Source organism: Rudaeicoccus suwonensis (assembly GCF_007829035.1).
Lineage (GTDB): Bacteria > Actinomycetota > Actinomycetes > Actinomycetales > Dermatophilaceae > Rudaeicoccus > Rudaeicoccus suwonensis.
On sequence record NZ_VIVQ01000005.1, the window covers coordinates 1 to 57,671 of the forward strand.

Annotated in this window: 47 protein-coding genes and 1 pseudogene (1 of these 48 running past the window's edge); 30 read left to right on the plus strand and 18 right to left on the minus strand. The window is 65.5% G+C overall.

Annotated elements, in window-relative coordinates; genetic code table 11:
• From BKA23_RS17875 to BKA23_RS16545, 3 genes and pseudogenes are all read left to right on the plus strand, one after another.
• Positions 1-221 (plus strand): annotated as a pseudogene (locus BKA23_RS17875) (ParA family protein); the annotation flags it as partial.
• Positions 222-454: 233 nt separating this feature from the next.
• Positions 455-772, plus strand: coding sequence for a hypothetical protein (locus tag BKA23_RS16540; RefSeq protein ID WP_145230560.1), 318 nt, complete (start codon positions 455-457; stop codon positions 770-772).
• A 178-nt stretch (positions 773-950) separates the two neighbouring features.
• Positions 951-2,252, plus strand: coding sequence for an AAA family ATPase (locus tag BKA23_RS16545; RefSeq protein ID WP_145230562.1), 1,302 nt, complete (start codon positions 951-953; stop codon positions 2,250-2,252).
• Between the two features lie 115 nt (positions 2,253-2,367).
• Here the strand turns inward: BKA23_RS16545 and BKA23_RS16550 are convergent, their stop codons facing one another.
• The 5 genes from BKA23_RS16550 to istA form a co-directional block, all read right to left on the minus strand.
• On the minus strand, positions 2,368-2,838 hold the full coding sequence (locus BKA23_RS16550; RefSeq protein ID WP_145230565.1) for a hypothetical protein: 471 nt from the start codon (positions 2,836-2,838) through the stop codon (positions 2,368-2,370).
• A 388-nt stretch (positions 2,839-3,226) separates the two neighbouring features.
• A complete protein-coding gene (locus BKA23_RS16555; protein WP_145230567.1) occupies positions 3,227-3,586 on the minus strand; it encodes a hypothetical protein in 360 nt (119 codons plus the stop codon).
• 470 nt (positions 3,587-4,056) lie between these two features.
• Positions 4,057-5,067, minus strand: coding sequence for a DUF932 domain-containing protein (locus BKA23_RS16560; RefSeq protein ID WP_145230569.1), 1,011 nt, complete (start codon positions 5,065-5,067; stop codon positions 4,057-4,059).
• Positions 5,068-6,449: 1,382 nt separating this feature from the next.
• Entirely contained in the window at positions 6,450-7,256 is an 807-nt protein-coding gene (istB, locus tag BKA23_RS16565; protein WP_145227586.1) for an IS21-like element helper ATPase IstB, read from the minus strand.
• Complete coding sequence (istA, locus tag BKA23_RS16570; RefSeq protein WP_145227587.1) at positions 7,256-8,497, minus strand: IS21 family transposase; 1,242 nt, start codon at positions 8,495-8,497, stop codon at positions 7,256-7,258. The genes istB and istA overlap by 1 nt, the downstream gene beginning before the upstream one ends.
• A 107-nt stretch (positions 8,498-8,604) precedes the next feature.
• Here istA and BKA23_RS16575 point away from each other — a divergent pair, with 107 nt between their 5' ends.
• The 4 genes from BKA23_RS16575 (at position 8,605) to BKA23_RS16590 (ending at position 12,206) form a co-directional block, all read left to right on the plus strand.
• Positions 8,605-8,940 carry a hypothetical protein gene (locus BKA23_RS16575; RefSeq protein ID WP_145230572.1) on the plus strand — a complete coding sequence of 112 codons (336 nt, stop codon included), beginning with the start codon at positions 8,605-8,607 and terminating at the stop codon, positions 8,938-8,940.
• Positions 8,941-9,011: 71 nt separating this feature from the next.
• Positions 9,012-9,284, plus strand: a complete 273-nt coding sequence (locus tag BKA23_RS16580) for a hypothetical protein (RefSeq protein ID WP_145230573.1) — start codon at positions 9,012-9,014, stop codon at positions 9,282-9,284.
• The gene (locus BKA23_RS16585; RefSeq protein WP_145230576.1) at positions 9,281-9,574 is read left to right on the plus strand and encodes a hypothetical protein; all 294 of its coding nucleotides are present in this window, start codon (positions 9,281-9,283) and stop codon (positions 9,572-9,574) included. Before BKA23_RS16580 ends, BKA23_RS16585 begins: the two co-directional genes overlap by 4 nt.
• 184 nt (positions 9,575-9,758) lie before the next feature.
• Positions 9,759-12,206, plus strand: a complete 2,448-nt coding sequence (locus BKA23_RS16590; protein WP_145230578.1) for a putative Ig domain-containing protein — start codon at positions 9,759-9,761, stop codon at positions 12,204-12,206.
• 85 nt (positions 12,207-12,291) lie between these two features.
• Here BKA23_RS16590 and BKA23_RS16595 read toward each other — a convergent pair whose 3' ends face one another.
• Positions 12,292-13,503 carry a hypothetical protein gene (locus BKA23_RS16595; protein ID WP_145230580.1) on the minus strand — a complete coding sequence of 404 codons (1,212 nt, stop codon included), beginning with the start codon at positions 13,501-13,503 and terminating at the stop codon, positions 12,292-12,294.
• A gap of 857 nt (positions 13,504-14,360) precedes the next feature.
• Between BKA23_RS16595 and BKA23_RS16600 the strand changes: the two genes are divergently transcribed.
• Positions 14,361-14,939, plus strand: a complete 579-nt coding sequence (locus BKA23_RS16600; protein ID WP_145230582.1) for a helix-turn-helix domain-containing protein — start codon at positions 14,361-14,363, stop codon at positions 14,937-14,939.
• Positions 14,936-16,159: an MFS transporter gene (locus BKA23_RS16605; RefSeq protein ID WP_170226655.1), complete on the plus strand. Its 1,224-nt coding sequence runs from the start codon at positions 14,936-14,938 to the stop codon at positions 16,157-16,159. The genes BKA23_RS16600 and BKA23_RS16605 overlap by 4 nt, the downstream gene beginning before the upstream one ends.
• Here BKA23_RS16605 and BKA23_RS16610 read toward each other — a convergent pair.
• Positions 16,076-16,438: a hypothetical protein gene (locus BKA23_RS16610; protein WP_145230586.1), complete on the minus strand. Its 363-nt coding sequence runs from the start codon at positions 16,436-16,438 to the stop codon at positions 16,076-16,078. The genes BKA23_RS16605 and BKA23_RS16610 overlap by 84 nt on opposite strands.
• 330 nt (positions 16,439-16,768) lie before the next feature.
• Positions 16,769-17,179 carry a helix-turn-helix domain-containing protein gene (locus BKA23_RS16615; RefSeq protein WP_145230588.1) on the minus strand — a complete coding sequence of 137 codons (411 nt, stop codon included), beginning with the start codon at positions 17,177-17,179 and terminating at the stop codon, positions 16,769-16,771.
• A 249-nt stretch (positions 17,180-17,428) separates the two neighbouring features.
• Between BKA23_RS16615 and BKA23_RS16620 the strand changes: the two genes are divergently transcribed.
• From BKA23_RS16620 to BKA23_RS16695, 16 genes are all read left to right on the plus strand, one after another.
• A complete protein-coding gene (locus BKA23_RS16620) occupies positions 17,429-17,734 on the plus strand; it encodes a hypothetical protein (protein ID WP_145230590.1) in 306 nt (101 codons plus the stop codon).
• The gene (locus BKA23_RS16625) at positions 17,731-19,353 is read left to right on the plus strand and encodes a hypothetical protein (protein ID WP_145230591.1); all 1,623 of its coding nucleotides are present in this window, start codon (positions 17,731-17,733) and stop codon (positions 19,351-19,353) included. The genes BKA23_RS16620 and BKA23_RS16625 overlap by 4 nt, the downstream gene beginning before the upstream one ends.
• On the plus strand, positions 19,350-20,534 hold the full coding sequence (locus BKA23_RS16630; RefSeq protein ID WP_145230593.1) for a C40 family peptidase: 1,185 nt from the start codon (positions 19,350-19,352) through the stop codon (positions 20,532-20,534). The genes BKA23_RS16625 and BKA23_RS16630 overlap by 4 nt, the downstream gene beginning before the upstream one ends.
• Positions 20,531-21,190, plus strand: a complete 660-nt coding sequence (locus tag BKA23_RS16635; RefSeq protein ID WP_145230595.1) for a hypothetical protein — start codon at positions 20,531-20,533, stop codon at positions 21,188-21,190. Before BKA23_RS16630 ends, BKA23_RS16635 begins: the two co-directional genes overlap by 4 nt.
• Before the next feature lie 68 nt (positions 21,191-21,258).
• Positions 21,259-21,951 carry a DUF6668 family protein gene (locus BKA23_RS16640; RefSeq protein ID WP_145230597.1) on the plus strand — a complete coding sequence of 231 codons (693 nt, stop codon included), beginning with the start codon at positions 21,259-21,261 and terminating at the stop codon, positions 21,949-21,951.
• On the plus strand, positions 21,948-22,226 hold the full coding sequence (locus BKA23_RS16645) for a hypothetical protein (RefSeq protein WP_145230599.1): 279 nt from the start codon (positions 21,948-21,950) through the stop codon (positions 22,224-22,226). Before BKA23_RS16640 ends, BKA23_RS16645 begins: the two co-directional genes overlap by 4 nt.
• A gap of 36 nt (positions 22,227-22,262) precedes the next feature.
• A complete protein-coding gene (locus BKA23_RS16650) occupies positions 22,263-23,018 on the plus strand; it encodes a DUF8175 domain-containg protein (RefSeq protein ID WP_145230601.1) in 756 nt (251 codons plus the stop codon).
• A gap of 11 nt (positions 23,019-23,029) precedes the next feature.
• A complete protein-coding gene (locus BKA23_RS16655; protein WP_145230603.1) occupies positions 23,030-24,418 on the plus strand; it encodes a hypothetical protein in 1,389 nt (462 codons plus the stop codon).
• Positions 24,415-25,941 (plus strand): SCO6880 family protein, encoded by a 1,527-nt coding sequence (locus BKA23_RS16660; RefSeq protein ID WP_145230605.1) that lies wholly within the window; start codon positions 24,415-24,417, stop codon positions 25,939-25,941. The genes BKA23_RS16655 and BKA23_RS16660 overlap by 4 nt, the downstream gene beginning before the upstream one ends.
• Entirely contained in the window at positions 25,941-27,632 is a 1,692-nt protein-coding gene (locus BKA23_RS16665; protein WP_145230606.1) for a hypothetical protein, read from the plus strand. Before BKA23_RS16660 ends, BKA23_RS16665 begins: the two co-directional genes overlap by 1 nt.
• Complete coding sequence (locus BKA23_RS16670) at positions 27,632-29,647, plus strand: type IV secretory system conjugative DNA transfer family protein (RefSeq protein ID WP_145230608.1); 2,016 nt, start codon at positions 27,632-27,634, stop codon at positions 29,645-29,647. Before BKA23_RS16665 ends, BKA23_RS16670 begins: the two co-directional genes overlap by 1 nt.
• Positions 29,644-30,873, plus strand: coding sequence for a DUF4913 domain-containing protein (locus tag BKA23_RS16675; RefSeq protein WP_145230610.1), 1,230 nt, complete (start codon positions 29,644-29,646; stop codon positions 30,871-30,873). The genes BKA23_RS16670 and BKA23_RS16675 overlap by 4 nt, the downstream gene beginning before the upstream one ends.
• The gene (locus tag BKA23_RS16680) at positions 30,870-34,214 is read left to right on the plus strand and encodes a toprim domain-containing protein (protein ID WP_145230612.1); all 3,345 of its coding nucleotides are present in this window, start codon (positions 30,870-30,872) and stop codon (positions 34,212-34,214) included. Before BKA23_RS16675 ends, BKA23_RS16680 begins: the two co-directional genes overlap by 4 nt.
• A gap of 583 nt (positions 34,215-34,797) precedes the next feature.
• Complete coding sequence (locus tag BKA23_RS16685; RefSeq protein WP_145230614.1) at positions 34,798-35,211, plus strand: hypothetical protein; 414 nt, start codon at positions 34,798-34,800, stop codon at positions 35,209-35,211.
• Between the two features lie 872 nt (positions 35,212-36,083).
• Positions 36,084-39,965: a beta strand repeat-containing protein gene (locus tag BKA23_RS16690; protein WP_211841777.1), complete on the plus strand. Its 3,882-nt coding sequence runs from the start codon at positions 36,084-36,086 to the stop codon at positions 39,963-39,965.
• Positions 39,966-40,448: 483 nt separating this feature from the next.
• On the plus strand, positions 40,449-42,359 hold the full coding sequence (locus BKA23_RS16695) for a cutinase family protein (protein ID WP_170226660.1): 1,911 nt from the start codon (positions 40,449-40,451) through the stop codon (positions 42,357-42,359).
• A gap of 89 nt (positions 42,360-42,448) precedes the next feature.
• Here the strand turns inward: BKA23_RS16695 and BKA23_RS16700 are convergent, their stop codons facing one another.
• On the minus strand, positions 42,449-44,257 hold the full coding sequence (locus BKA23_RS16700) for a relaxase/mobilization nuclease domain-containing protein (protein WP_425473785.1): 1,809 nt from the start codon (positions 44,255-44,257) through the stop codon (positions 42,449-42,451).
• A gap of 44 nt (positions 44,258-44,301) precedes the next feature.
• Positions 44,302-44,760, minus strand: coding sequence for a hypothetical protein (locus BKA23_RS16705; RefSeq protein ID WP_145230622.1), 459 nt, complete (start codon positions 44,758-44,760; stop codon positions 44,302-44,304).
• 634 nt (positions 44,761-45,394) lie between these two features.
• On the opposite strand from BKA23_RS16705, the gene BKA23_RS16710 reads away from it, so the two are divergent.
• Positions 45,395-46,291 carry a hypothetical protein gene (locus BKA23_RS16710; RefSeq protein ID WP_145230624.1) on the plus strand — a complete coding sequence of 299 codons (897 nt, stop codon included), beginning with the start codon at positions 45,395-45,397 and terminating at the stop codon, positions 46,289-46,291.
• Positions 46,292-46,446: 155 nt separating this feature from the next.
• Complete coding sequence (locus tag BKA23_RS16715; protein ID WP_170226662.1) at positions 46,447-47,160, plus strand: TIGR02391 family protein; 714 nt, start codon at positions 46,447-46,449, stop codon at positions 47,158-47,160.
• Positions 47,161-47,397: 237 nt separating this feature from the next.
• Here the strand turns inward: BKA23_RS16715 and BKA23_RS16720 are convergent, their stop codons facing one another.
• Entirely contained in the window at positions 47,398-48,741 is a 1,344-nt protein-coding gene (locus BKA23_RS16720) for a hypothetical protein (RefSeq protein WP_145230628.1), read from the minus strand.
• A gap of 137 nt (positions 48,742-48,878) precedes the next feature.
• Positions 48,879-49,202: a hypothetical protein gene (locus tag BKA23_RS16725; protein WP_145230630.1), complete on the minus strand. Its 324-nt coding sequence runs from the start codon at positions 49,200-49,202 to the stop codon at positions 48,879-48,881.
• Between the two features lie 193 nt (positions 49,203-49,395).
• Here BKA23_RS16725 and BKA23_RS16730 point away from each other — a divergent pair, with 193 nt between their 5' ends.
• Positions 49,396-52,863, plus strand: coding sequence for a tetratricopeptide repeat protein (locus tag BKA23_RS16730; RefSeq protein WP_145230632.1), 3,468 nt, complete (start codon positions 49,396-49,398; stop codon positions 52,861-52,863).
• Positions 52,864-52,953: 90 nt separating this feature from the next.
• Here BKA23_RS16730 and BKA23_RS16735 read toward each other — a convergent pair whose 3' ends face one another.
• Both BKA23_RS16735 and BKA23_RS16740 read right to left on the minus strand, forming a co-directional pair.
• Positions 52,954-54,207, minus strand: coding sequence for an OmpA family protein (locus BKA23_RS16735; RefSeq protein WP_145230634.1), 1,254 nt, complete (start codon positions 54,205-54,207; stop codon positions 52,954-52,956).
• A 91-nt stretch (positions 54,208-54,298) separates the two neighbouring features.
• Positions 54,299-54,505: a hypothetical protein gene (locus BKA23_RS16740; RefSeq protein WP_145230636.1), complete on the minus strand. Its 207-nt coding sequence runs from the start codon at positions 54,503-54,505 to the stop codon at positions 54,299-54,301.
• A gap of 355 nt (positions 54,506-54,860) precedes the next feature.
• On the opposite strand from BKA23_RS16740, the gene BKA23_RS16745 reads away from it, so the two are divergent.
• Positions 54,861-55,184 carry a tetratricopeptide repeat protein gene (locus BKA23_RS16745; RefSeq protein ID WP_170226663.1) on the plus strand — a complete coding sequence of 108 codons (324 nt, stop codon included), beginning with the start codon at positions 54,861-54,863 and terminating at the stop codon, positions 55,182-55,184.
• A 128-nt stretch (positions 55,185-55,312) separates the two neighbouring features.
• Here the strand turns inward: BKA23_RS16745 and BKA23_RS16750 are convergent, their stop codons facing one another.
• From BKA23_RS16750 to BKA23_RS16760, 3 genes are read right to left on the minus strand one after another with little or no spacing between them, the layout of a single operon-like run.
• Positions 55,313-56,119, minus strand: a complete 807-nt coding sequence (locus BKA23_RS16750; protein ID WP_145230640.1) for a Fic/DOC family protein — start codon at positions 56,117-56,119, stop codon at positions 55,313-55,315.
• Positions 56,116-56,322 carry an antitoxin VbhA family protein gene (locus BKA23_RS16755; protein WP_145230642.1) on the minus strand — a complete coding sequence of 69 codons (207 nt, stop codon included), beginning with the start codon at positions 56,320-56,322 and terminating at the stop codon, positions 56,116-56,118. Before BKA23_RS16755 ends, BKA23_RS16750 begins: the two co-directional genes overlap by 4 nt.
• Positions 56,322-56,600, minus strand: coding sequence for a ribbon-helix-helix protein, CopG family (locus BKA23_RS16760; protein ID WP_211841778.1), 279 nt, complete (start codon positions 56,598-56,600; stop codon positions 56,322-56,324). The genes BKA23_RS16755 and BKA23_RS16760 overlap by 1 nt, the downstream gene beginning before the upstream one ends.
• Before the next feature lie 201 nt (positions 56,601-56,801).
• Here BKA23_RS16760 and BKA23_RS16765 point away from each other — a divergent pair, with 201 nt between their 5' ends.
• A complete protein-coding gene (locus BKA23_RS16765; protein ID WP_145230646.1) occupies positions 56,802-57,479 on the plus strand; it encodes a hypothetical protein in 678 nt (225 codons plus the stop codon).
• Here BKA23_RS16765 and BKA23_RS16770 read toward each other — a convergent pair.
• Positions 57,460-57,671: the 3' portion of a hypothetical protein gene (locus BKA23_RS16770; protein ID WP_145230648.1), read on the minus strand. 100 nt of this gene lie beyond the right edge of the window; the window shows 212 of its 312 coding nt (coding positions 101-312); the start codon falls outside the window, past its right edge — the gene reads right to left on this strand; its stop codon occupies positions 57,460-57,462. The genes BKA23_RS16765 and BKA23_RS16770 overlap by 20 nt on opposite strands.

Below are 57,671 nucleotides of genomic sequence, written 5' to 3' on the forward strand. Positions count from 1 at the left end.
TTGAGTCGTCAGCGGTTGAGGCCCGCGAACGCGGGCTTTTGGCGCATGAGTTGGCGGAGAAGGTCGATGCTGCTGAGCCGTATTGGAAGGCTCTCAAAGAGGGCAGGAGGCCTGAGCGGATCCCGGGGAGTGCACCTGCCTTGGCGGAGGATTACGTGCTGCTGTGTCAGGAGATCCTGACGCGTATCGATGACGTCGAGAGTGGAAGGAAAACGTCGTGAACGATCGTCAGCCTCTGCCCCCCGTTACGGGGTTGAAACGGACTGCTGTGCTGCCGCCACCTCCGCCGCGGATTCGCCCGCGTGCCAGCGAAGGGCCGGCAGTCGAGCTGGAGCCGAACGATTCGATCACAGCACCTCTTGAGGAACCGACCGTTTCGCCTGCCCCGAGGCCATCAAAGTCTCGTGTCGTTAGAACCGATTCATCGACCCCGCGCCCTGTAAAGCCGATCTCGATGTCGGTCCCGACGCAGATGTTGCAGCGGTTCAGGGATGAGGCGAAGCGGCAGCAGATTTCGCATGTCGACCTCTTGCTGGATGCGATCGAGGCGGCTGGACCGCGTCTGGGTGAGCTGATCCGCGCTTCCAGACCCGAAGAGGACCGTGGGGGCCTCTTTGTTCGGACGGTGACAGCGGATTCTGCGCCGCTGAGCACGTTGGCGCTGCGTATGCAGCAACAGAATGTGGATGCCATCGACCGACTCGTCCGTGAGACGCATGCCACGTCGCGTTCGCAGCTGTGTGTAGCGGCTCTGTCGCACTATCTGAAGTAGGTGATGGCTGCGATCAGCACGTTCTGTCGCTGGCCGGGGTGGTTGTGCCTCCGATGCCTAGTGATCGAAGAGGTTGGGGGTGCTCTTCCTGGCTGGTCGCCGTTGTGCGGCTGGGGAATCTAACTAGATACATCTGGGTACAGTTTACGGCATCTGTACCTACCTGTTGGGAGTGGTGATGGTTCAGCCGAGTCCGTATACGCCGGGTGCGATCGCGCCGGAGGTTCCTGGGCGGGATCGGCAGTTGGCTGATTTTGATGAGCGGTTGGATTACTTGACGGTGTTGCATCGTTTGGTTCCGCGGATTCGGATTGATCATGCTCCGCGTGGGGTGGGGAAGACGTCGTTGTTGCGGCAGGTGCAGCGTCATGCTCATGCACGTAATGCGGCGACGATTTGGGTGGTTGCTGGTCAGACGACGTCTCTTGTGCCGGCGATCGCGTCTGCTGCGGACCGGATCGCGGGGGACTGGTCGCCGGTCGCGCGGTCGCGGTTGCGTGCGGCGGTGGATCGTCTTGAGGTGAAGGTCAGTGGGGGAGTGCCGGGTGTTGCTTCGGCGCAGGTGACGTTGAGGCCGGCAGAGGCTTCCGATCCTGTGGGGCTGGGGCGGGATGCGACGCGCGAGTTTGAAGATGTTCTGATCGCGGTCACGCGGGCGGCGGTCGCGCAGGGGCACACCGGGGTGGTGGTGTTCATTGATGAGATTCAGGTCGCTGATAGTGCGAGTTTGGAGACCATTTCGTACGCGTGGCAGAACTTCCAGGCCGAGCAGGTTGATCTGCCGGTGGCGTTGTTCGCCACGGGACTGCCCAGTAGCGTCCGTCGGATCAATTCCGCGGTCAGTAACGCCGAGCGTTTCGCCTACCGGCGTCTGACGGACTTGGACCCCGATGCTGCTGCTGTCGCGTTGGCCGCACCGGCCACCAAACTGGGGGTGTCGTGGGCTGCGGACGCCCTGGAAGATGCTGTGGCCATGGCGGGTGGGTATCCGCATCTGCTGCAACTCATCGGGGAGCACGCGTGGCGCTGCGCTGGCCTGCCTGATCCAGGCGCCGTGATCACCGCGTCCCACGTGCGTGAGGCGATGCAGGCTGTTCATGACGATGTCCGGGAGTTGTACGAAGCGCGGTTGTCTCGGATCGACCGCGACGGCGACCTGTCGTTTGTCAGTGCGATGGCCAGCCATGGCGACGGTCCCGTGGCCCGGTCAGCGATCGCCGCAACCCTTGGGGTGCCCAGTTCATCGCTGGGCCCGCCACGGGATCGGATGCTCGGGGCCGGGATCATCACCGAATCTGGTCACGGAAAGGTTCAATTCGCGATCCCCGGGTTCGCTGCGTATATCCGCGAACGCCTCGACCTGCCAGACCTCGCGGCCGATCCTCAGTCACCACGACTCGACGACCGTGCCGGCGCAGCGGCAGTGTCGTCGCTGCGGCAAACAGTCGAAATGCTCAACCAGGAAACACCGGATCCGTAAGCAATAAATTCGGGGAGCAGAGATCGGTGAGCTGGTGACGGACCCGACTTCAGCTGCTGATTCCCGTGATCTCTTCGCGGATCGGCGCGGGTGGATGGTGGCTCGTTGGGGTCGGTTAGCGACGTCGTCGTTGCCGGGCTCGTGCACGGGTGGGGAGCCGGCCGGGGCCGGCAGGGGCGAGCGTGCCGCCGTTGGCTGCTCGTGCTTGTTCTGTTTTGGCTCGTGCGGCTTCATAGGCCAAGGTGCTGATCCCGCGGTTCTTGCCGAGCGCTCCTTGGTCCATCTTGCAGGCGTCTTCGGCGGCGTGGATCGTCTCGAGGGGCACGATGAAGGGTCGGTTCAGGCCTTCGCCGGCCCTGGCGGGGTTGGGCAGGGTGTCGACGATGTCGGCGCGTTGCTGGGGCGTCAGCTGCGCGTACCTGTCGATGGCGTCGGCGATCCAGAGGGCGAAGGTTTCTGGGCCTGTTTCGTTCTGCTCGATGTCGAGGGCGTAGGCCGCTCGAGCGTCGTTGAGGGTTTGCGGGTGCCAGTAAATACCGATCGGGGCGGTATCGGTGGCTTTTCCGGTCGGGTCGATGGGGCTCATCGGGCATCTCCTGGATGAAGGGCTCGTACGACGAGGGTGACAGTGGCGATGTGGTCGCGACGGACACCTGCGCGAGGTTTCGACACACTATTCTAATGGTTTACTTTTTTAGTGTTCGCGGGTGTGGTGTGTCGCTGGTGCTGGCATGATGACCGGTCTGTGCGGGTGAGATGTGGTGTCTTTCCGTGCGGTGTTGTTGACAGCAAGCCCCGTCGTCCTTGTGGTCGACGGGGCTTGCCCACGTTTGTACTCTTGCCTGCCGGGATGGCGCCAGCAGCCGTGATGGATCTGATGTGGCCAGCTGCAGGGGCGGCCTGTCGGCCGGCGGGCACGGCCGCCGGGGTGTGCAGCGACCACACGGTCGCTGCACACCCGTGTTCTGGTGGTTTTACGGTTGGCGGCTGGGTGTGTTCACCGGTTCATCCGTGCGCAGTAGATCGCGAATGAATTCCAGTGGTTCGCGCAGCTGTTCGGTGCTGATTTCGAGGGTGTCGAGGTTGGCCAGGATGCCGGTCAGTGGTTGACGCATGGCTCCGGCCGTGGGAGACATGGCTACGAGGCTGTCCATCGCCTGGTTGAGCAGGGCCCGCAGGTCCTGGGCGGTGCCCTCGATGACGACCGTCCGGCTGAAGGAGTCCAGCACGATCGCTTGCTGCTCGGTGACTTCGTCGTTCCCGTAGCGGGTCCCGCGGACGGCGACGTAGGCGCTGGTGTCTGGAACGTCGAGCCAGTCGATGTGGGGAGTCATGGTGGGCCTTTCGCGTGGTGTTGTTGACATTCATATTTTACTGGTTTAATGGTTTAGTGTGTAGACTTTTCTCATATGGTGGACTGGTTTACTGGTTTTATCTTTCGCTGGTGATGTGCGGCGGTTCGGTTGGTGGCTTTGCCGCGGGGCAGAGACCCTTCTTCTGTAGATCAGCGGCGGACGCGGTCCGCTCGGTGGTCCGCACGAGTGGGGGCGGGGCTCGGTGTTGCACGTGGCACCCCCACGCGGCCCGCTAGGGCCGTGGGGGGTGCCACGTGCAACACCGCAATGTGATGGTCGCGGCCGCCAGGCCGCGTCCGCTGCCGCCAGTGGCGCCGCGGTGCGGGTGGTGCCGCGGTGCGGGTGGTGCCGCGGTGCGGGTGGTGCCGCGGTGCGGGTGGTGCCGCGGTGCGGGTGGTGCCGCGGTGTGGGGTGACCCCGGAGGTTCCGGGGTCACCCCACACCGGTTGTCAGGCGACCATGAGGGCTTCCCATGCACGGGTCTTGAGCCGGTTCGGCTCGGGGCTGGTCAGCAAGCGGGTGGCGCGAGCCTGGCCTTCGTACATGCCACTGGGTGTGCGCACGGGAGCGAAGTGGTCGACATATTCAGCGGCGACCTGGTAGGCGGCCCAGCGTGTTCCGCGGATCCCGTCCTGAGTCTTGGCCTCATGCCACAGGCTGGCGAGCGTGGCGGTGCGGGTCGCTGCGGCCTTCTGGGCGCGCGGTGAGTCGTCCCGTTCGGCCTTGCCGAAAACCTGTTCCATCAGGGCGTAGAACTGAGCGTCGGTGGTGCTCGCCTGGATCATGGCCTCGGCTTCGCGCTCGAACTCCTCGAAGTATTCGAAGGTCATGCCGAGCGCGGTGCGGGCCTGCTGCACGGCGTTGGTTGCGCCGCTGGTGTGCCGGATTGACACCCTGGCGCAGTGGTTGCGCAGGGCAGCTGCCTGGGTGTTCGCGCAGACCACGCGCACGGGGGTCAGCAGCAGCCGGAAGGCGCTGGAACCGTCGTGGCTGTTGAGTGCCGCGATGTTCAGGCTCACGTCGTCCACGCCACCGACGCGCATCGTTTCGGGCATCTGCAAGGTGATGAACGTTTGGCGGCCGCCGCGCAGGCTGCCTGCGGTGTCGAAGATCGCGCCGGACTCGTCGACCAGGTGATTCAGGAACTCGGCGTGTTCTTCGTTCTGGATGGGCTGGTATTGCTCTCCGACGACACCCAGGGCCTCGACGGCGTTGGTGAAGGGGTTGTCTCGCACGGTCGCGTAAGAGCTGGGCACGTCCACAGTGGTAACGCCGTCGACGGTGACCTCGGTCGCAGTCAGCGGAAGCTTGCGCACGTTCCACCCCCCGAGGTGGCCCAGCTCCATTGCTTCCTGCGCGGTGAACGCGCGCCCCTGCACGGTGGTGCCGAGCTTGTGCCACGCGTCTTTGCGAGCGAAGACTGCGGCGGCCTGGCGTCCGTGGGTTTCGATCTGGTGCATGACGTGTGTCCTTTGCTTATGGTGTTGTTGACTCTCTTATTTTAATGGTTTACTGGTTTGATGTGTAGATGTTTCTCATATGGTGGACTGGTTTACTGGTTTGCTTTTTGGGTGGTGGGCGCGGGGCTGCGCGGCCCGCGTCGGCGGTCCTCGCGCGGACTCCCTCTTGCTTGGCCTGCGCTCGTGCCACCGGCGGCGCGTGAATCAGGGACGCACGGAAGGCTCCCCACGACGGTCGAAGCCAAGCGCGCTGCGGTGGTCGCGGAGTGGTTGGGGCCGGGCCGCCACGGGGGTGTGCGAGCCGGCCCCAACCGAAGGGGTGCCGGTGATCTGCCTGCTACTGGTCCCGTTGGATTTTCAGGAGCAGCAGCAAGGTCAGCAGCAGGATCACGGTGGTGATCATGGGCGTCTCCTGGTGGTGGCTGTCGGTGATGACTTGTAGAATCGGCCGTGACCGACACCGGGACCCATCAAGGCCCCGGTGCGGCCATCTGGTTCTAGCGGGTTACCGCTTTTGGCGTCGTCGAGCTGTCACTCGGCGGCGTCGTTCCATGTCCGGCGCCTTGCGGCGTCGTCGACGGTCACGGTTCCGGCTAGCTCCGAGGGTGAGGACTGCGGCTGCGAGCGTGGCGAGCGAGGTCGCCAGCTGCACCCACGAGTTCACCTCGGCCGGGTCGGGCATGCGTATCACCTCCTTGCGTTGAGTGCTGACCGGGACGGGGTTGCCCCGGGGTGCCCGTGGAGGGCGTTCTCCTGCGTTTACTGAGGCGCGTAGGCCGGTCACATCCGTTGCCTGGTAGGGCGATTCGTGGCGCAGTGTTCACCGGCCGATATCAGCGACGTAGGAGCGCGGCCGGTGCAACAGTGGGTCAGGAATCGCTCTGCCAGGTCGAGCGCCAGCGAGTCGGATTTGAGGGGCCGTGAAGCGCGGCGAAGTAGGCTCAGGAGCCCTGCGCGTGCGTATCCCAACCACACGACAAGCCGACCTGGGGTGGGACGGCCCGAAGGGTCGGCGCACCCATGTGATCGCCGCAGCGCAGCTGCGCCCGTTCTAGGTGCGCCGGTCCACACGGCCGGGGTGCGCGGGCCAGGATCAGGGTGTGGGTCGAGCTCACGGGGCAACGGCCAAAACGCTCGCCCGTCCCGGGGTCACCGGCCGGCAGGCCAAGTGCACCCCGGGCGGTGAGGGGAGGCCGGCCCTCGTGGCTCGCCACACCCGCCCCGCACCGGCACATCAACGACGCCCAGCGTGAACGGCCCGCTAGGGCCGGGCACGCCACCAGGGTTGCCTCGGCCGCCAGGCCGAGTCCGTGACTGTCGGCAACGCTCGAAAATGATGCTGTTTCGACGGTTGAAAACGAGGCCACTGGGTTGTCGTGTTTCTAGTCTGCCGGGTTCTGGTTTTTGATGCTGGGAAGGGTGTCGATGCCGCGGTTGCGGAGCCGGTAGCTGGCTCCTTTGAGGGTCAGGACGTCGGCGTGGTGCACGACGCGGTCGATCATCGCGGCGGCTACGACTTGATCGCCGAAGACGGTGCCCCAGCCGCTGAAGGGCAGGTTCGAGGTGAGGATCAGTGAGGCGTGTTCGTATCGGCTGGACACGAGTTGGAAGAACAGGTTCGCGGCGTCTTGTTCGAAGGGTAGGTACCCGACTTCGTCGACGATGATCAGCCCGTACCGGCGCAGCCTGGCCAGCTCCTGAGGCAGCTTGCCGGCGCGGTGGGCGTCGGTCAGGCGGGTGACCCAGTCGGTCGCGGTCGCGAACAGCACCCGGTGCCCGCGGTGTGCGGCGGCGATGCCCAGGCCGGTTGCCAGGTGGGTTTTCCCGGTGCCGGGCGGTCCGAGCAACACCACGTTGCGGGCCTCGGTCAAGAACCCGCCGGAGGCCAACGCGGCGATTTGCTGCCGTACAGCTGGTTGGGCGTCCCAGTCGAACTCCTCCAAGGTCTTCTTCGCAGCGAACCCGGCGGCGCGGATCCGCAATTGGGCACCGGAGGCGTTACGGGCGGCGACTTCACGGTCCAGGACCGCGGCGAGGTACTCCTCGTGCGTCCACCCCGCGTCACGGGCGTGATCAGCCAACCGGGCGGCGGCCTCGGTGACCCGGGGCGCCTTCAGCGCCGATGCCAGATACGTGACCTGTTTGAGAGCCTCGGTGGTCGCGGTGGCTTGCTTCTTCGTGGTGCTCATCAGGCGACCTCCCCGCCCGTCACGGCGGTGAGATCTTCGGTGAGGCCGAACGCGTGGTCGTACTCGGCCAGGTCCCGCACCAGAGACTCCTGCCCGGGCGGTTCAGGTGCCGGTCGGGGCTGTTGGTATTGCTGGCGCAGTATCTTCGCGGTGGCCACGTGAGCGGCGTCGGTGATCGTCATGCCCCGCGCCCATACCCGGTCATGGGCGGCAACCAGCCGCCCATTGCGACAGATCCGTACCTTGCACAGGTCGGCGTGTACGTCGACCAGCCGGCCGATCACCGATGGGTCGACCGAATAGTCGTTGCTGTCGATGCGCACGTAGTAGTCCCGCCCGAGGCGGACCCTGTTGGTCCAGCCCACCGTAGGTGGCACTGGTGGCAACGCCAGCATCGCGGCCTTGTCCGCGGCGAGCAGGTCGGCCGGTTTGGCCTTTATCGTGCGCACGACCCGCGCGTTCGCGATCGTGAGCCAGTCGGACAGTTGGTTGTTGAAATCCGCCGGTGAGTTGAACTCGCGTCCGGGCAGGAACGAGGTTTCGAAGTACCCGTTCCGGCGTTCCACGACTCCCTTGGATTCAGGGTCATACGGTTTGAGTCGTTGCAGCGTGGTCGCCAGCGTGCCGGCGAACGCGGCGACGCCCTCGGCGTGGCGTTTCCCGCGACCGATGCCGGACTCGTTGTCCCAGATCAGCCGCCGCGGCACCGCACCCAGTTGTGACAGCAGGTCCCACATGCCCAGCAGCAGATCCTGCGTGTGCCTCGTGGGGATCATCCTCGCGAGCACGAACCGTGAATACGCACACGTCATCACCAGCACCGGTAACAAGGGCGTGGTCCCGTCTTCCAACGGAACATCGGCCGGTGGGAACCACAGATCACACTGCGCCACGTCCCCAGCCAGCCACGTCAGCCGGTCGGCCGGATCCACCGGCGCATGCTCGGGTCGTAACCGGCGCACGTTATCCCGGAACCAGGAGATCGACCCAGTCCACCCAACTCGCTCGGCGATCACAGTCGCCGGCATGTCCGGGGTCTTTGCCAGCAGTTGCGTCACCGCAGGCTCGAACGGTGTGAACGACGTCGACCCCGCGGGCCTTTCGTACTTCGGAGGCCGATCGGACGTCAACGCACGCGCCACCGTCGACCGACCCACACCCAGATCCCGTGCGACCTGACGCTGCGGAACACCGTCCGCGACCAGCCGCCGGATCAAAGCCCAATCCTCCACTGAGATCACTCATCCAATCTGTCTGAGTGGCCTCGTTTTCGACCGTCGCTATAGCCTCATTTTCGAGCGTCGTCGACACGTGACCTCTGGGTCAACAACGGAACTAGGCTGCTGTGGTGCTTCCCGAGCGCCCTGATTGGGACTACGTCATCGATCACGTCCTGACCCGCATATCGATGTTCACCAAACCGACCTATGAGAGCGCAGTCGCCTTTGTCGAAGGATTCGATTTCGCCCGCGGAGATGAAGTCCATCCGCTCATGCAGGCATGGGCGGTGGAGCGTTTCGGCAAGACGAATCTCGGTTGGCCTTTGATCCTGGCTCATCTGGTACTTCATGTACCGCACTACGTGCCCGGCCCTGGGACAGGCCCCTTCCCCCAAGAGGTCGATCGCGCGGCAATCGCCCTGCTACGCCAAGCGCTGCGCGAGGTGACCTCGAGCACGACCTAACCCTCATCGCAATCTCGTCGCGCATCTCAACCATGCATCGTGTACGAACATACGTTCGATATTGTGGGGTGATGGGTCAGACGCGGCAGGAGCGGACCTGGCGAACGCCACGGTCGACGCGACATGTCTGGGCCCAATTACGGGTCAAGCATCCGCTCGAGCCGCCCTGCTACGGCCTACTGGTCCGCTGGCGGAAGGCCGGCCGCGGGTTCGAGGGCCTGGTCGTCGTGGTCGACGAGATCTCCGACCCGGCCGATCCGATTGTCGTGCAGCAGTGGATCCCTGCGGCGCAGCTGCGTCCGGTGCGCTCAGACCCCAATCGGGCGTGGGGGATCTTGCGATGATCGCCGAAGACCCCGAGCCGGAGAGCGATCAGTGGGGGAGCGTGCACCACCGCAGCTACAAGCTGCTGAATCAGTCCTGGCCACCCAACGCCCGGACCATCAGGAATGCACCGACACCGATCCGGGTCGAGGCCCGGCTGGTCTGGGAGGACGGGCAGGAGTGGGTGCCCGCCCACGCGACCCGCTGGACCAGAAAATACGTGTTCTTATCGCTGTGGCACCGCCGGCTCCTCATTCAGGGCGCATGGCTCGACCCAGTCGATGTGCGTCGCATCGACCCACCGCAGTAACCGTGGACCGCAGGTAGTTGAACAAGCGCCGACGATGAACGTGTCGAGGTCTGGCAGGTTTCGTAGAAACGGTGTGCTTTTGCGTCTGCAGGCTCTAGGTTGTGCTCAGCCGAGCCCGCGCACGGGTTTCCGGCGCTTTTGGGGCCGACGCCTTCACGGAGCGTCTTTGCAGAGTGGGTGGCACATGCATCAACAACACCGTCAGCACAGCCTGATCAGCGCCCTCGTCGTTCTGGCACTGATGGTGTGGGGCTTGGCCGGCACGATCACCACCGCCGCAGCCGCCACCACAGCCACCACGATCACCGGGTGGGTCACCACCCCGCTGACCGCGGCCACCGGATACACCATCACCGACCCGATCACCGTGAAAACCGGCACCACCTACACGGCACGCACCGTCCAACTACAACGCCACGCCTCCACCACGTCGACCTGGTCCACAATCGCGACCGGCACCAGCGGCAGCAAAGGCACCGCCACCCTCACCACCACCGTTCCAGGGACCGGAACCTGGTCCTACCGCGCCACCGTGACCGCCACCAAGACGGCAGCAGCAGCGACCACTGGAACCCGGGTCATCACCGGCACCACCAAACTCGCGGTCACGACGAAGACTCTGCCCGCAGCCGTCGTCGGCATCAAATACTCAGCAACCCTCACCGCCACCGGAGGCGCGACCCCCTACACCTGGACCGCGACCGGCCTACCCGCCGGCCTGGCACTCAACGCCACGACCGGGGCCATCACCGGAACCCCCACCACCCCGGCCACCGCAACCGTGACCACTACCGTCAAAGACCACAACGGAACTGCTGCAACGACAGCCTTCGCCCTCACCGTGACACCCGCACCAACCTGGCACACACCCCAAAACATCGACCCATCTCAGGGCATCCCACAGACAGTGTCCTGCCCCACCAGCACCTTCTGTGCGGCGATCGACGAGTACGGCAACGCCCTCACCTACAACGGCACCACCTGGACCACGCCCAAAAAAGTTGACCCCAACGTGGACACAGACAACACCTACCCATCGGTCCTTTCGTGTGCCACCAGCTCGTTCTGTGTCGATATTGACAATGCGGGTTTTGCTTTGACGTACAACGGGAACACCTGGTCTGCTGGCAAGAACGTCAACCCCAACCAGGACAACCAGATCCTCTCGGTGTCGTGCCCCACCACCACGTTCTGCGTCGCCGTCGACAGTGACGGGAACGCCCTGACATACAACGGGACGACCTGGACCACACCCGCCAGCATCGACCACGGCAGCGGCGGCCCGCAATCGCTCGGCAACTCCTTGCTATCAGTGTCGTGCCCCACCAGCAGCTTCTGTGCGGCTGTGGACATCGTCGGAAACGCTCTCGTCTACAACGGGACGACCTGGAGCAAGCCCACCAGTGTCGACCCCACCGGCGACGGTCTGAACTCGGTGTCCTGCCCCACCAGCAGCTTCTGCGCCGCCGTCGACTACGCCGGGAACGCCCTCACCTACAACGGCACCACCTGGACCACACCCAAGAACATCGATCCAAGTAGTGGCTTCGCCGCGGTGTCCTGCACGCCAAGTTCGTTCTGTGTCGCGGTCGGTGGTGGGGACGCTGTCACCTACAACGGCACCACCTGGACCACACCCCAAAAAATCGACCCAACGGCCAACAGCACCAGTAACTTCTTGGAATCGGTGTCCTGCCCCACCAGCAGCTTCTGCGCCGCCGTCGACTACGCCGGGAACGCCCTCACCTACAACGGCACCACCTGGACCACACCCACCAACATCGACCCTTCCAAGGGTGGCCTCTCCTCGGTGTCGTGCCCCACCAGCAGCTTCTGTGTCGCCGTCGACTACGCCGGGAACGCCCTGACCTACAACGGGACGACCTGGACCACACCCACCAGTGTCGACCCCTCCAGCGACGGTCTGAACTCGGTGTCCTGCCCCACCACCACCTTCTGCGCGGCTGTCGACAGTGCTGGGAGCGCCCTCACCTACAACGGCACCACCTGGACCAAGCCAGTCCGCATCGACACCAACGGTTTTCTGAACTCAGTGTCTTGCCCCACCAGCACATTCTGTGTCGCCGTCGACGGCGACGGATACGCCCTGACCTACAACGGAACATCGTGGTCCACAGCGATATTCATCGATCCAGACGTGGAAACCGGCGGAGTGAACCCAACACTCCTATACCCGGTGTCCTGCCCCACCACTACCTTCTGTGCCGCCGCCGACAATGGCGGCAACGCGATGACCTATAACGGCACCACCTGGACCAAGCCGGTGAGCATTGACCCCGCCGGAGGTGGCTTGTACTCGCTGTCCTGCGCCTCCAGCACGTTGTGTGTCGCGACCGACAATGGCGGCAACGCGATCACCTACAACGGCACCACCTGGACCAAGCCCAAAAGCATCGACCCCAACGGAAACGGTCTGAACGGCGTGGCATGCGCCACCAGCACGTTCTGCGCCGCCGTCGACGGCGACGGAAACGTATTCACGTACAACGGGACCATCTGGCACGCACCACTGAGCATCGACCCCAACGGGGCCTTGACTTCGGTGTCGTGCCCGACCAGCACATTCTGTATGGCTGTCGACAGCAGCGGGGATGCTCTGGAATACAAATAAGAGCACGTCCGGATTCGAAAGGTGCATCCACCGGTCGTCCGTCGGACGACGATCGAGCATGCCTGACCGCCAGCAGCCCGAATCCTTAGAACGGGGGCTCGGCTCGGCCATGCAGGACGTCGTCGATGTAGCCGGCCTCGAGCTCAGCGTCGTGCTCGGTATGCCGGCGGTGTCGGCCGGGGCACCGGCGTGCCAGGCCGTCGTCCCAGACGGTGGTGCGCCAGGCAGTGCCGGGGTAGTCCGGGTCGGCTCTGGTGAGCCACCCGTGGTCACAGTCGTCCCGGGCGCAGTACGGCCGCGGATCCGCGGCCTCGGCCGCAGCAGCGCCTTCGTCGTGGAAGGCGTGGTCAGGGTGATCGGTGTCAGGGTCGATGTCGCGCAGCAGCCCGGCCAGCACGACCGCGGGGCGGGTGCGGATCAGGTTCGAGTCGAACCTCGCGGCGCGGATGCCGGCATACCCGGCACGGGTCAGCTGGTCGTCAACGACGCCGGCCAGCTGTGCGGCCGTCCACGGGCGCGGGCACCGCACGAACCTTGCCAGGGTCGGCAGCAACCTGCTGGGGTGCTCAGCGGCTAGCCAGGGCCACTGGTGGGCCAGATCTGCCGCGACCGAGCGTGCCGCAGGTCGCCAGGAATGTTTTTGTGGTTGCCGCGGCGGAGCCGCGTCCTTCCTTGAGCCGCTTGCGGCTCGGTTCGAGTGAAGGTAACCAGTGATTTGGTGAGAAATGAATGTCAGGTAAGGCGGGGTACTACCAGGGGTTGCAATCCACCAATTGCGTTGTCGGGCAAGGGGATTGGTGAAGGCGACCTCTGTGGACAAACCCCGCTGCCGAGAGCAGGGCACCTGGTCGGTCTTTGCCCGGTTCCACAGGGCCAGTTTCTCGGCCTTGGTGAGCATCCGGCCCGTCTCGATCACGACCTCCAGACCGAGCCGGCGGGCGACGTTTTGGGCGCGGTGAACGGTGCCCACATCGACGCCGAGCACGGATGCAATCGTGTCGGGGCGCACGATGCACCGCCGGCCGGTGCGCTGCTGCGCCCAGCCGGACCGGACTGTCAGGTAGCGGCGTAGCAACTGCACGCTGACCGGCGCTCCGTCGCGGCCATCGGGGCGGCGCACCCGCAGCGCGCCGTGCTTTTGGATCCAGCAGGCAATCGTGATCGGGACGTCCACGCCCAGCCACTGCGCCCGGGACGTCCACGCCGGGATCTTCGAGTACGCGCCCTCCGGCGCTACCTGGTGAAACGCGTACGGCTCACGAGCAGGGCCGCGGTCGTCCTGGTGGTACCGCGGCAACACCGCCGGCCGTTGGCGACAAACCAACTCTACATACGGGGCATGCTCACGCGCGCACACACGGTGCGAGGCCAGCACGTCGCTGGGCACCCCAGTGGGACGCGTCGAGACACGCGCATGTAATGAAGACTTTTGGGCAGCGCAAACTGGCGCTATAGTGGGTAGCACGAAGCCACTCCTTGAGAAGAGACGGACTCGCAACCCGGCCCTGCAAGGCCAGCACGAGAACTAAGAGCTAGACACTCAGCCGCCGCTGCAACGGCGGCTTTCGTGTTTTTCGGGCGATTCGCCCGTGGCTTAGATCGCTATTGGAAGCTCCTCCTGCGTTCTGGCTGGCTTTCCCGCCGGCCGTTCCGGCGCGAAAGGAAGATCGAGCGCCTTGGCCTCTAGATAGATCTGCACTGAGACGCCAGCTTCGTCGGCGCGTCGTTTGATCTCGTCCCTGCGTCCTTTAGAGGTCCTGAAGGCGACTTGCACCGATCGATCTATGCTTCGCTCCATAAGGAGCATCCTAGGCACGCGGGCCCGTGATAACCGGTTAGCCAGCACGCGTGTCGTGAGCCACTTACAAAAAAACCCCTGACCAGAAGGGTCAGGGGTTTCGGGCTGTCCTACGGACTAGCACCAGCCACAGCTGCGCGCAGGGACCATGTGTCCGCGCTCGGCTGCGACAACGGTGCTCGATGGGCCAACCGCAACGATCGCGGCCGCCGCGATCATTGCCACTGCGAGGAGCCTCTTCATGACGTCTCCTTCACTGGACGGTCGAAGATTTTGGACGAAGTGATTGCTTTCTCAGTTTAGCCACGACTTTCGCGACTCGCCATGTCAAGTGTCACACCCGTTACGGTCAGGGCATGACGTCTGAGGAGGAACCCGTCGCAGCGTTGATCGCGAGGTTTCGGGCGCTGGCATACCCGTCCCGGATCGCCATCATGGACGCGCTTCACGCCGCGAACGGCGTGGTCACCGAGGACGAGCTGGGCCGCTGGGTTCCTGAGGCGCGCAGGAATCTGCGCACCCACCTGGCCGCGCTCGAGAAAGCCGGCATCATCCAGAGAGTGGCGGCCAGTGATTCCTGGGAGCTGCAGCGCACCGCCCCAGTGGAATGGACCGATGACATGGTCCGGGGAAGCTCAAGACTTCAGCGAGCGGTGCAGGAGTTCGAGCGGCTGCTGACGCAGCGGCGGATAGATCGGATGCGCCAGTGGGCGCAGGAGCGACACCACTCGTGGCCGTCGGAGTGGTCGGATGCTTCGACGAGCACGGACTATGTGCTGCGGATGACCGTGCAGGAGATGGAAGATCTCGATGCTCGAATTAGTGCCGAGATTCGACGAGCCCGCGATCAGGCGCGCAGCCGGGAGGCCGCTGCCGAGGAGGAGACCGTGTTCGTCACAGTGTCGGCATTCCCGCTGAGGTTGGAGTCTTCGTGAGCGTTCCGGGGGTATGGGGGAATAGCGCGCTTCGGAGCTTTTGGGCATCGGCCACCAGTGATGCGCTCGGGGACGCGCTGTATTGGGTCTTCTTAGCGTGGGTGGCGGGTCGGTACCACGCCAGCTGGCTGCTGGCGTTGGCAACCATCCCGACCCTTTTAGCTCTGCCTTTTGGTGGAGTGTGGGCAGATCGTCGTCGACTCGTCGCCGCCGCCCGGCTCACTCTCGCGGCTCGCGCGGCACTTGCCGCTGGCCTCGCCGTTCTGCTGGCATCCCACGTTGCGGTGGTCTGGTTGGTTTTACCCGTCACACTGATCAGCTTCGTCGATGGTGTCCACCAACCAGCTATGAACAGCATTGCAGCGGTCGTCGGTTCATCGGATGCGACCACGCAGACGCAGATCCAGGCCTACCTGCGCGTCGGCTCGGAGTCGGCCGAAATCGTTGCAGGGCCGCTCGCCGGCATCTTGATTGGCTGGTTCCTGCCGAGCACCGGCTGGCTCTTCGCCGGCCTTTCACTTCTGGGGTGGGCACTGATGCGACGCACCTCGAGCATCGCTCCCACTCCACCAGCTCCGGCCTCCGTACAAGGCTCACTGCTAAGACAGTTTTTTGCAGGAATCCGGGCTCTTAGCGCGCTGCCGCGGCTTCGCTTCTGTCTACTCGTCTTCTGCGTCTCAAACTTCGTCCTGACGCCGCTGACGATCCTGGCCCCGGCCCTGCTGGCACATGACCGCGGCTGGTCCGGGTGGCAGTACGGATGTGTCCCTGCCGGGTTCGCTGTTGGAGCACTTGCATCCGCGCTTCTGGTCGACCATTTCGCGCCGACACTCAAGCGCCCACTGGTGACCGGCATCTCGTGCCTCGCGGGCCAGTCGGCGGCGTTCGTCTGCCTCGCTTTTGTCAACTCATGGTGGCTCGCCGCCGTCGTTGTGATGGTCGGGGCATTCGTCGGCATGCCCGGCGCAGATATCTACGGCGGGCAGGTCCAGGCGGCCAGTCCGGATGACCGGCGTGGGCAGGTTCAAGCCATCAAGGCTCTCGCCATCAACGTTCTTTCCCCGGCTGGCTACCTGGTGCTCGGGGTTCTTGGAGCATGGTCGATCAGCGCCGCGATCGCCATTCTGGCCGCCACGCTACTGATCTTCGCCGTCTTCGCTGTCTTCGCCGCCGGCGTCATTGAGAAGACTCATCCGCAGGACCTCCAGGCGCTCGTCTAGCTCACGGTTAACGGCGTCAAACACGCGATCATCGAAGAAGTACCGCACGTCGATGTCGAATGCGTTCGCGACGCCGGCAATGAGGTTGCCCCCAGGGTTTGGACGTTGGCCGCTGCGCAGGAGGTAGACGTGGGCTCGGGTCACTGAGCATCCGGAGTCTGTGATGCGACGCGCGAGAGATGCGTCGTCGTAACCAACGAGACGTCCAGAATCGACCCACAGCGTTGTCTCGATGAGCCGCGCGAACCGGCTTGGGAAGTCGAAGCTGTAATCGCGCACTCGAAAACTCTAGCCGTCGCACCGGACGTTAAAGAGAAGGTAAAGAACCATCCCAGCTTTACCCAAGGTTCCTGCCGAGACATAGCCCGCACCGGCGGCCGCAACTATTGTTGCGGAGGTCGAGAGCTAGTCACAGTCGGAGGTGTGGACTCGATGAAAAGCGACAAGTGGAGTAGGGACATATCAGCGGTAGGGCCAGCCTGGCGGGCAATTTGCGTGAGCCTTCTCGGCCACGAACCGTCACCCGACGTCGACGATGATCGACGCGAGCTAGGCGAACTCATGGCTACATCAGCACCGCACCTAGCCCCGAGCACCGCCATTTGGCAGCTACTCGCCGCCTGATCCCGGCAGGTCGTCGAGCAGATGCGAGAGAGCCTCAAGAGCACTCGGACTCAGCCGAGCCACTTGCGCCACGATGTCCCCGCGATCACTGCGTGCCACGTCTCTCAGCGCGGCGAGGTCCTGCCGGACAGCACGCTCGACCTCATCATCGAAGAAATACTCAACGGGCACCCCGAAATAGCCCGCAAGGGCGTGAACGACGTCACCTCCCGGCGCATTCCGATAACCCCGGCGCAGGTGGTTCAGGTACTGGGCCGAGACCTTGACTCCATAGCTATCGAGCAGGTCATTGCTCAGCTCGGCCGCCGAAGGCTGGCTCCCTCGCGGTCCGCGGACGTTGGCGAAAAGCCATGTGAGCTTTTCGCTCAGCCGAGGGATCCCAGCGCTTTGTGCCATCGCTACCTACCTCATCCGTCTTCTGCATCAGCTTCTGTCTTCGCCCCGGCTGCTCAGCGTTTCACAGTCGCTGCGGCCGCAAATCTCGTACTGCGATCCTAAACACCAGCTAGCTCCTATTGGAGTAATGTGCTCCTTATGGAGCCAGTAGAAACCAACGCGCGACCACCGCAGGCGCGAGGTTGCAGCACAGCGGCCACCTCATGGGCATCCTTGCGTCAGCGTTGCCCCTGGGGCGTAGGACATCACGTGGAGGTGGCCCAGGACGTCATCTATGAGGCCGCAGTCCTTGCGTCGGTGCCGGTAGCCGCGGTGGCGCTCACTCGCATGGGCGAGCAATTGGTCATCGATGGTTTTACCCGCCCGGCTCTTGTCTCGGCGCTGGTGCAGGTTCAGGCCGTGTGGCGTGAGCGCGCACGGTTGCTGGGGGAGCGGCTCGCGACGGTTGCCGACGCCAGCAGCTGGGGTCCCTGGTTGACGTCCTGGTCTTCGGCGGTGCTGCACGCCGAGCACGCGGCGTGGATGGTGGAGGCGCTGGGGGAGGGTGCTCGATGAGCGCTGCTGAGGCGTCCGTGGGGGATCCGGCTTCTGCTCCGGTTTACCCGGTGGTGCGGTTGATGACCGCGCCGGGTGAGGTGCTGGTGGATGGTGTGCCGGCGTCAGCTGGTCGCGGTGAGTCGTTGATGGATGCGGCGATCGCAATGGTTGCTCGACGAGCGGCGACCTCGAATGCCCGCATGGTGCGGGTGGTGGTGGTTGACGAGTCTGGCCGGGAGTTTTGGCACGTCGTGGATGCCGCGGGTGGTGTTCATGACCTGGTGCATGGTCAGCAGCGGCCGCGGACCCGGCAGGTGTCACGTCGGCGCACGCTGGCCGCTGCTGGTGTCGCGGGTGGGGTGTTCGTCGTGGCAGCGGCTTCGGTGGGGGTTGCTGTTATTGCAAGCACCTCGAGTTCTCGTGCAGCGGCACCGGTTCGGACTGTCACGGTTGCGCCGTCTGCGACGGCGACGCAGCTGCCGGCTGCGGGTGTGTCGGGGTGGTCTTCGGGCGCGCGGTGGGGTTCTCCGCAGGTGGCTTCGATCTCGTCGACTGAGCCGGCTGTTGCGGTGACTTCTGGTGGTGCTGTTTTTGCTGCTTTGGGGTCTGCGTCGTCGACGAGTGTTTCGGTGGCTCGGTTGTCGCCTGCCACGGGACAGCCCTTGTGGAAGGTCGGTGTGCCGGGGCAGCGAGTGCTGCAGGGCCCGGTGTTCGCGACCGTGTCGGGCCACCGCATGGTGCTGGTGGCCACGGACGCAGCGGTGTCAGGGGTGGATCTGACGACTCGCCGGGTGTCGTCCTGGTCGATCCCTTCGGGTAGTGGTGCTTCGGGTGTGCAACTGACAGCGGCTGGTCCGGTGATCCCGACGTCGAGTGCCTCGGCCTCGGTGGTCGATAGCTCGTTGACGATGGCTCCGCGTTCTGTTCCTGCGGGCGCTGCGGGCTGGGTGCCGTTACCGGACGGGCAGCTGCTCGCTTCTGACGCCTCCGGTCGTGTGTGGCGATCGGGCAGCGCGCAGGTTGCCGGTGCGCCGGTGCAGCTGGCGGGACCGAAGGGGCTGAGTGGTGCTGGGACGGGCGTAGCGACATCTCGGGTCCTGGTGCAGCAGTGGTCGTCTTCTACGGCGGGTTCCGCGGGGGTGGTGTTGCGCGGGTATGCCGTGTCGACCTTGAAGCCGCTGTGGACGAGTTCGACTGTGCCTGCACCGGTTTCGGGTCAGACGCGTCTATTTGGTTCGTGGTGGTGGACGGGTGCGGTCCTGGTGGATGTCTCGACCGGGCACGTGGTGTCGTTGCCGCAAGGGATGACTGTCGTGGGGGTGGATCACGGTCTGATCTGGGCAACGGACACCTCGGGTGCGATCGCGTCGTATGACCTGGATGGGCATCAGGTCACCGCAGCCGTAGATCAGCCGGCTAGTAGCGCCGGCACGGTCGCGCAAGCGATCCCCGTCGGGATGATCGGCCAGCAACTGTTGGTGTCGGCCGCCACGGACAGCAGCGGCGACCTGCGGTTGTACCTGCTGCCGTCAACCTCCGCCTCCTCGTCGGCTTCGGGGTCCCCGTCGGCGTTGCCCTCGTCGACGTCACCGGCATCTTCGTCGACGGCGTCGCCATCCAAGGTGAAGACGCGATGAGCGGCGGTTCATCGAAGGTGATGGCCAGTGGCGTGGGCGCGCTGCTGGCGTTGCCGATCCTGGTCGTCGCAGCGACGTCGGGTAAACCTCCGGTTGTCTCCCCGATCAGTGGCGGCCTGCGCAATGTTCCCGCGCAGTACGTGGCGCTGGTGGAGAAGGCGGGCTCGATGTGCTCGCAGATTTCACCACCGGTGATCGCAGCACAGATCGACGTCGAAAGCGGATGGAACCCGGACGCTCGCTCCGCTGCGGGGGCTGAGGGCATCGCGCAGTTCATGCCGGGCACCTGGGCGACGTGGGGCAAGGATTACGACGGCAACGGCACGCCGTCGCCGTTTGATCCCGGTGACGCGATCCCTGCGCAGGGCGCGTTCATGTGCTCGTTGGCCAAGCAGGCCCAGGCCGCGATGAACGATCACCGGATCGTGAACGGGTCCGTGCTGGATAACGCTCTGGCCTCGTACAACGCCGGTTTCGGTGCGGTGCTGTCCTCGCAGGGTGTCCCGACCGGCATCGCGCAGACCGATGCCTATTACAAGAAGATCGAGTCGCTGATCGCGTCGTACACCACGATCGGTGGCACGGTGTCGGGCCCGTATGGGCAGGCCGCGGTCGAGGCGGCGCAGCAGTGGCTGGGTCTGCCGTATGTCTTTGGTGGTGGCACGGTCGGCCCGCCGCCGGGACCGACGATGGGCGGTTTCGACTGCTCCGGGTTGGCGGCCGCGGTGGTCGCGAAGGCCACGGGTGGCCGGCTGTTGCTGGAGCACTATTCGACCGCTCAGTACGAGACGTCACAGATGACCACGGTCGCGTCGTACTCGGGTTTTGGTCTGCGGCCGTTGTCGTCGATGGCGCCTGGTGACGTGATCATTTTCAACATCCCGCTGTCGCTCGGGTACGACTCCCACCCGTGGAATCACGCGGGGATCTACATCGGTAACGGTCAGATGATCGACGCCCCGAAGCCGGGTGCCGTGGTGCGGGTGGACAACATCGCCAGCTCCTGGCCGTACCAGTGGGTCGCCCGCCGGCCCTTGGCGCAGTACACCGCTACCTCTTCTTCCTCAGCTGCCGCGGCGGCAGTGATGCCGGGAACACCGGCAGCGAAACCTGCTGCGACACAACCGGTTCCGGCGGTCGAGGACCGGACCACTACCCGTCACGGGAAGGCATCACGATGACGTCACTACCTGCTTGGGTCATTTCTCGGCGCTCCGGTTTGGCGGTCGCGGCCGCCGGGTGCCTGGTCGCGACGGTCGGCGTGACGGGATGCGGGGCCGGCCACACCGCCGCGTCGTCGACGGTCACGGTGACCGCATCCAGCACCGCGCCGTCGACCGCGACCTCGAGTTCGACCGGCCCGGTCACCGTCCCGATGGGTGCGAAAGGGTCACCGCGGGGTGGTTGCGGACTGAAAAGCGTTGACCGGCATGACTCTTCGGCGGTCGCACTGGAAGTGGCGATCGTGTCGGCGTGCTGGGACACCGCGTTGGACAAGACGCCGATGGACGCTCAGCGGCGGGCGATTCCGCTGCTGACGCCGCGGCTGGCTGCGGTGCTGAGCGCGCCGTTGGGAGGTAACGGTGGCGGCGATTCGACCGGGTGGGCGGACCTGGTCGCCCGTCACGGGTGGATGAGCGTCACCGCGACGATCGCCGACGAAGACGGCGGCATCCCGGACACCCAAACCACTGCCAAACACGAGGTGCTGGTGATCGCGGCCGGACACGCGAAGGGGTGGACCGGTGACCAGCAGACCTCCCTGGAAATCGTGACGATGACCCGCGCCACGTCGGCCGCGCCGTGGCAGGTGCTGAGCATGACGCCCGTCTCCTAACCCGCCCTCGTCGCTCTTTCGAAGGGACGAAAACCGATGGCACCACAGACGATTGGAGGACAGATCCGATGAGCGTGAGTATCGGACGACGTCACAAGGAACCGCCCGCGCAGAGTCCGCTGACGGTGCACCGCTTGGCCAACGCTCCTGCCGCTCCCGTGGTGGCCGATGAGCCGCTGGAGCGGGATGCGCTGCTGGGGAGCCGTGTGCATGTCAGCGGCCCGGCCAGCCCGACCGGATGGCACGGGGCGGCCGCTCCTCAAGGTCTTGCTCGCGGCCCGGTCGCGCCCGGCACCCAGGACCTGATCCACGTGGTGGGCCTGCACGGAGGCGCCGGCACGAGCACCGTGACGGCCTTGCTGGGGGAGCGGGCCGCCGATGCCGGCACCACCGTCCCGGTCGGTGAGCACCTGGTGGTGCTGCTGGTGGCCCGCACGCATGCCGCCGGCCTGGCGGCGATCCGCACTGCAGGGCAGGCCTTCACCGCCGGCCAGCTGCAGGACGTGCGACTGCTCGGCCTGGTCCTGGTCGACGACGGCCCGCGCATTAGCCGAGACCACCAGCGGGCGATCAAACCGCTGCTGGGAGTCCTGCCGATGACATGGCGGTTCGGCTGGCACGAGCCGCTGCGAATGACCAGCACCCCTGCTGGCACTGCACTTCCGGCGCGGGTGCGCCGGAGCATGACCGAGATCCGCGACCGCGGGATCTCTTTTCTGGAGCCCACCACTGGGCCGATCACGAAAGAGGCACAGCAATGACCGGATTCAAGAGCGCCGCCCTGACCGCGATGCCCGCAGGCGTGGACACCACCCCGGTGCAGCCGCCGGGGATGGGGAACCTGACTTTGCTGATCGGCTGGGTCGCGTGGGGCGTGTGCATCGCCGCCGTCCTGGGGTTCCTCGGCGGCCTGGTCTACCTGATCTTCTGCGCGCTGCGCGGCGATGAGATCCAGGGCGTCAAGCCTTGCATCGTCTGCCTGGTCGTGGCGGTGGTCGCCGGTTCTGCCGGCACATTCATCTCCGCCTTGAGCTAACCCTCGCGCCCGACACCTCAGCTGAAGGAGCAACCGATGGAACACGACAACGATCAGCCCGGCATCAGCAGTCGATGGGTCGCCTTGGGTGGTGGGGTGCTCGCGATCGCGATCATCGGCGGCGGATGGGTCGCCCTGACCGGCAACGGGTCTTCGACGAAGACCTCGGCACCCACCACGACTGTGACGGTCGCCCCGGGCTCCTCCTCACCCGGGGCAGGGACTTCGACCGGCACCGCCTCGTCTGCGAGCACGCCCGCAGCTCGCACTGGCTGCGGATTCCCTGCGGCCTGGGACGCGACCCCGGCCAGCAGCGCACCGCAGGTGACGTGGCAGCAGGTCGGTGGCCTCTCGGCTCCCACCTCTCCACAGTTGGGGCCGGGCAAGGTCAGCGGCCCGGATGGCGCGATACGGCAGTGCTATCAGCACTCGCCCACGGGAGCGGTGATGGCCGCTGCCAATATCGCGATCGGCGCTTCGGACCCGCTCGCCGGCAACGAGGTCGTCGAGAAGCAGTTCACGCCCGGACCGGGCAAGCAGCAGGTGCTGGATCAGCAGGGAGAAGAAGGCACCGCCACGATTGCAGGGTTCCAGGTGGAAGCCTGCGAGCCCGCCAAGTGCCTGATATCGATTGCGGTGTCCGGTGGCGGTAATTACGGCGCGGCGACCGTGCCGCTGGTCTGGTCCGGTGGCGACTGGATGGTCGACGGAACGGTCACCGGCATCTCTGCAGGGCAACCGTTGTCGAGCCTGGCGGGGTACGTGCCGTTTTCTCCGGGGCTGGCGTCATGATCGCGGCCACGATGACACCGCACACCATCTGGTGCCCGGTGGTGTGCTCGGTCGCTAAAAGCGCGGCGCAGTCGGGGTTCGCCTCGGTTGTGGGTGACCTGGCCGACGGTGCGCAGTACATGCTGAAATTCCTGGCGGCGTTCTGGATGAACGTCCCTGACCCGCAGGTGTCCGGCGGGAGCACGGCCGGACAGTTGGCGCTCTTGACCAACGCCCAGCAGCCGGTCGTGCTGGCCTTCGCCTCGTTGGGGTTCTTGGCTGGGCTGGTCCAGGTGATCTGGAGCAATCGAGCAGCGGAATCGGCCAAGAATCTCGTGCGCGGATTGATGGTGATGGTGACCGCGAACGCGCTGGCGTTGGGGGTCACTCAGCTGCTGCTGACCAGTGGTGACGCCTACTCCACCTGGATCCTGCAGCAGGCCACCGGTGCCAGCAACGGCCAAGACGCATTCTCGGCCATCATCATGGCGATCTTGCCGTCCTCGGCCTCGACCGGTGGTGGTGCGCTGGGCGCGTGGTTCATCTTGGCGATACTGCTGATCTTGGCCTCCATGGTGCAGGTCGTCTTCATGATCGTGCGTGGCGGGATCATCTACTGCCTCGTCGTTTTTTTGCCCTACTCCTCGGCCACCGCCTACAGCGAGGACGGGTGGGCCCGGTTCAAGCGGCTGGCCATGCTGCTGTTCGCGTTCACGATCTACAAGCCGGTCGCGGCGACGATCTACGCGACGGGGTTCAAGGTCTTGCACTCACCCACCAACCCCGATCAGGTCCTGTCGTCTCTGATGTCCGGGGTGTACGGGCTGACCATTCTGATCCTCGCTGCGATCGCGTTGCCGGCATTGATCAAGTTCCTCCTGCCGGTCGCAGCGATGGGTAGCTCGAGCGCGTTCAGTGGCGGTGCTGCCCTGGCAGCTTTGGGTACGGGAGCAGCGATGCTCGCCGGCGGCGGGGCCAAAGGCGGCGCCGGGGCAGCGGCCGGTGGTGGCGCAGGGCTGACTCAAACCGGCGGGTCAAGCGGCCCGATCAGCGGTGGCCCGGCGGACGGTAGCGGCGCCGGCCCGACCGCGCCCGGCGGCGGAGGTGGTGGCAGCGGCGCTGTCCCAGATGCCGGCGGCGGAGGCACCGGCACCGCAGAGGCAGGCGCGAGCGGTAGCAGTAGCGCCGGAGGTGGTGGTGCCGGTGCGGCCGACTCGGGCGCTGGCGGTGCTGCTGGTGCTGGTGCTGGTGGCGGGTCGGAGCAGACGGCCCCGATGCCGACCGGCGCCGCTTCGGACAGTGCCGGCGGATCCGGTGCGGCGGGATCGAAGGCCGCGCAGCTGGTGGGCGCGGCATTGCAGCAGGTCGGGTCGTCCGCGGACAGCGCGGTCGGTGACGGAGCGGAAAGGACGAGCTGGTGAGTACGGACTCGATGATGCAGGAACCGACACGGCGGACCTACGGGCCGCTGCGCAAGATCGGGTGGCCTGGCGTGTGGGGAATACCGCCGTTGTTCCTGGGCACGTTGGCGTTGGGAGCGTTGGTGGGAGTCGCGCTCACGGTCGCCCACCAGTGGCTGGCGCTGGCCGTGCTGGTGGCCGTCATGGTCACGGGCACGGCAATCATGCTCAAACCCAGCAGCAATGGACAGAACACCTACGAGCGGCAAGCGCACAAGCAGATGGGTCGGTTCCGGCACCTGAGCCGCAAGGACGTGCTGCTGCAGGGCCCGGCCGGGCGCACCCCGGACGGCAAGTGCCGCCTGCCGGGGCTGGCGGCTCAGATGGAGCTGACGGAGTGGGCAGACCCGCTGGGCCGCACGTTCGCGATGCTGAGCGTGCCCTCGACCAAGCACCACACCATCGTGTTGAAGTGCCAGGCCGCGGGGATCCCCGGCCTGGATCAGGGCGTCCTGGATTCGATGGTGGCGCACTGGTCGGAGTGGCTGGGCTCGCTGGGGGAGACCGGCACGATCGTGGCCGCCTCGGCGGTCATCGAGTCCGCGCCGGGCACCCACCAGCAGGTCGAGCAGGACGTGCTGTCCGATCTGGATCCTGATGCGCCGCCGGCGGCGCTGGACGCGGTCCGGCAGACGGTCGCGATGATGGCCGGCGCACCGACGATCAACACGTGGATCACGCTCACTTTCACCGGTGAACCGAAGATCCAGGACGTCAAGCCCCGCACCTACTCGGTCTCGGAGATGGCGGAGGAGATCTCCTCCCGGCTGCCGGCACTGCTGGCCGGGTTGGCGGCCACGGGTGCCGGTGAGGGAGTGCAGGCGTGCGCCGGGCAGGAGCTCGTCGACGCCGTCCGGGTGGCGTTCGACCCGTCCGTTGCCTCCGACGTCGCCGAGGCGCAGCTGCACCACGGCGGCACCGGTCTGACGTGGGATGTGGCTGGTCCGGTCGCGCACACCGCAGGCGAGGACGTCTACGCCCACGACGGTGCCGTGTCGCGCACCTGGTACCTGTTCAAGCCGCCGCGGCGTGCGGTGGTGGAAAACATTCTTGAGCCGCTGCTGGCACCGCATGCAGCGGTGTCACGCAAGCGGGTCGCGATCTTGTACCGGCCCTCGACGCCGGCGGCGTCGGCGGCACAGGTGGATCGCGATGTGCGGAACGCGACCTGGTCGATGAGCACCCGCAAACGCAAGACCCCGGCCGCGCAGAAGGAGAAGCGGCTGGCCGAGCAGGCCGAGCGGGAAGAGGACCAAGGCGCGACGTTGGTTCGGATGGGCATCGTGGTGACCGCGACCGCGACCACCCGTGAAGAGCTGGACATTGCCTCCTCGGCGGTGCTGTCTCAGCTGTCAGCTCCGCGTCGGTTGTACCTGCGGGTGGCGCGAGGCTCCCAGGACGTGGCGTTCACCGCGTCGCTGCCGATCGGTCTGGTGCTGCCGGCTCACATGCTGGTGCCCGAGTCGCTGCAGGAGGTCATGTGATGAGCACCGACACTGCCACTCGCAGCGAGGAGATCGCCACCACTGACCCGCAGCCCGACGTGGACGCGGCCCCGGTGTCGCGGTCCGCGCGACGAGCTGCGCGGCGCCCTCGGCCGACACTGCCCGCTCGGGGTCACCGGCCTGGCCGGCGGTCGGTGAGGGCGCGGATCCAACGCAAGAGGGAACTGCGCGCGGCAGCCGCGCAGCAGCCCGGCAGACGGGGCTGGAACTGCCGCGGCGGCGGAGGCGTGCTGATGATCGACACACCGCCGGAGTTCCGGGCCAGCAATCTGCAGGTCGCCGGGTTCTGGCCGTTCGCGGCCGGTTCCGGCACACCGCGGGTGGGTGTGCCGCTGGGGAGTTCCTTGTTCACCGGCACCCTGTTCTGCGCGGATCCGCTGCATTACTTCCTGGCGCGGCTGGTGAAGAACCCGTCGGCGTTCATCCTCGGGCTGCCAGGGTTGGGCAAGTCCACGCTGATCCGCAAGATGTTGGTCGGGCTGCGGTCCAAGGGTGTGATCCCGCTGGTGTTGTCCGACCTGCGCCCGGACTACACCGACCTGATGACCTCGCCGCTGATGGCCGGGGACGTGTGCCACGTCGGCCCGGCCCGCGACACGATGAACCCGATTGATCTGGGACCGATGGCGGCCCGGATCGAAGAGCTGCCGGCGGAAGTGACCCGCCCGGACGGGTCGATTGAACGGCCCCGCGCGGAGGCGGTGGCCGACCTGGTCGCGCGCCGGTACAACTTGGTCGCCGGCCTGTTGGAGCTCAACCGGGGCCAGCGGCTGCTGACCCATGAACGCAACGTGTTGGCCACCGCGCTGCGGATGCTGGACGAGCGCGAGCAGGAGCAGGTGATGCACGACCTGCGCGAGCTGATCGAGGCCATGCCTGCGCAGCTGGCCGAGCGTTCGGGGTGCCGGCAGGACCCGACCGCGTATGCCGCCCGCACCTTGGCCCTGATCGACGACGTGCGCGCGTTCGAGGAAGGCGGGGAGTACGGCGACGTGTTCGCTCGCCCGACCACGGTCCGTCTGGATTACCGACGGCCGGCCTCGTTCGACATGTCGGCGGTGCGGGAGGCATCCCCGACGGTGCAGGCCGGGCTGCAGCTGGTGTGCTGGACGTTCGGGTCGGCGCAGGCCTCCATCGCGCAGGCACTGTCCCGCCACGGCATCGAGAAGCAGCGCTCCTACCTGGTGGTGATGGACGAGCTGTGGCTGATCTTGTCGGCCTCGGTGTTCATGGTCGACCGGATCAACGAGCTGTCCCGGCTGAATCGTGCGCGGATGATCACGCAGGTGCTGTGCACGCACACCATGAAAGACCTCGAGCTGGGCGACGATCTGGCCACCGCGAAAGCGCAGGGGTTCGTCGAACGTGCCGGGATGGTGTTCATGGGTGGGCTGCCTCCCGAGGAACTGTCCGGTTTGAAACGAGTTTTCAAGCTGTCCGACAAAGAGCAGCAGATGGTGCAGGACTGGTCGCTGGAAGGCCCGATCAACCCGGCCACCAAGAAGGTCGACAACCCGCCCGGGCAGGGCAACTTCCTGGTCAAGACCGGCCCCAAACCCGGCATGCCGTTCCACGTCACTCTCACCGCATCCGAGCGGGATCTGTCCAACACCAACCGGGAGTGGGAAAACCTGCAGGACTCCTGGGTGCAACGCGGGCAGGGCGCCTGATGGCCACGCACACGCGCCGGCCGAACAAACGCCGCTCGCCCGGTTCCGGCAACACCGGTGCCCTGATCTTGGGCGCCGGTGTTGCCGGTGTGCTGCTGCTGGTTGCGGTGGTCTTCGGTGCCGCGTGGGTCACCGGTCTGGGTCACGGGTCGGTCGGCGGATGGGTCACCGACGCCGGAGGTGGCCCGCGCTGGTCGACGACGTCGACGCTGGTGTTGGTTCTGGTGCTGTTGGTCGTCGGGCTGCTGGTGTCGCCGTTGGCGTGGGTGGGGTGGCGGCAGTGGCGGTCACGGGAATGGACTGACTCGCTGGCGAAAGCGATGCATAGCCGCCGCGACCTAAAGGAGATCACCCGCAAAGCTGCCAACAGAGATGCTCGACGCCTGGACTCGGCGCACGCAGGGGTGGGTCTGCCGTTGGGTGTGGCGGTCCTGGCACATCAGAAGCTGTACGGGCTGTATGAGTGGTCGCAGGTGTGGATTATGGGCACGAGGGCGGGCAAGTCCCGCTCGGTCGCGATCCCGCAGGTGATGACCCACCACGGGCCGGTGGTCACCACTAGCAACAAGCCAGACGTGCGCGCGTTGACGTCCGGTCCGCGCAGCGAGCTGGGGCGGGTGTGGACTCAGGACCCGCAGGGCATCGCCCGGCAGCCGGCGACCTGGTGGTGGAACCCGGTCTCGTTCGTGACGTCGGTGGAACGGGCCGACAAGCTCGTCGAAGTGCTGGCCGCTGCACGGACTGTGGGCGATATGTCCGGGCTGGACCCCTACTTCGAGCCCGAGGGTCGCAAGCTGGCCTCCTCGATGCTGCTGGCCGCCCGAGTGGGCGGGCAGATGATGACCCGTCTGCCGGACTGGCTGACCGGGTTCACCCCCGCCACGGGCGTCCCGAATCCCGCCGAGCTGCTGGAAGCAGCCGGCCTGGACATGGTCGCCAAAGACATCCGCGCCTGGTGGGCGCTGGATCAGGGGCAGCGTGATGGTGTGTTCGGTACCGCCCGCTCGTTCCTGGGGTTCCTGCGCGACCCGCGGTACTCCGCATGGATGGCACCGACCGGCGTCGACGACGACCGGCCGCAGTTCAGCCCGGAAGCGTTCGTGCGATCCGAGGCCGACACCCTGTACCTGCTGTCGAAAGAGGGCGCCGGGTCGGCTCGGGCGCTGACCGCGGGCCTGACCGTCGCGGTCTACACCGCGGCGGAGGACCTGGCCGAAGAACGCGGCGGCCGCGTCCCGACCCCGATTCTGTTCCTGCTGGATGAGGCAGCCAACGTCTGCCGTTGGCCTGAGCTGCCGGGCCTCTACAGCCACGCGGGCGGCAAGGGCATCATCCTGGTCACCATCCTGCAGTCCCGAGTCCAAGGCCAAAACACTTGGGGCGTCGACCAATTCGAGATGATGTGGTCCGCCGCGAACATCGCAGCCGCCGGCCGCGGCCTCAACGACGCACGGCACGTTGCTGACTTGGCTGCGCTCATCGGTGACCGCCAAGTCTTGACGTCCTCGCGCTCGATCGGCAGCCACGGCCACCGCTCGACGTCCCGTCAGAATCAGGATGAGCGGATCTTCACCGAGGCCGACCTGCGCGCTCTGCCGCGTGGTCGGGCGATCCTGTTTGTCTCCGGTGCGCGCGCCATTCTGCTCGAACTGGTCGACTTCTCCAGCTACGAATGGGCCTGGAAATGCGAGGCGTCCGCCGCGTTCTTCTTGGAAGAGTCCGGCATCGACACCCTCGTCGACGATGGCGGTGCAGGTACCGCAGAGGCCGGGATGCTGCTGCCGCTGACGGATGAACAGATCCGTCAGCACCAAGACGGTCAGCGGCGGGTCGCCGAGGCGGACCCGGATGCGTTGGTGGTGTCGGCCAGTCCCGCGCAGGTGCAGCTATGGGTGAGTGAGCTGGTCGACGAGCAGCACATTCGCGTCGGGGTGGGCCGGTTCTCTCGCCGCACCCTGAACCCGGAGGCTGCTTCACCGGCCGACGTCGACGACCACGGGGGAGAGCAGTCATGAAACCCAGCACCCCAAGGCGGCGGGGCGGGCGCTCCGCGGCTCCGGCACAGGCCGCGCCTGCGGCACCGGCCGCGCAGCCCACGGCGCGCCCCGATAAAGCGCCAGGCACGGACCCGGTCGCGCAGGCCGCCGCCGTCGTCCGCGCCGCGTATGACGCCCTGCTGGACGCCCAAGGTCAGGTAGCGGTCGCGACCGCGCAGCTGGACGAAGCACGCGCGGCAGCGCCACGGCTCAGTCCACGGTTGGCGGCCGCCGCAGATGCGGTCGACGCCGCGAGATCCGCGCAGGCCACGGCGGACGCCTCCCTCGATGCGGCGGATCGCGTGCTGGCGGACCGGGACGGCGCAGTCCGGGTGGCCGAGGCGAAACTGGAGGAACTGAACACCTCCACCCAAGCGGTCGGTGTCGGGCAGCTGGTCGCGGCCGAGGAGCGGCAGGCCAAAGCGGTCCGTGACCGTGCCGCGGCCGCGGAGGAGCTGTCGGCGGCGCGCCGCGTCGCCCAGCGCTCCGAGCAAGAGCTGACTGCTGCGCAGGAGCACTTGGAGCAGGTGAGAGCCGACCCAGGGCCTGGCCCGGCGTCGGTGGTCTCGGCCGACACGAAGCTCGCGAAGCTGCGCCGGGCACAGGCCGCGGCGGAGGGTGCGTATGCCGACGCGCAGCAGGCACACCGCCAGGTCGCCGCCGACGCCGCCAAGGGCAACCCGCTTGCCGGACCGCGCCTGCAGCACTTCCAATCGTTGGAGGAGTTCGTCAGCGACTACGTGCTGGAGAACTGGGAACGCGACAACGGCAGCACGCACACGGATCTGCGCTGGTGCGCGAAGTGGTGGGAGCACCCGGAGGCGATCACCCGCCTGGAGCACGTGTGGGAGGCATTCGAAGCGGCGCGGCGGGAACCACCGCCGGCGATGAGCTCGTGGTGGCGAGACCACCTCGATCACCACATGGCCCGCCTGACCGACCCGCGCGGCCCGTTCGAGCACTGCGACCACACCACCGGCACCCACCGGTGCCTGCCGCCCTGGAACGCAGACCCGGCCCCTGACGGGCTGTTCGAGGACACCTTCGAATCCGAAACCGCGATCGAGCGGGCCAAGGTCCGTGACATCGCAGACCAACGTGCAGCTCACCACGCCGCGGTCGCCGAGGTCCCGGTCGACGCGGCAGCTGAGCACCCCAACACCGACCAGACCACACCGATCCCGACAGAAGGAGTAGGCGCATGAGCCACATGCACGAAGAACTCGAAGTGGGTCAGCACCTGGACCAAGCCCTACGGACCGCCGTGACATCGCTGGCGCAACTGATGGAGCGGATGTCTCGGTCTGCTACGGACAAGAACCGTGCCGCGGCCGCCGCTGAGCGCGATCGCGCCCAGGCGTTGGCGGGGCAGCAGCGACAGTCCGAAGCGCAGCAGCGGTCCGAGCAGCTGGATTCCAAACGTGCCGCGGAACGGGCGTGGCTGGACCAGCGCGACGCCGCTCGGCACGCTTACGGTCCGTGGACCCGCGACACCGCGGTCGAGCGCGGAGACCGGTTGTCTGCCTCCCGCGCGTGGGCGCGGGCCGCGGGATGGGCCGAGCAGGATCCGCGCGCGGCCGAGGCCGCGGCAAACCTGCACGATCGGATCGTGTCCGCGTTCGGTGTCGAGCCGGCGGCGATCCTGGCCAGCGTCGAGACCGGCACCGGCCACCCCACCGGGGTGCCCGCCGGGCGGATGAGCGTCCGCGAAGCAGCGGACCTGGCCGACAAGTACGCCCCGCACTACTACACCGCCCACCACGCTGACCGGCTCGGACCGATCCGGGGCGGGGGACCGGCAAACCCAGTGCAGGAGAAGTTCGTCGCGGACTGGCGGCACTGGGCGCAGCACTGCGACCTGCCCCGGGACACCCTCATGCGGGAGTGGGCACGCCACACCGGGCTGGCCGACTTGCTCGACGACGCCCGTTTCGCCGGCGAACCCGCCGAACAGGGCCGAGCGTTGGCCGACGTCTGGGACGCCGACGCTCCCACCCGGGAGCAGCAGGAGTACCAGGCACAGCAGCAGCGGCTGGCGGCTGCCGGCCTGCCAGACGACCCCGCCGTCGGCACCCAGCTGGTGGCCGGGGACAGGTCCTACCTGCGTACCGGTGAAATCCCCACGACCGATCAGCCGCGTCTGGCGCAGGCGTGGCGGTCGGCCGCATACGCCGCGGCGGTCGACCCGTCCGATCAGGCCGCTGCCGCCGCTCAGGAGAACATCGCGTCGATGTTCCAGCGCCGCTGGAACATCGACCCCGCCACGTACTTGGCCGATGCGGTGCACGACCTGGCCGTCACCGGCACCGACCGCACCCGCCAGGCCGACCACGACGCCCGCGTCGCTGCGCAGACGGGGCAGCTGCAATCAGGGGCAGAAGAGATCTCCTCAGCAGCGACCGCTGTCGTCGACGAGGGGGAGCTGGTGGTGCTGCCAGCGAACAAGGCGAACCCCGACCGGGGAGTGTCACCGACCAAGGCCGCGACAGATGAGGAGCGCCAGCACCGGCAGCAGGCGTGGGTGCAGGCATTCGAAACGTTCATGGGCAGCGAGCCGGGAGACGCGTTCGCGCAGGCTGAGTCCGCCTCGGCGTGGAACGCACTGGATATCAAAGACCGGTGGCCGCTGTTCTGGAAGGAGTACGACACCGAGCGGGCGCGCACTGTGCGCACCCCGAACGCGGAGGCCTTCGTCGCCGCCGGCCGCGGCACCCTGCCCGGCGCCGTCGCAGATCCGGCACCGCAGCTGCAGCAAAAGCCGGCGGCCACGGTGGTCGAGGAAGAGCGCGAGGATCAGACGACCCAGCAAAGTCCGGTCGCGACAACGGAGGCCCCGGTCGCGGATCGCGGAGCCGCCCCGTCTAAAGCGGCCACCGCGGCCGAGCGCGATCACCGCGCTCGGTCCTGGCAGCTCGCCGAAGCGCGCTACCGCGACGGCTTGGACCCCTCGATGACACCGGAGCAGGCCGGGAAAGCGTGGGCGGAACTGCCGACCAGTGAGCGGTACCAACGGTATTGGGCGGTCTACGACGAGCCAACCGCACAAGAGACCCCCGGACCACAGAACGCTCAGACCAGCGAACCATTAACCACGGCGCCGCTCGACGAGCCAACGGCCGCCGCTGCGCCGGCCGAGCTCGAGGCGGTGTCGCGGGAGCGGGTGCTCGAGCTGAACGAGTCCGCCGCAGTCTTCTATGCCGACCAGCTGCGGCCGGGCACTGCCGGTCATGAGTACATCGCCGACCGGGTCGGTGAGCAGGCGATCACCAGTGGGCAGTGGCGGCTGGGATACGCGCCGGGGGAGTGGACCGGTCTGGCCCGGCACCTGCGGGATCAGGTCGGCGCCACCGATGCCGAAATCGTGGCCGCGGGCCTTGGCCGGGTCTCCTCCCGCGGCAACGTCATTGATGCCTTCCGCAACCGGGCCATGGCCGCGATCACCGACACCGACGGGTCGGTGGTCGGGTTCTACGGCCGCGACCTGACCGGGGAAGACCGCAACCCCAAGCACCTGAACACAGGCAGCACACCGGCCTACAGCAAGGGCGAGCACGTCTTCGGCCTGCATGAGGCCACCAGCGGTGGCCGGCTCGTGCGCGCGGAGGCCATGTTCGATGCGATCGCGCTCACCGAGGCCAGTGACGGGCAACTGCAAGGCATCGCACCATTGGGGACCGCACTCACCGACGCCCAGGCCGACAAGATCGCCGCGGCCGCGCGCACCCGCGAGGACCGCCGCGTGTGGGTCGCGACCGACAACGATGCAGGCGGCCGGCGGCAGGTCGAAACCGACTTCTGGAAATTCACCGGACGCGGTCTTGACGTGCGCGAGATCGGCCTGGCCGCTGGCGCCGATCCGGCGCAGATGTGGCAAGAGAGCCCCGAAAAGCTCACCGCTCTGGTGTCCTACCCGGACCTGGCCAACTCGGCCGCGCTCGGCGTCATGGACACCACTATCGGCCGTGAACGCGACGCGCTCACCGTCGGCGACGCCGACGCGTTCGAGCGGCTGGACGTCGTCGAGCACGAACTGTCCTCGATGGTGGCCACGGACCTCGACCGGGATCTGCTGCGCACGCACGTGCAAGCCGAGCTCGATCGGCTCCGCACCCGTGAAACGGACACCAGCACCCGATCCGGGCAAGTCCTCGATCAGCTCGATGCAACCCGGGAACAGGAGGACGCCCACGATGCGCCCCAGGTGCAGGACGGTGAACGAGAGCAGCAGCTGCGCGACCAGCAAGCCGAGCTGCGCGAAGAAGCATCAACAGCCTACGGACAGGAGCAGCTCGCCCAAAGCGAGCTGGCGAACGACGCCGTAGCAGCTGAGACTGAGGTGGTGGTGCCCTACAACCGCGCCGCCGCCAGCGACCTGTCCCAGGTGTCACCGCAAGCGGCAAGGGCTCGAGCGGTGTCCGCGCACGGGTTCTCCCGCAGCACCCAGGCAGCCCTCGACGACACCCACGCCGCAGGGAAGCAGTGGCAACCGCGACGCGGCAGCGGCCAGGATCAGCAGAACTCCCGTACCAAAGGCATGCGCCGATGATCTGCCAACCCTGCCGCGAGCCCCACGAGGCGGGTGACTGCATCGACACCGTCGCCGGCCGTGAATACCCGTTCCGGCACTGCGCCTGCCAGCACAAGCAAGGCGTCTGGGTGCACCAAGAAGCGCTTTCACCTAAGACCGACTCGGATCAGGCGCCTGAGACAAGCGCGGCCACGACCACAGATACCCAGGGTGACCGGCCACCAGACTGATCACCACAGGGTCGCGCTCTTCACTCCCGCCCTTCTCAAAGAATGGTTCGCCGCGGTAGCTGGCGAACGATTGCTGGAGGGGGAACACTCGGCGCATGGCGAACCATCGTGTGACCGTTCGGACCGGTGGGCTGGCACTGAGTCGTCAGCCTCTAGAAATCGAAGTCGTAAGCGACGGCCGAAAACTGGGAGATCTCGCAATCAGTCGCGGTGGGCTGCGGTGGAAGACGCGAAACGCAAAGACCGCCAAGCTCGTTTCGTGGGAGCGGCTAGCGCACGTTCTGGACGCCACTACAGGCGTCGGAACGTCCACAAATGGTGCCAATATGAGGTCGTACGGTCATGCTTGCCCGCGCTGCACGCTGGCCACGATGGACGATGCACCCGAAGAGGTCGAGGGCTCGGCATGGGGAAAGTACTCGCATCAGTGCCCATTGTGCGGAATGGGTGTGCTGCACGACACCGACTGGGAACCCCTGCTGTTGAGCAATATGGACGATCTTTTACAAGCGCTCCAGCTGTCCAACTGGGACGAGTTCGAGTCCTGGGTCAGCGATTTCACCGATGACCATGTAGAGGTCGAGCAAGGTTCGTCGATGGAAGGAAGTGACGGAGTCAGGACGTGCGGCGGGGGATTCGGCCAAGGGTTTGAGTTTCCAGGCGATCTCCGTGAACTCATCGCCGATCTGCAAAGCGCGGAAGACTGCGCCCGCAAGGACTGGGAAAGTTTCACCGGCGAAGCGGCACGACGCCTCGTACCCCTATCTGAGATCAGCGGCTGGTAACCAACAGCCGACTCAGACCAGACACATCCTGCCGAATGCTCAGGTCTTGGCCGTTCCAATTTCCATGACCTCGCCCACGATCCGGGCGGACGGTCTCTGTGCGACTCGATTTAGAAGATCAGCTCGGGTCGGCACCGCCGGAGTGATCGGATCGACCGGTGGGTGTTCCGTGGTGCACCCCTTGGATCGCGCGACCCACAACGGGGACAAGGCTGGCGTACGTGGCTGGCCCTCGACAGATGGCGTGCCGGGTCCGCCGGGAAGTTCTTGCAGACGCGCGGTCGCGGCCGACAATTCTCGGGTCACGCGCTGCGCGGCCGCGAGTTCACCTCGGGCTCGTGCCGCGTCGTCGATTGCGGCGACGGTGCGCGCGAACTGCTGCATGACCGGGCCCAGCCGGCGGTGGCTGTAGGCGCGCGTCGCAAGGACCAGTTGACGTTCCGGAGTTCGACGTGGGTCGGTCCCGCCTGCGGCGCGGACGTCCTCTCAAAAAGTTCGTGGGGCAAACCAATCTGTCAGAGCCACAGAGGCAACCGCCGATGACCAGGCGGGCGAACCTCAGGAATCCACCCCAGAAGGTGCACCATGAGCCGAGCTTCACTGGTCATGCCTCCGCCCGACGCTAAGACCCGGCGAACCACCGCACGCGAAAGCTCTAGCGCGCACACCTGACAGGTGTGTAGCTTGCCCATCGTGGCGTGATCGCCTCCCGCGAATCCGCGGTTCTTTGACGGGTGGGATGGGCCATGGTCCGACGTTTTCTGGTAGCTCTCCTAGTCGCAGCACTAGCAACGCTCGGCTTGTTTTCCGCCCCACCGACAGCGACAGCATCGACGAGAGCGGCCGCCACGCACATACTCGCGGCGACGTCGGTGTCAGGGTGGTCCACGACCAGTGCATCGGCCACGACCGGGTACACCTTCACGACAGCGGTACGCGTCAAGACCGGGAACTCGTTCACCCAACGATCCGTCAGGGTGCAACGCGCGCCGTACGGGTCGACGTCATGGGCGACAATCAGCACTCTCTCGACCTCGACCGCTGGGGCCGTCACCGTCGGCGTGAACGCGCCCACGATCGCTAAATGGATGTTCCGGCTCACCGTTCCCGCCACCGCCACCGCTGCTGGGTACACCACTGCTGCACGAACCATCACCGGCATCACTGGGGCAGCCACGGTCGTCACCGGATGGACGAGCGCAGCAGTGTCAGCGGTCAGCGGGTACACGCTCACAATCCCGATCACCATCAAAACCGGGGCCACCTATGTGACCCGACAGGTATCGGTGAGCCGTACCGTCGCCGGCACCTCGACGTGGACCACCCTGACCACGCTGACCACCTCAGCGGCGGGCACCATCACCGTGTCACTACCAGTGCCCGCCACCGGCGCATGGACCTACCGACTCACCGTCCCAGCTACCCAAACCGCGGCGCCGGTCTCGACTTCCTCACGCACGGTCACCGTGGTGCCTGCCTTGACCATCACGACCACCACCCTCCCGCACGCGACCAGCGGCACCAGCTACGCAGCAGCGCTGACCGCGACCGGGGGAGTTCCCCCCTACGCCTGGTCGGCGACGGGGCTCCCAGCCGGTCTGGCTCTCAACAGCGCCTCCGGTGTCATCAGCGGCACCCCGACCGCCGCTGTGACTGGGACCGTCACGATCCGCGTTACGACGATCAACGCCAACCCGGCCAGCAAGTCTTTCTCCCTCACCGTCGCCGCTGCCCCGCCGACAATCACCGCCGTGTCACCCTCCACAGGCCCGATGACTGGCGGCACCACCATCACCATCACGGGCACGAACATGACCGGTGCGACCGCCGTTCACATCGGTGCAGCTGCTGCGCCGAAGTTCACCGTCGTGAACTCGACCACCATCACCGCCACCCTGCCCGCCGCGACCACAGCAGGGGTCGTCAACGTCACCGTCACCACACCGACCGGGACCAGCAAGATCACCACGGCAGACCATTACACGTACCTGACCCAGTGCGGCACCCCCAGCGCAGTACGCGTGCAATACATCACGACCAGCCCCACCAAAAACACAACATGGGCACCCAGTTGCGCCGCCGTCTACGTCATCGAAAACAACGTCACCATCCCGAGCAAGACAACGCTGACCATTTTTCCCGGCACGATCGTGAAGTCCCAGGGCGCCGGGATCACCGTCGATGGCACCCTCAACGCGACCGGCACCCCCACCAACCCCGTCACCTTCACCTCCGCCGACGACAACAGCATCGGCGGCACCACCGGCACCGGCACACCCACACCCGGCGACTGGAACGGCATCTTTGGGAACTCCGGATCGTCCACCACGATCGCCAACGACCAAGTCCTGTATGCCGAGGCTTCGACCGCCGTCGGCACCCTATCGATCACCAACTCCACCCTGAACTACTGCTCAACTGACTGCATCTACGAAGGTTCAGTCCCCAGCGATCCGGTGATCACCGGCAACACCATCGGATCCAGCGCCAACGAAGCAGTCATCATCAGCGACAGCCCCGTGTCTCTGGCCCAACTCGGCCCCAACACCTTCACCGGCGGATCAGCATTCGGATCCATCGTGCTCGCCGGCGGTTCCTACGTGGACACCACCTCCACCTTCCCCACCACCGGCAGCCACGTCATCGGCATCGGCCCCGCCGGCGACGGCAGCGCCCTGACTATCGACAACGGTGTCACCGCCACCCTGCCCGCCGGCACGATCGTGAAGTCCCAGGGCGCCGGGATCACCGTCGATGGCACCCTCAACGCGACCGGCACCCCCACCAACCCCGTCACCTTCACCTCCGCCGACGACAACAGCATCGGCGGCACCACCGGCACCGGCACACCCACACCCGGCGACTGGAACGGCATCTTTGGGAACTCCGGATCGTCCACCACGATCGCCAACGACCAAGTCCTGTATGCCGAGGCTTCGACCGCCGTCGGCACCCTATCGATCACCAACTCCACCCTGAACTACTGCTCAACTGACTGCATCTACGAAGGTTCAGTCCCCAGCGATCCGGTGATCACCGGCAACACCATCGGATCCAGCGCCAACGAAGCAGTCATCATCAGCGACAGCCCCGTGTCTCTGGCCCAACTCGGCCCCAACACCTTCACCGGCGGATCAGCATTCGGATCCATCGTGCTCGCCGGCGGTTCCTACGTGGACACCACCTCCACCTTCCCCACCACCGGCAGCCACGTCATCGGCATCGGCCCCGCCGGCGACGGCAGCGCCCTGACTATCGACAACGGTGTCACCGCCACCCTGCCCGCCGGCACGATCGTGAAGTCCCAGGGCGCCGGGATCACCGTCGATGGCACCCTCAACGCGACCGGCACCCCCACCAACCCCGTCACCTTCACCTCCGCCGACGACAACAGCATCGGCGGCACCACCGGCACCGGCACACCCACACCCGGCGACTGGAACGGCATCTTTGGGAACTCCGGATCGTCCACCACGATCGCCAACGACCAAGTCCTGTATGCCGAGGCTTCGACCGCCGTCGGCACCCTATCGATCACCAACTCCACCCTGAACTACTGCTCAACTGACTGCATCTACGAAGGTTCAGTCCCCAGCGATCCGGTGATCACCGGCAACACCATCGGATCCAGCGCCAACGAAGCAGTCATCATCAGCGACAGCCCCGTGTCTCTGGCCCAACTCGGCCCCAACACCTTCACCGGCGGATCAGCATTCGGATCCATCGTGCTCGCCGGCGGTTCCTACGTGGACACCACCTCCACCTTCCCCACCACCGGCAGCCACGTCATCGGCATCGGCCCCGCCGGCGACGGCAGCGCCCTGACTATCGACAACGGTGTCACCGCCACCCTGCCCGCCGGCACGATCGTGAAGTCCCAGGGCGCCGGGATCACCGTCGATGGCACCCTCAACGCGACCGGCACCCCCACCAACCCCGTCACCTTCACCTCCGCCGACGACAACAGCATCGGCGGCACCACCGGCACCGGCACACCCACACCCGGCGACTGGAACGGCATCTTTGTTTCCGGAGCGATTACAGGGCAGGACCTGACGTCTGAGTACGCAGAGGTGGGCCTTGCCTACTCCAGCGTCTCATCGCAACTGTCGGGTTTGGCGGTCGATCACGATGGCACGGGACTCGATGTTTCCAGCGGAGAGTTCGGGTTCCGAGGCGAAGCGATCGGTGACGGGCAAGGCGTAGTCGCCTGCGATTGGGCCACCACCGGTGGATGCGGAGTCGATGCCGCATATGTGAACTGGGGTACAGCTGGCCCAACATCAGCGACATCCACCCCTTATGTGTGTGGTTCTGTGACCGTGTCACCGTGGAACGGTGGCCCTGCCTCAACCGCACCATCAATGTTCGCCGTCCCCAACTGCGACGGTTCACCGACACCGGGCACACAACTCGCTTCAGCAGGTCAGCAGTACGACCAAGCCATCGCTGACGCTCAGATCCAGTGTGACGACGGGTTCCAAGACGTGTGCGCTGAGATTCAGCAATCGCAGCAATGCCTGTCAGCTGCTCAAAAGCTTGCGGCCGAAAGCTTCCCGGTCCCGGTCACACCCACGGACACAGCTTCAGCATTCGGATCGCAAGTGGTGTCTCAAGGCAGCGCCTACCTGAGCAAGTCTGAGAGCCAGGCACTTTCAACAATTGGAAAGACCACAGGGTTCATTGGTCAGTTCCTGGGAGTGGTGACCGACATCGTCAACATCGCCTCGGCGTACAACTCATGTGATCCATGATCAGACGAGCCCGCAGAAGGCACGTCGCAGACTGGCAGCTCTTTGTTGAGTCGGACGACGCCTTCCGCAAAAACGTAGCGCTCCTCAGCGCCCGGATCTTAGGTTGTGCTCCGCCCGGACGGGTTCGATATCAGATAAGCCCGGCGCATACCGGGCTCAGCAAGGATCGGTGCAGCGATGCCGCAACGTCTTAGAGAACAAGGTCTGAGCCAAGCCGGGGTTTGGAAGCGAACCCGCAAAGTCATGGCAGTGGTCTCTTCTTTAGCACAGCGACTGCGTCTCCCTTCACCGGAGCCGCAGGTCCGTCGCGGGCTCCGTCGCTGCCTCATCCGCGCTCTAGCCATGACGTTAATGACAATCGGGCTGGTCACACCCGCTATCCCCGCCCGCGCCGCCAGCACCGCGCCAGATGCATCACGAGCAGCGAGTACCCCGGCCGGCGCAACCCCAGTCCTCACCTCAGTCACCTCAGCGTGCCAAAACGTGATCTACATCGGCGCCCGCGGATCCGGCGAGACCTACAACCAACCCGGATCCATCGGCTACCTCGGCGGCCCCGTCACCGTCGGACTCGACGCATTCGCCAGCCACCTAGCCGGATACCGGGTCGGGTACTACGGCATTCCCTACTCCGCAGATGCCGTTTTCCCCGACATCCCTTTCAACGTCCCGAAGTACTACGCCTCCATCGACACCGGGATCAACGACACGATCGCCTTCCTTAAGGCAAGGATGACCCGCTGCCCCCAGGAGCACTACGTCTTGGCCGGGTACTCCCAAGGTGCGATGGTCATGCACCGGGTCTTCTTCCTCATAGAACAAAACAAACTCACAAGTACCTCAGCCACACAACTACTGCCCCGCCTCGATGGTGTGCTCGCCATCGGAGACGGCGACCGAGTCGACTCCGAAGGCGGCACCCACTATGGCACCGCAAAAACCAGCGGCAGCTGGGGTCTTTCCTGGGGCGTTCTGGGATATGACGGAACCCAGTACAAGGCCGTCGACGCCCGGATTCCCAACCTGAAGCAGTGGCCATCCAGTCGCTTCCAAGACGTATGCATGGCCAACGATGCCGTCTGCGACTTCGACACGGCCTACATGCGTATCCCTAGCCCCGAATGGCTCGCCACCTTCGGGATCGCCGTTCACACAGCGTCATACCGCCCTCCGGCAGTCGGCGAAACCATCCTGGAACAAAGGTTCGCCGGAAAAGCAGTCGTATTTGTCGCGGCGGCGGCAATTAATATCGCGAACGTCACTCGCCAAACGCCCGCCGTAGTGACCGCCATACTCCCGCCCGGCGTGGTCGGGACGCCCTATTCTGCGACGCTGGCTGCGATCGGTGGAAGAGTCCCCTACGTCTGGTCTGTTGGCAATCTCCCACCCGGTCTCAGCCTTAATTCAACTACCGGAGTGATCACCGGCTCACCCACGACCGCCGCGGTGGCTTCCGTAGCGATCATGGTGAAAGACCACGTCGGAGCGACGGCATCAATAAGTTTGCCGTTGACAATTGCGCAAAGCGTGACTTGGAGAGCACCTCAGATGATCGACCCCAGCGGCTCTCCGAACTCCGTTTCGTGCCCGACCAGCTCGTTTTGTGTCGCCGTCGACGCCTACGGGAACGCACTGACCTTCAACGGGTCAGCCTGGAGCCAACCCGCCACTGTTGACTCCCACAGCCTGCTGTCGGTTTCGTGCCCAACCAGCTCATTCTGTGTCGCCGTCGACAACGACGGGAACGTACTGACCTACAACGGGTCAGCCTGGTCCGGCGCCAGCTCTGCCGACAGCGACAGCGGCCTAAACTCGGTGTCATGCGCCTCTAGTTCATTCTGTGTCGCCATGGACGGCAACGGAAATGCCATCACATACAACGGCACTACATGGAGCGCACCCACACTGGTGGATGCGGGTCAAGACGGTGCGATGCTCTCGGTTTCGTGCCCGACCAGCTTGTTCTGTGTCGCTTTTGACTCAAACGGGAACGCATTGACCTTCAACGGGACCGATTGGTCGACACCTGCACTGATTGACCCTTACGCCGCTGCTCATTCGGCTGGCGAGGCGCTTTCGGTATCATGCCCGAGCACCACTTTTTGCGCCGCCGTCGACGATTCTGGGTACGCTCTCACGTACAAAAATTCCACTTGGTCTGCACCCGCACCGTTGGATCAACCCGGAACTTTAAATTCGATATCCTGCGCACCCAGCATGTTTTGTGCGAATGCGGGAGGTACAAGCGCATCTACACTAAATGGGTCCGAGTGGTCAGTCCCAACCGGCATCGATACTGACCCAAACGGCGGTGGTCTAACGACCACATCCTGTGCTGCCGCGAATTTTTGCGCCGCATTCGATTACGCCGGGAATGTGCTCGAGTACAGGTAGTTCAGTGCAGGGCCTCTTGCGACTATTTCAAGATGCTCTCCGGCGATGTCTGGCACTCGGTGCGTAGGTTGCCACTACCACCGGCCGGCTCAACTCTTAGCCGGACCATTTCCCAAACCGCGTCTTGGCCGCCGTTCCTGCTCGGTTGTGTTGGCCGGCTTCGCGAAGTTGGTCGAGCCGGTCCCGGCTGAGAGGTCGGGTCGTCCGGATGGTGTGCCGTGGCGCAGCCCTTGGATAGCCCGGTACGCGGCGGGGGACAGAACTGGTTTGCGGTCCGCCTCGTCGACCGTCGCGTCGGGGCGTCCGAAGGGGAGTGCCTGCAGCCGGGTTGTTGCCGTGTCGATAGCGACCGCCAGCTGCGCGGTCGCACGGTGCGCGGCAGCGAGTTCGCCACGTGCGCGCGCGGCGTCGTCGATCGCGGCGAGGGTGCGCGAGAACTGTTGCATGACCGCGATCCAGCCGCGGTGAGTATCAGGGCTGGAGGCGCGCATCGCGAGCACTATTTGCCGTGCGGCGAGTTCGGCGCGGGTTGGCCCGGCCAGGGTAGGTGCAGCACGTCCGGGCGTGCGTGGGGTGGCGACTTGGGCGAGTTGGTCGGCGCCTCGGCCGAGCAGGTATTCGATCTTGACTGGCTCGACCGTCGCCACCGCTTGCGTGACCGCTGACCGGCCGCCGTCGACGACGGGCGAGTCGTCGATCGCGGGGGAGTGGCCTTCCAGTTGCTCGTCGACATCGGCGCCGGCGGTGGCGTCGAAAACTGGTGGCAGCGCCATCGTGGCCGCGACGCCGGCGGCGCGCAGCATCTGCTCGTTCCACGCGGCCGCGTCGCCCTGGTCCAGGTTGCGCAGTTCGGTGTTCCAGACCCGCAAGTGTTCGCTGGCCTGCCGCAGCGGCGTGCTTGGGTCGTCGACGTCGGTCACGGGTGTGGGTGCGATCTGCTCGTCCCACAACAGCCCGGCCCACTGCCGTGTTTCATCGGTTTCGGCTGCGTCCCATCGGGGCCGCAGTTTCCCGAGCGTGAGATCTCCGGCGAGCTGAGATGCGGTGTGCCAGCGCGCGTCCGGGTCACCGGCCAGGCGCACCTTGTACCCGCTCACTTGGCCGTCGGTGCCGCGGCGTGCGGCCTCGATCTGCACGTCGTTGGCGACGACCGCGTTCAAGAACTCCGCCTCCGTGGTCGACGACTCCGCAGCGGAGCGGACCGCGCGCTGCAGCAATACACGCTCCGGTACCGCCGGCTGCCCTGGCCGTGCAGTCTTAGCGGCTTGAGCGGCTTCACCGATCGTGTACGCCGGCAGCTGTTGCCCGTTGCGACCTTGGTCGTAGCCGCGGTCTTTCAGCGCGGTGATGAAGTCGTGCCGCTGCTCCATGTCGCGGCGCAGCTCTTGCAGTTTCGCGAAGTCGTATTGCGGTGGCATGCCCCACGCGCCGTCTGCGCGCACCAAACTCACCGCAATGTGGATGTGGTCGCATCCCTCCGACGAGACGCCGTGCCGGACCGCGACCCACGGGTTTCCATCCAAATCACCCGTCGACGACGCGAATCCCAATCCCTGCACGATCTCGGTCGCGACCGTCTGCCACTGCTCATCGGTGTACGCACCCTCGCCGGGGTCGAGAGAGGCAATGACGTGGTAGACGTGCTCCTTACCGACCTCGTCCGGTCCACCACCCGTGGCCAGCGTTGAAGAGGAAATACCCTTGCTCGGTCCGCCGGCCGCGACGGCCAGGTGCTCGCGGTAGGACGCGCGCCACTTGCCCTCCACGACCTTGCCCAGGTCCGTTGCCAGCTTCGAGGACAGTGCACCCTCGTACAGCATCGGCAGTGCGCCATAGCCGACGACCATGTGCTGGTCGCGGTGCTCGTCCTTCTTACCGGGGCCGTACAAGTACCGCATCAAACCGGGCATGCTCCGCCCGCGTTGCGGCACCGCCTTAATGATCACTCAAAGACCCTGTCAGCATCCTGCTCGTCGCCGGGAAACGCTTCACCAAAAGACCCATCCGGTAGCCGACCCATGATCGACACCAACTGCATCAACCGATCCGTCACCACATCCGCCGCAGCCTGGATCTGTGGCCAGTGAACCTCGCCCGTCGCGTTCGCAACCTTCGCGGCCTGATTCAAATTCGATCCGGCCAAACCGATCATCCGCAGTGCCGCTTCCATCTCCAACTGGATCGACGCCAACTCCTGCGCCTGCACCACACCGCCAGCGAAAAGGGCACGCTCATACAACCGGGGGACAGAGATACCCGCCACGTGCGCCATCGACTGCACCCGCGCCCACTCCGCGGCGGTGTGCTTGATCACCGTGCGGTGCTCACGCCGACCATCAGTGCGTCGTCGACGGAAAATGCCGTCACGACCACCGCTCTCCGGCGTCTCTTCTGCAGCCATCACGTACCTCCACACCGTCCGCCCGTTGAGGGCGGCTGGTTGTCTGGTTCACACCCTGTCCGTTCCAGTGTCGCGCGTGCTTCATCCAGCGCGACACCACCAGGGTGCCCCAGGATCGAGACCAGGCGCAAGCCCGATCCACCCCGAAGGGGCACCCTAACCTTTATCTTGCTCCCGCCGAGCTTCTTCCTACTACGAGGCGGGAGCATCGGCAGCTGATACAACCACTGCCAACCAAGAGGGGGTTTGTGTGCTTACCGGCTGTCTAAAGTTGCCTCGTGCAGTGCGCAGTGCAGCAGATACGATCCAGCGCATGGGAGCCATCAGAGAACACGCCGAACAACTCCTCGCCGGACGACTCGCAGCCATCGACGATCTCGAAACCAACACCGCCGTCATCAAAGACCTCAAACAGCAACTGAAAGACGCTGAAACACGCCAAGCGACTGCATGGTCTGCTGCAATACAGGCCGGGTGGACCTCGCACGAGCTCGACAAACTCGACCTCGCACAGCCACCCATTCGCCGTGGAGGACGACCAAAAGGTTCACGCGCTCGGCGGTCGACTCTGAGCGCCACAGCGGCAGACCACGCGACCCAAAACACACCATCCCCGGCGTCCCCGTGACATTCGATGTCATCTTCCCGAGCCGAACTGAGCACCACCCTCAATGACGCCACCAACGCAGAACTCACCGAACTGTCTGAGCACAAGAGCCGCTGGCTACCAGGATCTGACGTCGCCGTCGCTTTAGAAGCTGAAACCGACCCGACACTGCGCAACGCGCGGCGAGAGCTCGCACTGACCGCGGTCAGCGTCCATCTTGTAGCACTTCAACACCTCAGCGGCTTGGCTGCGATGCTCGCCATCGACGGAATGCTCTACCCCTGCGCCACCGCGGCCCGCGTCACGCTCGAAACCGACGCGCTCTGCTACTACCTACTCGACCCCAACATCACCGGCGTAGAAGCGTTCCGACGTTACGCCAACACGTACCTAATCAGCGGCATGGAACAGCTACGCATCGCCCACCGCGACGACGATGGACATCGTCGAGCAGCCACCATCGAACAACTTGAAACCAACGCAGCAACGCTGCTTCACACCGCCACCACCTACGGCCTCACAGCGCACCCATCCCCGCAGGATCTCCGCACGCCCGCCACAGTCGGCAAGGGTCAACCCTCGTCCACCAACCTCGTGAAAGATCTCCCCAGCGGGGAACGGCTTCTGCGCAACATCTACAGCATCCTGTCCGGTGTAGCCCACGGAAAAATGTTCGCCCTCAGCCAATTCATCACCAACGCAGCACCAGCCACCGACACAGAGTTCGCCACCGCCGACATCGCAATCTCACCCGAACGAGAAGCCCTGATGTACGCAACCACAGTCATCGCCCACCACGACTCCAGCCACCGACTGCGCACAGCCTTCGGCTGGGCTGCCTCCAACACACACCCAGAAAATGCGATGAAAACCTGCATGCGCACTTGGGCCACGATCGCTGGTGTCCCCACAGACCTTCCTTGACGCATGCCGTCGGGAGACATCGAATGGCCGGCAGGACCGGACCGCGACAAGAACTCTCCCTCTTGTGCGCGAGCGACATTACGCCGCCAGTTTCCATACGTGTGCGCACGATTAAGCGCCGGCACAGCCAGGACGGTGGCAGGTACTTTGACCGAATGGACATCGCCTGGGCGACCGAAAAACTGGAACAGTACCTACACCTTTGTGGTGAGCTTGACCTTCACCAGGAACGGGCCGGCTATGACTGGGATGACGTCTGCTCTCGTCTGAACAAGCAGGCCGAACTCCTCCTACCAACGGTCGAGAAAATCGTTCGAGTCTCGTACCCGAAGGCACCTCACCCGCTCATGCCACCGGGCTACACCAGCACCAACAGTCAGCAATGGGTTCGCCGAGCGCTAGGTGCTCTCAGGGATACAGCCGAGACTGAGGTACATCTACGCCCCTCAGCTCCTTCACTTTTCGCTGACAGTCTCCATGGACGGATCTGGGCCGCCGCTGCACCGGTGTGGGACACGGGGGAGTTCGGTGCCGCGCTGCAGCAGGCGTCGATCACGCTTTCGGCCTACATCCGGGCGAAGGCATCATCCACTTTGCGTGACCGCAAACTCGTCGCGCAAGTCTTCTCCCCAGACCCTCCCAAGCTCGACGCTGCTCGACTTCACTTTCCGGGCGACTCAACAGACGAGGGGTGGCAAGCCCGCCAACAGGGCCTGCACCTGATTGCACAGGGCGCGTTCGCGGGAATCCGCAATATCGCCGCTCACGAAGACGTGGACGTGAGCGAGCACGAAGCACTTGAGCAACTGGCTGTCCTGTCCTTGATCGCACGATGGACAGACATGACGGAACTTCGCACGAGAATTTGATTGATGCCCCGGCGTGCCGTCCGTCTTAATCTGACCGTGCCCGGTTGGTCACCATCCTGGAGTAAATGGATGCCGGAGACGGCATGCATTTTCAGGAAAGCGCGGGTCCAAGCCTCAGCCCGTTGGAAGAGGGGCAACTGCCGGCCGCTGCTGCTGCTGAGCCGAAGCTCATGTGCCCCTGGGACGGGTCTTGTCCGGCGCCCGTTGCTCGGGCGCCGGACAGACGACGGGTGGTGCTCAGGGCTGGGTCAGGAGGGTGAACAGGTCGGGCTCGTGCGTGCCCGGCTGCAGGTGCTGGTGGTGTGCGGTGAGTTCCTGGGCCTGGCGGGTTGCCACGTCGAGCCCGTCGTTGTTGAGGGCGGGATCCGGCAGCCCGGTGGGGTTGCCGTGGTAGGAGCGGGCGAGCTTGATGGCCTTGTCGTGGGTGCTGGCGGTGATCATGTCGTTGGCCTTGATGGTGGTTTCGCTGATGAGCCGGTGCAGCTTGGCGATCAGGACACCGGCCTGTTCGACCTTGGCCTGGCGGGCGTTGGTCAGTCCGTCCAGGGCCAGCTGCCGTCCGCGGATGGTGGCCGACAGGTGCTGGACCTGGTCGGTCTGGGTGGATCCGTTGTCGTACTCGGCGCGGTAGTTCAGGTAGCAGGTGAACCCGATCAGTGCACCGAACATCCCGGCCAGGGTGTACGTCAGGTACGGGTTGCCCTTGGCCAGCAGGGCTTCGGAGATGACGCGGGTGGCCATCACTGCAGTGGCCAAGGCCACGACCACGGTCGTGGCGACCAGTTCTGCACGGACGGTGCGCGAGGCACCACCGGCAGCGATGGTCCCGTCAGCGCTCTTGTAGTTGCGGTGCCGGGCGCCCATGCGGTGCATGACGGTCGCCAGCAGCACGGTGCCCATGACCGCGAACACGAGGGCGGTGATGGCCAGGATGTTGGTCTGGGTGTCGTAGCCGATCAGGCGCAGGTTCACGTTCAGCAAGCCGACCATCGCCAGGGTGAACACCGGCAGATCCAACGCCATCAGGGCGTAGGAGGTCCGCTTCTTGTAGGGCTTGATGTTGTGCTTGACCGCGCCGTCACGCGACTCGTTCTCGATCGCCTCACGGATCATGTTGTGCTCGTGCTGGGCTTCAGCGGGGGTGTACTGCTGCCCGCGGGGACCGGCCACCGGAGACGCCTGCAGGACCTCGATCGCCCGGTCGATCTGGTTGATCTCCGCCAGCAAGGCCTTGATGTCGTTGATCCGCTTCTCGATCGGCCCGCGGACCTGCTGGGTGATGAAGACCTGCGCCTTGTGGGTGATCGCGTCCCGCTGGGTCTGTTCCCGCATGGTCAACGACTCACCCTCGCCAGCACCCGGGTGACGGTGGGCCTCGGCGACCATGCCGTGGGTGCCGATGATCTTGGTCAACGGCATCGGACCCAAACCGATCAGCGACGTCATCGTGTCCTTCAACGGGATGTCACGCCCGGCAGCTTCAGCGACCGGGTGCACCGTCGCGGTCGGCGCCGGCGCCTCGGTGGCGACCTGTGCCGGGACGGTGGTGACCGTCCCGGTGGTGGTGTGGTTGGTGTTCATTTCAGTGCTCCTACTTTCTTCAGAGGTGTTACAGGTGGTGGTGACCGGGGGCGGTCACGGGTGCAAGTGAGCGCTCGAACAGGTCGAGGTTGAAGAACTCGTTCGGTTCGTTCGAAGCCTCCGCTGTCACGGGCAGGTCAGGGCTTGCGCAGCTTCTTGCTGGTGCGCTTGTCCAGCCCGGTGGTCGGGTTGTAAGTCTTGGTGGTCTCGCGGCGGATCTTGCGGGCCTGTTCCTCGACCATCACCCGGCTGTACTTCTGGTGGTTCTTGATCACGTTCGGCAACTGCTGACTCGGCATCGGTACCCCGCTGACCGTGGTCATCAACCCGACCGCGGCGCCGAGGCGACCTGCCCTGCCCTTGAAGTCCTTCAAACCCATGACGTGCTCCCTTGTGTGGTGGTGACCGGGGGTGGTCACGGGTGCAAGTGAGCGCTCGAACAGGGCAGGATCGAAGAACACGTTCGGTTCGTTCGGTACCGCTCAGCGGGTGCGACCGGGCACGAGAGGACCTAGGGCTTTATTGCGGTGCGATGGGCCGGTCGCAATAAAGAAACGACCATGGCCGTACGAGCAGACCCGGTGGCAGGCTGTGACCGTGAACGATGCACAAGGACGCACCCCAGGACCAGAACAACCCCAAAACAGTGCCGGGGTGGATCCACAGTTCGCTGTTCGGTCCTGGTTACAAGCAACAGCCGACGCGGCCGCGGCACAAACAACCGGCCTGGCACCGTTCGTGGCGTTGTCGGATCTGATCTCCAGGAAGGTCCCGACCCGGTACCGGGACGCCGCCAACGACCCCGGAGTGTCCGCCGCGCAGCGCAACAACCTGATGAATCTGGCGCAACTGCTGGAAGACGCCACCGAGAACTGGCGAAAAAAAGGCAGCGAAGGAGCTCAACTACGCGGGTGGGCAAGCCCCACCCGCGGGTTTCCCCAAAAACCGGACCAGCACGTAGTGAAGGCGTTGACCCTGGTCATCACCAAGAAACTGAAGGTGCAACCGCCCCACGACGTGGGCGAATGGACCGACTTCCCCGCCTTGATCAAGGCGTTGCAAGCCGCAACCGGACCCCAGCAACAAGCCCGCACCACCGCACGCCAGCAAGCAGCCGCTACCCAGAAATGGGAAAAACTCGGCGGCCTGTCCCTGTTCCGTGTCCCGTCAGCACAGGAACTCCTCACCCAAGCACACCGACTAGGCCTGGGGTCCTGGCTGCTGGACGGCGGCATCCCCTCCTACGTGACCCGCCACCAAGACCAGCCTTTGACCGACGCCATCCAGGCCGTGCTCACCAACGGGAACGGACTCGTCACCGTGCTCGGCCCACCCAAAGCAGGTAAAACCCGCTCCCTGGTCCACACCCTGGCCGCCCACACCCCCGACACACCCGTGTGGTGGATCAACACCGCACCGAAAGTCATCGGTGACCTAGCTGACCTCATCGAAAAAATCGCCGCCGGTAACGGCGGGAACACCGCCGCCGCGGACGCCCTCACCGGCGCAATCGTGATCCTGGACGACCTCGGCCGATGCGGCGCCAACCCCACCGACGGCGTAACCGAACAAGCACTCACCCGCATCACCCGCCACGTCCCGGTCATATGCACCCTGCACGAAGCAACCCTCGCCGGATGGAAACGCGAAACCGTCGACCACACCGAACCCGGACCAGAACTAGACCGCACCACCCGCATCGGCGCCAGCCCCGAACTCATCACCCTGCTCACCACCACCGCCATCACCTACCACCCCGTCTTCAGCACCGACGAATACGCCGCCGCGCTCCACGTATGGCACACCGCCACCACCCCACCCACCAACGACGACACCACCGGTGAACCCACCCGTCCTACCGGTACCGGTGGGGAACCCGGGGTGCCACCAGTGGGACTAGAACGATTCGCTGAATACCTCGCCGCAGTCGAACCCCTCCACGCCCGCGCCACCACCGCCACCCACCACGGCGGGATCCCCGCAGCCCTCATCGCCGCAGCCATCGACGCCACAATCCTCTACCCCGCCGGCACCGACCCCGACCAACTCCAACAACTCACTCAATGGCACTACCAACACATCGCACCCACCAAACTCTGGCCCACCGACCCCACCCGCTTCCAAGAAGCACTCGACTGGGCCACCGACCCCATCAGCCCCGGATCACCCCACGCCATCATCACCCTCAACCCCACCCACACCGGATACCAACTCCTCGACGCCCTCACCCCACGACTCACCCCCACCAACCACACCCTCACCCACCTCCTACCCCACAGCCACACCCTCACCAATGACGCCTGCTTCAACGCCGGAAGCCACGCCCACCACACAGGAGACCTCGACACCGCCGCCACATGGTGGGAGAGTGCGGCCGCCCTCGGGAGCATTTCTGCGGCGAACAACCGTGGCGTCCTCGCCCAACAGGCCGGGGACCTCGACACCGCCACCACGTGGTTCGAACAAGCAGCCCACCATGGGCATGTTGTCGCGACGTATTACCGCGGAGTCCTGGCGTACCAGGCGGGCGACCTCGACACCGCCACCACGTGGTTCGAACAAGCAGCCCACCATGGGCATGTTGTCGCGACGTATTACCGCGGAGTCCTGGCGTACCAGGCGGGCGACCTCGACACCGCCACCACCTGGTACGAGAAAGCAGCCGAATACGGACACCCTGGTGCAATGTTGAACCGTGGTGTTCTCGCCGAAAAGGCAGGGAACCTCGAGACCGCCACCACCTGGTACGAACAAGCCGCCCAGTACGGCAACGACAACGCCATGAACAACCTCGGCCTCCTCGCCAAGAAAGCCGGAGACCTGCCCACCGCCACCACCTGGTACGAGAAAGCAGCCGAACACGGACACACCAACGCCATGAACAACCTCGGCGTCAACGCATACGAGGCGGGCGACACCGACACCGCCACCAAATGGTGGAAACAAGCCGCCCACCACGGGAACACCGACGCCATGAACAACCTCGGCGTCCTCGCCAAAAAGGCCGGCGACCTCGACACCGCCACCACATGGTTCGAACAAGCAGCCAACCACGGACAGGTCGACGCGATGCACAACCGCGGAAATCTCGCGAAGGACGCGGGGGACCTGCCCACCGCCACCATTTGGTACGAGCAAGCTGCCAAACACGGACACCCTGGTGCAATGTTCAGCCTCGCCGGCATCGCGTACCAGGCGGGCGACACCGACACCGCCACCACATGGTGGAAACAAGCCGCCACCCAAAACAACGCCGACGCCATGCACAACCTCGGCGCCCTCGCCCAAGACGCAGGAGACTTGGACACCGCCAAAACCTGGTTCGAACAAGCCGCCCAACACGGCAACACTGACGCCATGCACAACCTCGGCGCCCTCGCCCAAGACGCAGGAGACTTGGACACCGCCAAAACCTGGTTCGAACAAGCCGCCCAACACGGCAACACTGACGCCATGCACAACCTCGGCGCCCTCGCCCAAGACGCGGGAGACTTGGACACCGCTAAAGCTTGGTACGAACAAGCCGCCGAACACGGCAACACTGACGCCATGTGCAACCTGGGCGGCCTCGCCTACGAAACAGGAGACTTCGACACCGCCACTAATTGGTGGAAACAAGCCGCCCACCACGGCAACGCCGGCGCCATGTACATCCTCGGGGCCCTCGCCCAAGAGACCGGGGACTTCGACACCGCCAAAACCTGGTACGAACAAGCCGCCGACCGCGGACACGTCGACGCGATGGTCATGCTGGGGGTATTGCGCGGTGATCTGGAGGGCGCCACCACCTGGCTGGAGAAAGCCGCCGGGCAAGGCCAGGCCGTGGCCATGCACACCCTGGGCGTCCTCGCCTATAAGGCCGGGGACCTCGACACCGCCACCACCTGGTGGGAGAAAGCCGCCGCTCACGGCGATGCCGACGCCATCTACGACCTCGGCGCCCTCGCTGCCAACGCAGGGGACCTGGACACCGCCAAAACCTGGTGGGAGCAAGCAGCCGACCACGGACACGCTGATGCGATGAACGGGCTAGGGACACTGGCCCGAGACGCAGGAGACCTGAACACCGCTGAGATGTGGTTCGCCCGGGCGCGCGAGGCGGAAGAAGACTCGTCCGCGTAAACCGTGAAAGCTCCGGTATGACCCGAGCGAAGGTGCATACCCCTGGCCGGGGCATGCACCTTCGCTCGTGATCGCGGTGACTGATTTTGTCTACTGGGCGAGGGTGAGGTCGACGACGCGGTTGCGCTTGGCGAGGTTCTCGTCGTAGTGACCGGCGGGCATGTTGTTGACCGGCTGGTCGGTGATGTTGCCGTCCCCGGTCGCGGCGCCGATGGTGGAGGCCGGGGCGCCGAGCTGGGTGAGGCGGTTCAGGACCGCGGTGGCACGGGCCTGAGACAGGGTGATCCCGTTTCCTTCTCCCGGGACGGTCGCGGTGTGTCCGGTGGCGTTGATACGCATACCGGTGGGGCAGGTCTTGAGCATGGCCGCGATCGGCGCCAGCTGGGTATCGGCCGCAGCGGTCAACTGCGCCGAGCCCGGCGCGAACGCGGTGTCGGTGTTGATGGCGATCGTCGTGGCGACGCACGGAGTGCTCAGGTCCGGGAAGGTCACGACCGGGACGATGTTGGTGGCCGTCGTGGCGGTCGTCCCGACGGGCCCGTCGGTGATAGTGCAGGCGGCGCCGGTCTTGTGGCAGATACCCGACCACAGGGTGTCCAGTGCGGTCCGGGTCGCGGTGTCGGCGCTGGGCTGCTTCCCGCCAGGGTTGGCATAGCCGAGCCCGTTGATGCTGATCGTGTGACCCGTGCCGTTAGGGATGCCCGCGGGATCGATCCTGTTGATGAAGGTGGTCGGGTTGGTCTCCCATGCCCCGGCCTTGTCCAGGTCGGTGGGATTGATGGTGGAGATCCCGGAGGTGATCAGGTCAATGGTTCCGCCGGTGGGAGTGACCTGGATGGCCTGGTCGAGGACGCCCAGAGTGTCCAGGCCAGGGGTCGCCGCGCCAGCGTCCATGGCGCGCAGCAACGCCGGCAGCTTGGCGCTGATATCACGCGTTGCGGTCGTGGCGTTGGTTTCGACCTGGTCACCGCGCATCGGGGTCAAGTCGACCTTCACCGGCTGACGGCCCTGGACCACGACGGTCACGACGCCGTCGCCAGGATTCAAAGCATTCAGGGCGTGGGTGGTGACGGTCTTGATCAGCGCCGGACTCAGCGCGGGGGCCGGTTCGCTACTGGTGCCGGTAACCGCGATCGTCAGCGCCGGCGGGGACTTCGGCGCCGAGCATGCGGTCAAACCCGCGGCCGTCAGCACACTGCCGACCACGATCGCGAGGAACGCGGCGTAGCGCCGCGCCAGCCGACCCTTACCCATGACGGGGTGGGTGCCGGGAGAAGTCTTCACGACAGAAACGCTGGTGAAGGTGTCGGTGGGCTGAACGTTGGTGGTCTCATTGATGTTCACGATGATTCCTTTCGGGTTGATCCGTGACGTGGCCTCGACACCCGCGCTGGGAGCAGGGCCGAGGTCACGGCACTGGGATGTGGGTGGTGGGTCAGGCGAACTTGGTGTGGCAGTACCCGGCCCGCCGCAGCGCGGCGAGACCGTTACGGGAGCTGCGGTAGTCACTGGGGGTGCCCGCGATCACGGCCACGACCTGGCCGTTCTTAGTGACCTGGAAGTGACCGCGGCGGGTCCTGCGCACCGCGAATCCCTGTCCGTGCAGGTCGGTGATCAGTTCCCGAATCTCCTTCTTGCTCATCTGCGTGCTCCCTTGTGTGGTGGTGACCGGGGGTGGTCACGGGTGCAAGTGAGCGCTCGAACAGGGCAGGATCGAAGAACACGTTCGGTTCGTTCGGTACCGCTCAGCGGGTGCGACCGGGCACGAGAGGACCTAGGGCTTTATTGCGGTGCGATGGGCCGGTCGCAATAAAGAAACGACCATGGCCGTACGAGCAGACCCGGTGGCAGGCTGTGACCGTGAACGATGCACAAGGACGCACCCCAGGACCAGAACAACCCCAAAACAGTGCCGGGGTGGATCCACAGTTCGCTGTTCGGTCCTGGTTACAAGCAACAGCCGACGCGGCCGCGGCACAAACAACCGGCCTGGCGCCATGCACAACCTCGGCGTCCTCACCCACGAAGCAGGGGACCTGGACACCGCCACCGCCTGGTGGAAACAAGCCGCCCACCACGGCAACACCAGCGCCATGTACAACCTCGGCACCCTCGCCGAAAAGACCGGAGACCTCGGCACCCTCGCCGAAAAGACCGGAGACCTCGACACCGCCACCACCTGGTACCAACAAGCAGCCGAACACGGCGACGCCGACGCCATGCACAACCTCGGCACCCTCGCCCACAAAGCCGGAGACCTGGGGACTGCCGAGATGTGGTTCGCTCGGGCTCAGGACGCTCAAGATGGCTTGTCTACATAGCCTCTGAGGTTTGCGCTCTCACTAATACATGTGTTCCAAGGCTGTCATTAAGCGATCTACTGAATAAGAAGGAAATGGGCCTCGTTAGGGCATCAGAAACCAGCCGCAGCCACCCCGCATTGCCCGGATCACTTGCCACGTTTGCGAATGTGGTCCCTATCGTTGCCTTCCCAAGGTCCGGCTAGTCGTGGCTGCCACTGCGGTCGAGTCGACGACTCGTCGTTGATCGCGGCGGACGTGGAGCGAGAAAACCCGTGCGCGGACACCGACCGCGCACGCGCCGCCTGCGGTGAGACCTTCGACAGGTCGCTGGCCGCTGCACGGTTGTAGGGGAGTAGTTCGTCCGCATGGGCGCTGGTGAGGTGTTGCTGCAGCAACTCGGTCAGGGGAGTGGTGCGTGCGGTGACTGCCATCAGGCGCACCTCTCGCAGCTGGTCGACGGGGATCGCCGGCCAGTCGAAGCGGCGCCCGGTCGAGGCCGCTAACTTCTCCACGTACATCGTTTGGGATCGGGTGTTTCCGTCCCGGAATGGGTGGATCGCTGTCAGGGTGCCCCAGTGCTCGGCCAGCTGGTGGGCGAACTCCGGGTCGGGTAGTCCTTGCAGCTGCCCTTCCCGGTCGAGCTGGGTGAACAACTCCTGCAGTTGTTCACGGATGTACTCGGGGCGGCAGTAGGCGATCCCGGTGCCGGAGGCTTGCATGTTGACGTCCCGGATCTGCCCGGCCCATGACACCACTGGCCCCAGCAGCATTTGGTGGACGTGCGCCAAGTAGTCGAAGTCGAACCGGTCCGGTAGCTCCTCGCCACCGAGCACACCGATACCTGCGGAGGCGACGTCGTTCATCGCCTGGTCCAACCGGTCCGGGTCTTTGATGTTGAAAGTGTTGATCAGTACCCCACCGGACCCGGGGTAGGTGTACTTGTCGTCAATCATCCGTTCGCGTACTTGGCCGCGATCTGCTCCAACGCTTCCGCATACGACAACTCGCCCCGCAGAATCGCCTCGGTACGACCTAGGGCTTCCGCGTCGGGGAAGTGCCCCGCCAGCTGCTGCGACTTCTCCGCCAACGCCATCCACCGCTGCAACTCCGCACCAGACAACGTCTTGCGCTGTGCAGCACTGATATGTGTCGTCATCACTGACTCACCCCATCCTTGGCCATCCACGCCTGCACATACTCCGCGATCGCATCCCGCATCACCGACGACGCATCCCGACCCTGCGCAGCCGCCAACCGGTCCACCTCATCACTCAACACCCGCGGCAACCGCACCTGCCGCCGCGGCGACTGACCCGAACCACCCTCAGCCGGATCCAACCGCGGCCGCCCCGGCGACCCGGCACGCGCGACTCGAGCCCGCACCACCTGCTCGAACACCGCGCCAGGAGCTGCTGCAACTGTCTCGGACACCATCCCCATAATGTACTACAGAAACGCCCAAAAGAGGCCGGAGACCCCAGAATTTCAGCACTCTAACCGACTCTAGTAAATCGCCGATAATGCACCTTATGTCAAGTAGAACTTGTCGGACTGATTCCAAGCGTCAACTTTTACCTGTCACCATGGACTCATGATGCACCTCCCCCTCCTCCCTAGCAAGCACCGGTAGCACTAATGAGCTGGACCGATGACACAGGCCGCCACGAGGGCTACGTCGCAAAGGTGTTCGCCGACGGCAAGCTCGGTGGTGGTACTTACTCGACCGCCGGCTTGTCGGTCGACGACGACCCGGAGGGCCGCGCCGTGCTGGATGAGAACGGCGATCGGATCCAATGGCGGCCCGCGGCCGCCGTGGTCGCGTGGCGGGTCTGCTGTGACCACGTGCCAGCGCACGTACGCGATGAGGACCTGCGGGACTACTGGCAGACGCCCGAGACATGGATGTCACCGACCGTCTGGCGGCGGGTCTACTCCGCCGCCGAGGAAGACCTCGCCCAGGGGCGCATCTACGCATCGCTGGACGACGAGGGCAGTGTGTTCATCGACGACCGGGACGACCTATTCGAACTCATCCGCACAGAGTGGCGACAGCACATCGAACCCGAGGACCACGAGCGGTCCATCCGGGCCGCACTCGACGGCGTCACGAAAGCAAAACAGCTGCTCGACCTCGAAGTCGCGGCCGCGCGCGCCAGTGGCCTGTCTTGGGCCGAGATCGGCCGGGTCGCCGGCATCACTCGCCAAGCAGCCCGCGACCGCTGGGGCACTAGCCCAGCAAGTACCCACAGCGCGATTCCCGGCGACAGCACGGCTCGGCCGACGCGTGCCAGGATCACCGATCGTGAGCACTAACAACGACGACGAGCTGATGATCATGCTCGATGAGGACGATTACCTCGCCGAGGACCTGGTGCTGACCGTCACCTGCCGTGCCTCTCGTTTCGAGCGGCATGACACCCCGCTCCTGCGCTGGTTCACCGCACACCTGGCCACCGAAACCCGCGCAGAGGAGGACGGTGACGATCCGGTCGTGGCCGACGTTGC

Bases quoted from the DNA above. Each gene is read 5' to 3' on its own strand.
- BKA23_RS16540 (WP_145230560.1), top strand. From the start codon at position 455: ATGTCGGTCCCGACGCAGATGTTGCAGCGGTTCAGGGATGAGGCGAAG.
- BKA23_RS16545 (WP_145230562.1), top strand. From the start codon at position 951: ATGGTTCAGCCGAGTCCGTATACGCCGGGTGCGATCGCGCCGGAGGTT.
- BKA23_RS16550 (WP_145230565.1), bottom strand. From the start codon at position 2,838: ATGAGCCCCATCGACCCGACCGGAAAAGCCACCGATACCGCCCCGATC.
- BKA23_RS16555 (WP_145230567.1), bottom strand. From the start codon at position 3,586: ATGACTCCCCACATCGACTGGCTCGACGTTCCAGACACCAGCGCCTAC.
- BKA23_RS16560 (WP_145230569.1), bottom strand. From the start codon at position 5,067: ATGCACCAGATCGAAACCCACGGACGCCAGGCCGCCGCAGTCTTCGCT.
- istB (WP_145227586.1), bottom strand. From the start codon at position 7,256: ATGAGCACCACGAAGAAGCAAGCCACCGCGACCACCGAGGCTCTCAAA.
- BKA23_RS16580 (WP_145230573.1), top strand. From the start codon at position 9,012: ATGGGTCAGACGCGGCAGGAGCGGACCTGGCGAACGCCACGGTCGACG.
- BKA23_RS16585 (WP_145230576.1), top strand. From the start codon at position 9,281: ATGATCGCCGAAGACCCCGAGCCGGAGAGCGATCAGTGGGGGAGCGTG.
- BKA23_RS16590 (WP_145230578.1), top strand. From the start codon at position 9,759: ATGCATCAACAACACCGTCAGCACAGCCTGATCAGCGCCCTCGTCGTT.
- BKA23_RS16600 (WP_145230582.1), top strand. From the start codon at position 14,361: ATGACGTCTGAGGAGGAACCCGTCGCAGCGTTGATCGCGAGGTTTCGG.
- BKA23_RS16615 (WP_145230588.1), bottom strand. From the start codon at position 17,179: ATGGCACAAAGCGCTGGGATCCCTCGGCTGAGCGAAAAGCTCACATGG.
- BKA23_RS16625 (WP_145230591.1), top strand. From the start codon at position 17,731: ATGAGCGCTGCTGAGGCGTCCGTGGGGGATCCGGCTTCTGCTCCGGTT.
- BKA23_RS16630 (WP_145230593.1), top strand. From the start codon at position 19,350: ATGAGCGGCGGTTCATCGAAGGTGATGGCCAGTGGCGTGGGCGCGCTG.
- BKA23_RS16635 (WP_145230595.1), top strand. From the start codon at position 20,531: ATGACGTCACTACCTGCTTGGGTCATTTCTCGGCGCTCCGGTTTGGCG.
- BKA23_RS16640 (WP_145230597.1), top strand. From the start codon at position 21,259: ATGAGCGTGAGTATCGGACGACGTCACAAGGAACCGCCCGCGCAGAGT.
- BKA23_RS16645 (WP_145230599.1), top strand. From the start codon at position 21,948: ATGACCGGATTCAAGAGCGCCGCCCTGACCGCGATGCCCGCAGGCGTG.
- BKA23_RS16650 (WP_145230601.1), top strand. From the start codon at position 22,263: ATGGAACACGACAACGATCAGCCCGGCATCAGCAGTCGATGGGTCGCC.
- BKA23_RS16655 (WP_145230603.1), top strand. From the start codon at position 23,030: ATGACACCGCACACCATCTGGTGCCCGGTGGTGTGCTCGGTCGCTAAA.
- BKA23_RS16665 (WP_145230606.1), top strand. From the start codon at position 25,941: ATGAGCACCGACACTGCCACTCGCAGCGAGGAGATCGCCACCACTGAC.
- BKA23_RS16670 (WP_145230608.1), top strand. From the start codon at position 27,632: ATGGCCACGCACACGCGCCGGCCGAACAAACGCCGCTCGCCCGGTTCC.
- BKA23_RS16675 (WP_145230610.1), top strand. From the start codon at position 29,644: ATGAAACCCAGCACCCCAAGGCGGCGGGGCGGGCGCTCCGCGGCTCCG.
- BKA23_RS16680 (WP_145230612.1), top strand. From the start codon at position 30,870: ATGAGCCACATGCACGAAGAACTCGAAGTGGGTCAGCACCTGGACCAA.
- BKA23_RS16685 (WP_145230614.1), top strand. From the start codon at position 34,798: ATGGACGATGCACCCGAAGAGGTCGAGGGCTCGGCATGGGGAAAGTAC.
- BKA23_RS16700 (WP_425473785.1), bottom strand. From the start codon at position 44,257: ATGCGGTACTTGTACGGCCCCGGTAAGAAGGACGAGCACCGCGACCAG.
- BKA23_RS16705 (WP_145230622.1), bottom strand. From the start codon at position 44,760: ATGGCTGCAGAAGAGACGCCGGAGAGCGGTGGTCGTGACGGCATTTTC.
- BKA23_RS16710 (WP_145230624.1), top strand. From the start codon at position 45,395: ATGTCATCTTCCCGAGCCGAACTGAGCACCACCCTCAATGACGCCACC.
- BKA23_RS16715 (WP_170226662.1), top strand. From the start codon at position 46,447: ATGGACATCGCCTGGGCGACCGAAAAACTGGAACAGTACCTACACCTT.
- BKA23_RS16720 (WP_145230628.1), bottom strand. From the start codon at position 48,741: ATGAACACCAACCACACCACCACCGGGACGGTCACCACCGTCCCGGCA.
- BKA23_RS16740 (WP_145230636.1), bottom strand. From the start codon at position 54,505: ATGAGCAAGAAGGAGATTCGGGAACTGATCACCGACCTGCACGGACAG.
- BKA23_RS16745 (WP_170226663.1), top strand. From the start codon at position 54,861: ATGCACAACCTCGGCGTCCTCACCCACGAAGCAGGGGACCTGGACACC.
- BKA23_RS16750 (WP_145230640.1), bottom strand. From the start codon at position 56,119: ATGATTGACGACAAGTACACCTACCCCGGGTCCGGTGGGGTACTGATC.
- BKA23_RS16755 (WP_145230642.1), bottom strand. From the start codon at position 56,322: ATGACGACACATATCAGTGCTGCACAGCGCAAGACGTTGTCTGGTGCG.
- BKA23_RS16760 (WP_211841778.1), bottom strand. From the start codon at position 56,600: ATGGTGTCCGAGACAGTTGCAGCAGCTCCTGGCGCGGTGTTCGAGCAG.
- BKA23_RS16765 (WP_145230646.1), top strand. From the start codon at position 56,802: ATGAGCTGGACCGATGACACAGGCCGCCACGAGGGCTACGTCGCAAAG.